This window comes from Streptomyces sp. B93 (assembly GCF_018070565.1).
Classification (GTDB): domain Bacteria; phylum Actinomycetota; class Actinomycetes; order Streptomycetales; family Streptomycetaceae; genus Streptomyces.
In genome coordinates this window covers 1-57671 of record NZ_JAGPXL010000040.1, presented here as the reverse complement: position 1 = coordinate 57671, position 57671 = coordinate 1, and the positions used below count along the sequence as shown (strand labels likewise).

The window sequence follows — 57671 nt, the reverse complement described above, 5'->3', positions numbered from 1 at the left end:
CCAGTCCCCGACGACGGCGAGACCGTGCGTGGCGTTGAGGCCGTCCTGGGCGCCTGCGAGCGTGATCCTCGCCGGTTCCCCCGAGAGGTCGCGGGGGAAGACCAGCACCTCGGCCTTGGTGAGGCCGGAGACGACGACATGGCCGCCGCCCAGGCTCAACCGGCCGTACCCGGAGGGCAGCCCGCCGCTCCAGCCACGCACCTCACCGGTGTCGCGGTCCACGGCCGCCATGCCGGCCTGACCGTCGACGGCCGCGCGGAAGTACAGCATCTCCGCGTCGGCGCCCGTGGCGAACCCGAGCGTCAGCCCGGCGGGGCCGCCCCTGACCTGGGTGTCGGCGGTCGTTCCGTCCGGCCCCGGCGTCAGCAGGTGCATCTCCCGGGTGGCCTTGCCGTCGTCGCCGGTGATGCTCCGGAAGCCGATCGTCAGGTTGTCGTACGACGTGAGGTAGCCCAGCCCGTCCGGGACGCGCAGGCTGCGGGTGGTGCCGTCGGTCGCGTCCCAGAAGTCGACCCTGCCGTCGCTGTACTTGTACGCCAGCACGTCGGTGCCGGTCGACATCGGGCTCGCGCCCTCGGGCGCCGCCGGTACGCCCACCGACTCCCGGTCCGCGTACCGCGTCCACACCAGCCCCCGGTGTCCCTCCAGGGTGTGGAAGACGCCCCGCGCGCCGCCGGAGTCATGGCCGCTGTGCGTCAACGAGGCTCGGAAGGACGCCCCGAGGTATTCGCTCCGCAGTCTCGCCGGTACGACCGTCTCCTGCGCCTCCCCCGCCACCGCGGGCGTCGGCAGCAGCGGGGCCAGCCCGGCCACCAGGACGGCCGACGCCGCTACGAGACGCAGACGTATGTACGCGTGACCGTACGCATGGCGAGCCAAGGAGCCCCTCCCCAGAAGCACCGGGCGGGCGGCCCGCGCCTTCGGCGCCCCCTGCCGTCACTCCGCCCCCAAGTCGGCTGACCTTACAGGGGTTTGACAAACGCCGTGGCCCCCATCCGTCAGGACGGGGGCCACGGCGTCTCAGTGCTGGGCGTCAGCCGTTGCGCTTCCAGCGCGGCTTGTCCTCGCGGCGGCCGAAGGAGCCGGTGCCGCGGTGGTCGTCACGGCGGCCGTACGGACGCTCGTGACCGCCGGACCGGAAGCCGGGGCGGTCGCCCTGGCGGTCGCGGTTGAAGGGACGGTCGCTGCCCCGGTGACCACCGCGGTCGTCGCGGCGGAAACCACCACGATCACCGTCACGGCGCTCGAACGAACGGCCACCACGGTCACGGTCCCGGTCGAACGGACGACGCTCGTCACGACGGTCATCACGACGGTCGTCACGACGGAAACCACCACGATCACCATCGCGGCGCTCGAACGAACGGCCACCACGGTCACGGTCCCGGTCGAACGGACGACGCTCGTCACGACGGTCGTCACGACGGAAACCACCACGATCACCATCGCGGCGCTCGAACGAACGGCCACCACGGTCACGGTCCCGGTCGAACGGACGACGCTCGTCACGACGGTCATCACGACGGTCGTCACGACGGAAACCACCACGGTCACCGTCACGGCGCTCGAAACGCTCGCCCCGGTCCGCACGGTCGGTGCGCTCCGCCCGGTCCACGTCACGCGCCACCGGCTGCTCCGGTACGGCCGCCACGGCCTGCGTCGCGCCCTGCTCCTCGTCCTGCGTCGCCGCCACCGCCGCGGCCACGGCCGCCTCGGGGTCCTCGCCGCGCTCGCGGGCGGCCCGTGCGACCAGGCGGTCGGCCTCCTCGCGGAGTTCGGCGGCGCGGCGCTGCGCCCGCTCCAGCTGCTTGGTGAGCTGGGCGACCTCGCGCTCGGCCTGCTGGGCGGCGTTGCCCGCGGACTCGGCCTGCACCTCGGTCATGGACCGGGCGCCGGTGATGTCGGCGACCTCGGGGTCGAAGGCGGCGCCACCCTGGATGATGTGGCGCGAGGCGTCGACGCCCGCGTCCTCCATCAGCCGGAAGATCTGGCGGCGCTGGTGCGGCAGGGCCAGGGACACGACGGTGCCGGTGCGTCCGGCACGGGCGGTGCGGCCCGCGCGGTGCAGGTAGTCCTTGTGGTCACCGGCCGGGTCGACGTTGAGGACCAGGTCGATGCCGTCGACGTGGATGCCACGCGCGGCGACGTCGGTGGCCACGAGGACGTTGACGTAGCCGTCCTTGAAGTCGGCGAGCGTCCGGGTGCGGGCGCCCTGGGTCATGCCGCCGTGCAGCGCGTCGGCCTTGGCACCGGCCTCGCGCAGCTGCTCGGCGACGCGGTCGGCGCCGAGCTGGGTGCGGACGAAGACGATGGTGCGGCCCTTGCGGGAGGCGATGGCGGCGGTGACCGGCGCCTTGTCCTTGGGCTTCACGATGAGGATGTGGTGCGACATGGTCGTCACCGCGCCCTGGGCCGCGTCGACCTCGTGGCTGACCGGGTCGTTCAGGTAGCGGTCGACGAGGGTCTTGATCTCGTTCTCCATCGTGGCGGAGAACAGCATGCGCTGACCGCCCGCGGGGACCTGGTCGAGCAGTTCCGTCACCTCGGGCAGGAAGCCCAGGTCGGACATCTGGTCGGCCTCGTCGAGGACGGCGATCTGCACGTCCTCCAGCGAGCAGGCACCGCGGTTGATGATGTCTCGCAGCCGGCCGGGGGTGGCGACGAGGATGTCGACGCCGCGCTCCAGGGCGTAGATCTGGTTGCCCATCGAGGTGCCGCCGCAGACGACCTTCATCTTCAGGCCGAGGACGTCGCCGTAGGGCTGGAGGGCGTCGGCGACCTGCATGGCCAGCTCACGGGTGGGGGTGAGGATGACCGCGCGCGGCTTGCGCTTCTCGGTGTGTCCACCGGCCAGCGTGGCCAGGGTGGGCAGACCGAAGGAGAGGGTCTTGCCGGAGCCGGTGCGGCCGCGGCCGAGGATGTCCTTCCGGGCCAGGGCGTCCGGGATGGTCGCGGCCTGGATGGGGAAGGGGGTGGTCACGCCGTTCTGCGCGAGCTTGCGGACGACGCCCTCGGGGAGGCCGAGGTCGGCGAAGGTCAGCTCGGGGGCCTGCTCGGCGGCCTCCGTGTCCTGGGTGCCCGCGGGCACGACGGCATGATCAGTACTGGCGATAGACATACGTCTGCGAAACCTTCCGGAGTCTCGTCGGCACGCGCCCGTCAACTCCGTGAATTCGCAAAACGACCGCCTCGATGCGGTCAGCCACGGCAAGGGAGAGTACGCGCCACACGGCGCGCTCTGCGTTGGCGCCGGGCAAATGGGATCAAACGATCTACCACCATACGCACTCCCACCCCCCGAAGGCAAACCGCATCCGGGAGCGCGGACAGTGTTCCTGACCACAGTGGGTCACTGTGGGCGGCGGCATCCCCCAGCATCCCACAGCGCTACACGGGTGACCCGGCCGCCGGTGCCGGTTCCCGCTGTGCCAGCTGCGGTCCGGTCTCCTCGTGCGCCGACGACGACGGTTCCGCGGTGGTCGGCTCGGGCGGCTGCGAGGGCTCGGGCGACTGCTGCGGCGGTTCCGGCTCCGGTGCGGTCCGGGTCGGCGTCGGCTGGCCGCCGGTCGGCTCGGGCGCCCCCGGACGGGGCGTGGCCCGGCCGGGCTTCCCGCCCCCGGCCGGCGCGGTCGCGCCCGCGGACGGCGCCGACGGGGATCCGGTGGACTTCCCGGTCCCGCCGCCGTCCTCGTCGTGCTCGCCCGGCTTGCCCTTGTGCTTCGCCTTCTTCTTGTCCTTGTCCCGGCCCCGCCCGTCCTCGGGGCCGCCCGCGACCTCGCCGTAGCCGACGCCGTCGCCGGTGACGGCCGTTCCGGACACCTCACCGCCGCGCTCTCCCGCCGACCGCGACGGCTGGACCCGGCCGCCGTCGCCGTCACCCACGCTCATGCAACCGGCGGCGGCGACGACGGCCACCGCGGTGGCGGCCAGGCGGACGGGAACGTACAAGGGGCGCACGGGGGCCACCTCCGGAAGCGGGGCGGGTGAAGGAGTCAACCTGCCCAACTCCCGCCGCCCGCGGGAGGACACGCGCGGGGCCGGTCCGGTCAGCCGTAGCCGAGGGCGTGCAGCCGGGCGTCGTCGATCCCGAAGTGGTGGGCGATCTCGTGCACCACGGTGATCTCCGTCTCCGTGACGACGTCCTCCCGTGACTCGCAGAACCGCAGCGTCGGCCCCCGGTAGATGGTGATCCGGTCCGGCAGCACCCCGGCGTACCACTCGCCGCGCTCGGTCAGCGGGGTCCCCTCGTACAGCCCCAGCAGCTCGGGATCGTCGCTCGGCGGTTCGTCCTCGACGAACACCGCGACGTTGTCCATCAGCCGCGTCAGCTCCGGCGGGATCCGGTCCAGGGCCTCGGCGACCAGTTCCTCGAACTCCTCGCGCGTCATCTCCAGCACAGGCCCCATTGTCCGGTACGACACCGTCATGCGGGCCGCCCGTGCCGGGACCGGCGCCCGCGTGAGCCGGACGGCACCCCGCGCGAACACCCGGAAGCCCCACGGGCCCGCATACCGCCCCACCGACTTGGGCATACGGCTTCAATGGCCCGCGTCCCAGCCGCTGTCCTGAAAGTGCTGCACTCACTGAACCGCCTACGGAAGTCCCCCCGCCGAGCCCTCACCCCCCGCCGCGACCGCCGCGGGCACCGCACCGCGCTGCCCGCGCTCGAACTGGCCACCCGGCCGAACCCGTGGGCCCGCGCGCTCGGCCTGGTCATGGTCGTCCTGGTCGGCGCCTGGCTGGGTCTGCTGATCGTCGGCAACGTACGGGCGCCGGTCGGCCCGATGGACACCACGATGACCCTGCGGCCGTCCCTCACCGGCGGCACGAAGATCAACGTCTCCCCGCTGGGCGCGCTGCACCTGGACAGCCATGTCGCCCCCGTCCGTCTGGACGTCAACGTCGACCAGCTCGACCCGGTCCGCTCCCAGGCCCTGGTCGACCACCCCGAACGCCTCTCCGGCCTCCAGGACGAGGTCACCCGCGACGTCGGACACGGCACCCTCGACCTCGCCGTACGCTCCTGTGTCGCCGTCGTCGCCGGGGCCACCGCCCTCGGTCTCGCCGTCTACCGCCGCCCCCGCCGCGCCCTCGCCGCCGGGGGCCTCGCGCTCACGCTGCTGGCTGCCTCGGGAGCGACGGCGTACGCCACCTGGAACCCGAAGTCCGTCCTGGAGCCGAGGTTCTCCGGCCTGCTCTCCTCGGCCCCCTCGCTGGTCGGCAACGCCCGCAGCATCGTCACCGAGTTCGACGTCTACCAGAAGGAACTCGCCCGCCTGGTCACCAACGTCACCAAGCTCTACGACGTGACCTCGACACTGCCCGCGTACGCGCCCGACCCGTCCACCATCCGGGTCCTGCACGTCTCCGACATCCACCTCAACCCGGCGAGCTGGAAGATCATCGCCTCGCTGGTGGAGCAGTACGAGGTGAACGTGATCGTCGACTCCGGCGACACCATGGACCACGGCACCGCGGCCGAGAACGGCTTCCTCGACCCGATCGAGCACCTCGGCGCCCCCTACGTCTGGGTGCGCGGCAACCATGACTCGACGGTCACCCAGGAGTACCTGGAGGGCATGAAGAACGTGCACGTCCTCGACGACGGCCGCGCCGAGACCGTCGCCGGGCTGCGGTTCGCGGGCATCGGTGACCCCCAGTTCACCCCCGACCGCTCGGCCCGGCCCGGCGCCGAGGCGTCCCAGGAGCTGGCCGGGGCCCGTCTCGCCTCCGCCCTGCGCGATCACCGGGCGTCCGGCAAGCCGGTGGACGTGGCCGTCGCCCACGAGCCGTCGGCGGCCCGGGAGACGGACGGCGAGGTGCCGCTGGTCCTGGCGGGCCATCTCCACCACGACGAGATGGAGGTCCTCCCCTACGGCACCCGGCTGCGCATCGAGGGTTCCACCGGCGGCAGCGGACTGCGCGCGGTGGAGGGCGAGCACCCCGACCCCATCGAGGCGTCCATCCTCTACTTCGACCGTGACACCCGCCGCCTCCAGGCCTGGGACGAGATCGAACTGGGCGGCCTGGGCCTGACGACGGCCGAGGTCAGCCGCCACCTGCCGGAGGAGAACACCCCGGGCGCCACCCCGTCCCCCACGGGCACCCCCACCGGCACCCCATCCGGCACCCCGACCGGTTCTCCGACGGCTTCCGGGACGCGGGCGCCCACCGGCACCCCCGCGGCTCCCCCGAGCGCCCCCTCCAGCCCGTCCCCGTAAACCGTTTTGGCGATACCTCCCGCCATCCCATATGCTTCTCACGTCCCCGACGCGCTGAGAAGCGCCCAGGCGGGCCGATAGCCCTCATCGTCTAGCGGCCTAGGACGCCGCCCTTTCAAGGCGGTAGCACGGGTTCGAATCCCGTTGGGGGCACGCAGTACGGTGTGCGACACTGTCGTACATCACGCTTGGTCCTGTGGAGCAGTTTGGAGTGCTCGCCACCCTGTCAAGGTGGAGGCCGCGGGTTCAAATCCCGTCAGGACCGCTGAGGTTTCACGTGAAACCTCGTGGCTGGGTAGCTCAGTTGGTACGAGCGATCGCCTGAAAAGCGATAGGTCGCCGGTTCGACCCCGGCCCCAGCCACCACCGCAGCCCCCGTCGAGATCATCGACGGGGGCTTTGGCGTGCCGCCGCAAAAGCGTTAGCCACGTTTTTCGCTGGGATGAGATCCTGGAACCCGTATGTCTACGCACCCTGCCCCCGCCCTCGGCGCCCTCGCCCCCCGTCTGTCCGAGCTGTCGCTGCGTGATGCGCACCGGCTCGGACGCAGGCTGGAGGGTGCCCGGAAGATCCGTAAGCCGGAAGCACGGGCCGCCGTGCTCGCCGAGATCGAGGCCGAGGTCGACAAGGCCGGGGCACGGATGGACAAGCGGCGGGCGCGCGTGCCCGCCGTCTCCTATCCCGAGCAGCTGCCGGTCAGCCAGAAGAAGGACGCGATCGCCGAGGCCATCCGCGACCACCAGGTGGTGATCGTCGCCGGTGAGACCGGGTCCGGCAAGACCACACAGATCCCGAAGATCTGTCTGGAGCTGGGACGCGGCGTGCGCGGCATGATCGGACACACCCAGCCACGCCGGATCGCCGCCCGGACCGTCGCCGAGCGGGTGGCGGAGGAGCTGCGGACGCCGCTCGGGGAGGCCGTCGGCTGGAAGGTGCGGTTCACCGACCAGGTGAACCCGGACGCCACCTTCATCAAGCTGATGACGGACGGCATCCTGCTCGCCGAGATCCAGACCGACCGCGAGCTGCGCGCCTACGACACGATCATCATCGACGAGGCCCATGAGCGGTCCCTGAACATCGACTTCCTGCTCGGGTATCTGGCGCAGCTGCTGCCCAAGCGGCCGGATCTCAAGGTCGTCATCACCTCCGCGACCATCGATCCCGAGCGGTTCTCGCGGCACTTCGCCGACGCGCCGATCATCGAGGTCAGCGGGCGGACGTACCCCGTGGAGGTGCGGTACCGGCCGCTGCTGGAGGAAGACGGGGACGACGCCGACCGGGATCAGATCACCGCCATCGTCGACGCCGTCGAGGAACTCCAGGCGGAAGGGCCGGGTGACATCCTCGTCTTCCTCTCCGGGGAGCGGGAGATCCGTGACACCGCCGACGCGCTGACCAAGAAGAAGTTCCGGTTCACCGAGGTGCTGCCGCTGTACGCGCGGCTCTCGCACGCCGAGCAGCACCGCGTCTTCCAGCCGCACACCGGCCGCAGGATCGTTCTGGCGACCAACGTCGCCGAGACCTCGCTGACCGTGCCGGGCATCAAGTACGTCATCGACCCCGGCTTCGCCCGGATCAGCCGCTACAGCCACCGCACCAAGGTGCAGCGGCTGCCCATCGAGCCGGTCTCGCAGGCCAGCGCCAACCAGCGCAAGGGCCGCTGCGGGCGGACCAGCGACGGCATCTGCATCCGGCTGTACTCCGAGGACGACTTCGTCGCCCGGCCGGAGTTCACGGACGCGGAGATCCTGCGGACCAACCTCGCCTCCGTCATCCTCCAGATGACCGCGGCCGGGCTCGGCGACATCGAGAAGTTCCCCTTCATCGACCCGCCGGACCACCGCAACATCCGCGACGGCGTGCAGCTGCTCCAGGAGCTGGGCGCCCTGGACCCGGCGCAGAAGGACCCGCGCAAGCGGCTCACCGACACCGGGCGCAAGCTGGCCCAGCTGCCGGTCGACCCGCGGCTGGCCCGCATGGTCCTGGAGGCCGACCGCAACGGCTGCGTCCGCGAGGTCATGGTCATAGCCGCCGCGCTGTCCATCCAGGACCCGCGCGAGCGCCCCGCCGACAAACAGACCCAGGCCGACCAGCAGCACGCCCGCTTCAAGGACGAGACCAGCGACTTCCTCGCCTTCCTCAACCTCTGGCGGTACGTGCGCGAACAGCAGAAGGAGCGCGGCTCGTCCACCTTCCGGCGGATGTGCAAGCAGGAGTACCTGAACTTCCTGCGCATCCGCGAATGGCAGGACATCTACACACAGCTGCGCACGGTCGCCAAGCAGATGGGCATCCACCTCAACGAGGACGACGCCCCCGCCGACCGCGTCCATGTCTCCCTCCTCGCCGGTCTGCTCTCGCACATCGGCATGAAGGACGTGAAGGACGGCAACAAGAACGACTACCTCGGCGCCCGCAACGCCAAGTTCGCGATCTTCCCCGGCTCGGCCCTGTTCAAGAAGCCGCCGCGGTTCGTGATGTCGGCGGAGCTGGTGGAGACCTCCCGTCTCTGGGCCCGTGTCAACGCGAAGATCGAGCCGGAGTGGGTGGAACCCCTCGCCCAGCACCTCATCAAGCGCACCTACAGCGAGCCGCACTGGGAGAAGGACCAGGCGGCCGTGATGGCGTACGAGAAGGTCACGCTCTACGGCATCCCGATCATCGCCCAGCGCAAGGTCAACTACGGCCGGATCGACCCCGAGGTCAGCCGGGAGCTGTTCATCCGCAACGCCCTGGTGGAGGGCGACTGGCGCACGCACCACAAGTTCTTCGCCGACAACCGCAGACTCCTCAGCGAGGTCGAGGAGCTGGAGCACCGGGCGCGCCGCCGGGACATCGTCGTCGACGACGAGACGCTGTACGACTTCTACGACCAGCGGGTCCCCGAACACGTCGTCTCCGGCGCCCACTTCGACTCCTGGTGGAAGCGCAAGCGGCACGAGCAGCCGGACTACCTCGACTTCGAGCGGGAGATGCTGATCCGGGAGTCGGCGGAGGCGGTCACCAAGGCCGACTACCCGGACACCTGGCGGCAGGGCGACCTCAAGTTCCGGGTGACATACCAGTTCGAGCCGGGCGCGGACGCCGACGGTGTCACCGTGCACATCCCGCTCCAGGTGCTCAACCAGGTCACCGACGAGGGCTTCGACTGGCAGATCCCCGGTTTGCGGGCGGAACTGGTCACCGAGCTGATCCGCTCCCTGCCGAAGCCGATCCGCCGCAACTACGTGCCGGCGCCGAACTTCGCCCAGCGGTTCCTCGACCGGGCGGTGCCCCTCCAGGAGCCGCTGACCGTCACCATGGCCCGTGAGCTGAAGCAGATGGTCGGCGTGCCCTTCGACGCCGAGGACTTCGACTGGGCCAAGGTGCCCGAGCACCTCCGGATCACGTTCCGGATCGTCGACGAGCGGCGCCGCAAGCTGGCCGAGGACAAGGACCTGGAGACGCTCAGGCTCCGGCTGAAGCCGAAGGCGCGGCAGGCGCTGTCGCGGGCCGCCGCGGCGACCGCCGAGCGGCAGGGCGGGCCGTCGCTGGAGCGCCAGGGCCTCACCGACTGGACCATCGGCACCCTCGAACGCGTCTTCGAGACCCGCAGGGCCGGACAGCCCGTGAAGGCCTACCCGGCGCTCGTCGACGACGGTGACACCGTCTCCGTACGCCTCTTCGACACCGAGGCCGAGCAGGCGGAGGCGATGTGGCGGGGGACGCGGCGGCTGGTCCTGCGCAACATCCCGGTCAACCCGGCGAAGTTCGCCAGCGACCGGCTGACCAACCCGCAGAAGCTCGCGCTGTCCGCCAATCCGCACGGCTCGGTGCAGGCCCTCTTCGAGGACTGCGCCATGGCCGCCGCGGACAAGCTGATCGCCGACTTCGGGGGGCCGGTGTGGGACGAGGAGTCCTACCGGAAGCTGTACGACAAGGTCCGCGCCGAGATCGTCGACACGACGGTCCGTACGGTGGCCCAGGTGCAGCAGGTCCTCGCCGCCTGGCAGGCCTGTGAGCGCCGTCTGAAGGGCGTACGGAGCCCCGCGCTGCTGCCGAACCTGACGGACGTTCGCAGGCAGCTGGACGCGCTGGTGAAGCCGGGGTTCGTCACGGAGACCGGGCTGCGGCGGCTGCCGGACCTGATGCGCTATCTGGTGGCCGCCGACCGGCGCCTCCAGCAGATGCCGACCAACGTCCAGCGGGACACGACGCGTATGCAGAAGGTCCATGAGATGCAGGACGAGTACGCCTGGCTGCTGGAGCAGCTGCCGCAGGGGCGTCCGGTGCCGTCGTCGGTGCGGGACATCCGCTGGATGATCGAGGAGCTGCGGGTCAGCTACTTCGCCCACGCCCTCGGTACGGCGTACCCCGTCTCGGACAAGCGGATCGTGAAGGCGATCGACGCGGCTGTCCCGTAACGCTCCCCGCACCCTGGGTGAGTTCGACCAGGGTGGCCACCCTCCTGTACAGTCTCTTCTCGCAGCGCAACGCACGAATGGCGCCGCGAAACCTGGTCCTGTGGAGCAGTTTGGAGTGCTCGCCACCCTGTCAAGGTGGAGGCCGCGGGTTCAAATCCCGTCAGGACCGCAAGAGAATCGACGAAGGCCCGCGCCCGTGAAGGGCGCGGGCCTTCGTCGTGCAGCGGAGGAGCCCGGGTCTTCGGACCCGGGCTCCTCCGCTTGTCCGCGTGCGGCCCTGACGGCCCGTATCCGGCCTTGACGGCGTCACATTCGCTCGGTACCCAGGGAACAGGGGCAGCGTGCCCGCTGGGGCTCCTGGAGGTGGGTATGGCGGCATCGGTCAGGCACGAGACGCGGGCGCTGCTCCGCGCGCATCTGTCGGCCGCCTCGTCGTACCGGCATCTGACCCGGCACTGTCCGATCTGTCATCAGCTCCTGCGGCTGGCGATGGAGACTCCGCCCCGCCCGTCGGAGGACGAGCCGGACGACGGGCGCGCCGAGCCGGAGCACCCCGCCGCGACCGCCTGACCTCCCAACACCCTTGTGTACGGCGGCGGATGACGCCACGCGCCGGAACGTCAGGCTCCATTAGCGCACATACGCCAGAGGCAACAAGTACCGTGGCATGTGACGGGAGTCACCGCATAAGTTTTCAAAGCCGCGGTACTTACGGCCCACCTACAACTGGTCAATTTAATATGTGCAATTGCACCAGCCTGAGAGCCGACTCCAAGACCTCCGCCAGACTCCGACCAGACTCCGACAAGGCCGCTCACAGGGCACCGTCCGGCACCCCGGACAACCCACCACGGGGGCACAAAAAAGATCGCGCTGGACCCGGCGGAGTCCAGCGCGATCGACGACGCACCCTGTCACTTGCTCTACACATGTGGGCGTGGGCCCTGTTGGGGCAGAGCCCGCGTCGCTTGGAGCTGTGGTTCCGGACGTCCGGACAGGTGGGGGACCTGCCGCTTTGCCCGGGTATTCAGTTGTTCGGGCCCGTTAGGGCTGTTCAAGCCCGTTAGGGCCTGATCAGGCCTCGCTGCGCTGCTGCGGGATGCCCGCGAGCAGGGCGCGGACCTCCGCCTCGCGGTAGCGGCGGTGCCCGCCGAGCGTGCGGATCGACGTGAGCTTGCCGGCCTTCGCCCAGCGCGTGACCGTCTTCGGGTCGACGCGGAACATGGTGGCGACCTCAGCCGGGGTCAGCAGCGGCTCGGCATCAGGGGTGCGAGCGGTCATGAGCGGCCTCCTCGGGAGAACCGAACCTTCTCGGTTCTTTCCTCTAAATTCTGCACCTTGACCCGCGTTGCCCGAAATGGCGGACGCGAGTCGAGTCGGTTATAGGACGAACGGCTTGTCCTCGGCACTACAACTACACCATCTGTCCAGCCGCGTCGGCCAAACCGATGGAATTGCCCCCCCAGGCGTTCATCACCGACGGAAGCCGATGGACCATGCCATAGCGGACAGTCACGCCACTGTGACGATCAGTCACAGGGCGATCAGGAGTCACGAGACCCCCCAAAGCGTGCAATGCTGAGACAGAGCCCTCCCCGGGCTCCTTGTCCTATTTTGGCACGAGGGTAGGCAAGAGACGCAAGAGCCGTGTACGTGCGGTCTGTCACGCTTGACACAAACGCCCGGATCGATCCCTACGTCCCGTCAACTCCGGGAAGTGCGGTAGACCGTACTCTGTCCTGAGCCGTCTGGGCCGTGACCTGCGTCACGTGCGGCACATCACATCACCGGGGCTGCCGGCCCGTCAGTTGGCGGACCGCAGGTCCCGGACCGACCGCCAGCGCTCCACGAGCCGCCCGTAGGCCCGGCCCGCCCTTGACGCGTCACCGTTGCGCAGCGCCTCGATGCCCTCGGCCACGTCGGCAGCCGAGTGGTCGCCCTCCAGCTCGCCGGCGGGCAGGGCGTGCACCAGGCCGCCGTAGTCCACCTCCACCAGCGAGCGCGGGTGGAACTCCTCCAGCCAGCGGCCCACGTCCACCAGACCGTCGATCAGCGGGCCCTCGTCGACGGCCTCCCGCAGCGCCCGCAGCCCGCGTGCGACCCTGCGCCGGGCCTGGACCATGGGGGTGCGGTAGCGCAGCACGGGCACCGGCGGCTCGTCGTCGGCGTCCGCGGACCCCTTGTCGTACTCCCGCTCCTCGTCGGCGACGAGGACGAACCAGTTCAGCGGGACCTGCCAGGTCGCCGTGCGGATCCAGGGGCGGGCGTCGGGGTTGTCGGCCAGCCAGCGCTCGTAGTCCTGGACGGCCTGGCGGCGCACCACCGGGGGCAGCACGGTGTCGAGGACGGAGGCGGGGAAGTCCTCGGCGAGGTCGCCCAGGGCCTGCCAGCCGCGCAGCCGGGTGCGCCAGGGGCAGACGTAGGTGACGCCGTCGAGGTCGAGGACGAAGGCCTCGCCGGACTCGTGCACGGGCACCGCGATGGGCGGAGTGGGCAGCAAGTCGGTGAGCGAGCGGCGCAGTTCGTCCTGGTAGGAGGGGTGGTCGGGGCGGCGGGCGTAACGTGCCCAGTGAGTGCGCTCGGGCTCCGGGAAGGCGGCCAGTGGCTCGTACACGCGCAGGTACGCCGCATACGGCACGATCAACGAGGACACCTTGGGCACGCCTGCTCCCTCCCCCGCCCACCGCCGGGGAAACCTGCCGGGACCGCTCGGGAACGAGCGGGAAATCCCTGCAAATCGTCCCACGGACGGTCGCGCTGGTACTCCGTGCGGAGGTGATCTGGACCACTGGGCGGCGCAGGCCCGACAGCAGGCTCTAATCTCCTGCTACGAGCCCCCCGCCACCCATACGGGAGCGCTCGCCCCACAACCGCCGCAACTACTCAGGAGTCACCACCGTGACCGATGTAACCGGCGCACCTGCTGATGTACTGCACACCCTGTTCCACTCGGACCAGGGCGGTCATGAGCAAGTCGTGCTTTGTCAGGATCGCGCCAGTGGGCTGAAGGCCGTCATCGCCATCCACTCCACCGCGCTGGGCCCCGCGCTCGGCGGTACCCGTTTCTACCCGTACGCGACCGAGGCGGAGGCCGTCGCCGACGCGCTGAACCTCGCGCGCGGGATGTCGTACAAGAACGCCATGGCCGGGCTCGAGCACGGCGGCGGCAAGGCCGTGATCATCGGTGACCCCGAGACGATCAAGACCGATGAGCTGCTGCTCGCCTACGGCCGCTTCGTGGCCTCACTCGGCGGCCGTTACGTCACCGCGTGCGATGTCGGTACGTACGTCGCGGACATGGACGTCGTGGCGCGCGAGTGCCGCTGGACGACCGGGCGCTCGCCGGAGAACGGCGGCGCGGGCGACTCCTCCGTACTCACCGCCTTCGGCGTCTACCAGGGCATGCGGGCCTCCGCCCAGCACCTGTGGGGCGACCCGTCGCTGCGCGGGCGCAAGGTCGGCATCGCCGGCGTCGGCAAGGTCGGCCACCACCTCGTGGAGCACCTGCGTGCGGAGGGCGCCGAGGTCGTCATCACGGACGTGCGCGAGGCCGCCGTACAGCGAATCCTCGACCGGCACCCGGAGGGCGTCACCGCCGTCGCCGACACCGAGGCGCTGATCCGCGTCGAGGGCCTGGACATCTACGCCCCCTGCGCGCTGGGCGGGGCGCTGAACGACGACTCCGTGCCGGTGCTGACCGCCAAGGTGGTCTGTGGCGCGGCCAACAACCAGCTCGCCCACCCGGGCGTGGAGAAGGACCTCGCCGACCGCGGGATCCTCTACGCGCCGGACTACGTGGTGAACGCGGGCGGTGTCATCCAGGTCGCCGACGAGCTGCACGGCTTCGACTTCGACCGCTGCAAGATGAAGGCCTCAAAGATCTACGACACCACGCTGGCCATATTCGCACGTGCGAAGTCGGACGGGATCCCGCCCGCCGCGGCGGCCGATCGGATCGCCGAACAGCGCATGCACGAGGCCGCCGCCAAGCGCGGATGGTGACGTTCCGCCAGGGCGCCGTCGCGAGGGGCTCGCAGGTTTGGGCGGTACCTGCCGGTGGGCAGTTAGAGAGAACTCTCACTTCCACCGGCGGGTCGCCCGTCGGGAAGTGGTTAAAATCGCCACTGACCAGCGAGAACGGGGCGTCTCGCAGGTTCTGGGCGCGGGCACGTCATGCGGGCGACGTACCGTATGGGCGCGGGCTCAGGTACCGTGGAAGCCCTACGGACCGGTCTCTCCACGGAGAGCCCGTTCCGGACCATGAACGCGTGTCAAGACTCTGGGGCCGTCGAGCCCCGTCGTTGAGGGGGTCGAGCCATGGGGCGCGGCCGGGCCAAGGCCAAGCAGACGAAGGTCGCCCGCCAGCTGAAGTACAACAGCGGTGGGACTGATCTCTCACGCCTGGCCGAAGAGCTGGGCGCATCGACATCGAATCCGCCGCCGCCTAACGGCGAGCGGTTCGAAGACGATGAGCATGACGACGACGACCTGTACTCCCGGTACGCCGACCTCTATGAGGACGACGACGAGGAGGACGAGGACGACCAGTCCTCACGGCACCGTCGCGGCGCTTGACTCTGCTCTGAGCATTCACCCGGTCGGTGACTTCGGTCACCGACCGGGTTCTGTGCTGCCCACCGGGCGGCACAGCCGATGTCAGCTCGCGTAGTCACCGGTCAGCGCCGCGCCCGTGGTGTGATCGCCACGGTCGGTGATCTCTCCGGCCACCCAGGCGTCCACGCCACGGTCGGCGAGGGTCGCGAGAGCCACGTCGGTGGACTCCTCGGGGACGATCGCGATCATGCCGACGCCCATGTTCAGGGTCTTCTCCAGCTCCAGCCGTTCGACGTCGCCGGTCCGGCCGACGAGGTCGAAGACCGGGGCCGGGGTCCAGGTCGAGCGGTCGACGGTCGCGTGCAGTCCGTCGGGGATGACCCGGGCGAGGTTGGCCGCGAGCCCGCCGCCGGTGATGTGGCTGAAGGCGTGCACCTCGGTGGTGCGGGTCAGGGCCAGGCAGTCCAGCGAGTAGATCTTGGTCGGGACGAGGAGTTCCTCACCGAGGGTGCGGCCCAGGTCGGCGATCTCCGCGTCCAGCGACAGGCCCGCCTGGTTGAGCAGGACGTGCCGGACCAGCGAGTACCCGTTGGAGTGAAGGCCGGAGGACGCCATGGCGATCACCGCGTCACCCGTGCGGATGCGATCGGGGCCGAGCAGCCGGTCCGCCTCCACGACGCCCGTACCGGCGCCCGCCACATCGAAGTCGTCCTCGCCGAGCAGGCCCGGGTGTTCGGCCGTCTCGCCGCCCACCAGGGCGCATCCGGCCAGGACACAGCCCTCGGCGATGCCCTTGACGATGGCGGCGACGCGCTCGGGGTGGACCTTGCCGACGCAGATGTAGTCGGTCATGAACAGCGGTTCGGCGCCGCACACCACGATGTCGTCCATGACCATCGCCACCAGGTCGTGGCCGATCGTGTCGTAGACGCCCAGCCGGCGGGCGATGTCGACCTTCGTGCCGACGCCGTCCGTGGCGGAGGCGAGCAGCGGACGCTCGTAGCGCTTGAGGGCGGAGGCGTCGAAGAGTCCGGCGAAACCGCCGAGGCCGCCGAGGACCTCGGGGCGCTGGGTCTTCTTCACCCACTCCTTCATCAGCTCCACCGCGCGGTCGCCCGCCTCGATGTCGACGCCCGCTGCTGCGTAGCTGGCACCAGTTGTCTCAGACATGGCTTTGAGAACCTTCGTGTCGTACGGCAGGTATTGCGGGCGCCTATGGGCGACGGATGGCGTCGGCGGCGGCCGTGGCGGCGGGCCCGGCGGCCAGCTCGGTCTCCAGCAGCTGCTTGCCGAGCAGCTCGGGGTCCGGCAGCTCCATCGGGTACTCGCCGTCGAAGCAGGCACGGCACAGGTTCGGCTTGGCGATGCTGGTCGCGTCGATCATGCCGTCGAGGGAGATGTACGCCAGCGAGTCGGCGCCCAGCGAGCGGCCGATCTCGTCGACCGACATGCCGTTGGCGATCAGCTCGGCGCGGGTGGCGAAGTCGATGCCGAAGAAGCAGGGCCACTTCACGGGCGGCGAGGAGATCCGGATGTGGACCTCGGCGGCGCCCGCCTCGCGGAGCATGCGGACCAGGGCGCGCTGGGTGTTGCCGCGGACGATGGAGTCGTCGACGACGACCAGCCGCTTACCCTTGATGACTTCCTTCAGCGGGTTCAGCTTCAGGCGGATGCCGAGCTGGCGGATGGTCTGCGAGGGCTGGATGAACGTACGCCCGACGTAGGCGTTCTTGACCAGGCCGGCGCCGAAGGGGATGCCGGAGGCCTCCGCGTAACCGATCGCGGCCGGGGTGCCGGACTCCGGGGTCGCTATGACCAGGTCGGCCTCGACGGGGGCCTCGGCGGCGAGCTTGCGGCCCATCTCCACACGGGACAGGTAGACGTTCCGCCCGGCGATGTCCGTGTCCGGGCGGGCCAGGTACACGTACTCGAAGACACAGCCCTTGGGCTTCGCTTCCGCGAATCGGGAGGAGCGCAGACCGTTCTCGTCGATGGCGATGAACTCGCCAGGCTCTATCTCGCGGACGAAGCTGGCGCCGACGATGTCGAGGGCGGCGGACTCGGAGGCGACCACCCAGCCGCGCTCCAGCCGGCCGAGGACCAGGGGGCGGATGCCCTGCGGGTCGCGGGCCGCGTAGAGCGTGTGCTCGTTCATGAAGATCAGCGAGAACGCGCCGCGGACCTTCGGCAGGACCACGGGGGCCGCTTCCTCGACGGTCAGCGGCTTGCCGTCCTCGTCGACCTGGGCCGCGAGCAGCGCGGTCAGCAGGTCGGTGTCGTTGGTGGCGGCCACGCGGGTGGAGCGGCCGTTGTCCTTGGGCAGGTCGGCGACCATTTCGGCGAGCTGCGCCGTGTTGACCAGGTTGCCGTTGTGGCCGAGCGCGATGGAACCGTGCGCGGTGGCGCGGAACGTCGGCTGGGCGTTCTCCCACACGGAGGCGCCGGTGGTCGAGTAGCGGGCGTGTCCGACCGCGATATGACCCTGGAGCGAACCGAGCGAGGTCTCGTCGAAGACCTGGGAGACCAGGCCCATGTCCTTGAAGACGAGGATCTGGGAGCCGTTGCTGACCGCGATTCCCGCGGATTCCTGACCCCGATGCTGGAGGGCGTAGAGCCCGAAGTAAGTGAGCTTTGCGACCTCTTCGCCCGGAGCCCAGACACCGAAGACGCCGCAAGCGTCCTGGGGGCCCTTTTCGCCGGGAAGCAGATCGTGATTGAGTCGACCGTCACCACGTGGCACGGCTCCGAGTGTAGGCGAGATCGACCACTGGTCCGAATTGGGGAATCCGTGCGACAGATCGGTGTGAAGTGCCTCACATGTCGGCGTTGGTGCTGACGCTCTCACCGTTTGCGCTGGTCAGCGTGAGGCTGCGGTGATCGAGGCGGTAGTCGACCTTGCTGTCGAAGAGGCCCAGCAGCCGCTTCTCCAGTTCCATGAGTGAGGCGTCGCACATCCTTCGGGTGGTGGACGGCGTGCCCAGGGTGATGGTGCCGTCGCCGACCGTGGCGCGCGCGGTGACCCGGTTGCAGCCGACGCTCCCGGTGACCTTGCCGGTCTTGTCGTCGAAGGTGAGGTGCGCCCTGCCCTCGGTGCCGGACGGCAGGGACTGGCTGGTCTCGCCGCTGCCGAGCCCGGTGACGGTCCAGCGGGTGCCGTACAGCGGGGCGTCCTTCTCCTCGGTCAGGCGGACGGTGTCGCCGGAGCCGGTGGTGAGGGTGAGGTGGCCGTCGGCCGCCTTCGCCCGGAGGGTGTCGTCGAGGAGGGTGCGGGCGAGGTGCTCCTCGAAGTTCAGGTCGTCGCAGCCCATCTCGGTGGAGGCCGCGTCGGAGAAGCGGATGCGGTCGCCGTCGATGCTGGCCCGGGCGCTGAAGTGGTTGCAGCCGTAGTTGCCCTGGGCCCTGCCGCTGTCGTCGATGTGGACGCGGGCCGCGGCGGGCGCCTTGTGGGTGGTGCCGTCCACGGTGACGCTGTCGACCGTCCAGTGGACGCCGGTCAGGGGGCTGCGGGGTTCGGCCGAGTCGCCGCCCCGGCCCGTGTCCCCGGCCTTCTCGGTGCCGCAGGCCGCGGCCAGCGGGAGGAGGGCGAGGGCGGTGACGGTAAGGGTCGTGCGGTGCGTCTGCCTGTCCATGCCGCTTCGACGGGGCGGGTGGGGTGGTTGGTTCCCGGTGCCTTCGTCAGGAGAGCAGCGGGAGGAGCGCCGCCAGGTCGGCCCGCTCGCCGCTGGCGCTGACCTTGGCGTCCGCGATGGCGTCCGGCCAGGTCAGCCGCCCGGTGGCCAGCCGGACCCAGGTGAGCGGGTCGGTCTCGACGACGTTGGGCGGGGTGCCGCGGGTGTGCCGGGGCCCCTGGACGCACTGGACCACGGCGTACGGCGGGATCCGCACCTCCGTCGCGCCGCCGGGGGCCTTCGCGGCGAGGGCGTCGGCGAGGAGGCGGGTGCAGGCGGCGAGGGCCTGACGGTCGTACGGGATGTCCAGGCCGGCGACGGCGGCGTTCAGGTCGTCGGTGTGGACGACGAGTTCGACGGTGCGGGTGACGACGTAGTCGTCGAGCGGGAGGGCGCCCGCGCTGGTGGGGAGGAGGCGGGTGCCGGGGTGGGCGTCGAGGTCGGTGGCGAACTGCCGTTCGACCTCGGTGAGGTGTGCTTCGAGGTCGGGGTGCCGGTCGGCCAGGTGCTGGGCGCGTTCGGCGATCTCGGGGGCGTCGGCGACGATCGCGGACGGCCAGTCGAGGAGGGCGCCGTCGCGCCGGGCGGGCTCCGGTTCGTCGAGCAGCCGGTGCACGGCCGCCAGCGCCATCCCGACGTGCGCCACCAGCTCCCGCACGGTCCACTCCCCGAGCCTCGTCGGCAGCGCGAGCTGCTCGGGGGTGAGCGTGCGGACGGCCGCCCGGACGTTGCCGAACTGGGCGAGGACGGCGGCGCGGGTCTTGGCGGGGTCGTAGGCGCGGGGGCGCTTTCGGGCTGGCGGCATGGGGGTGAGCCTATGAGGTGGGGAAGCCGGGCGTCTCCCGGAATGCGAGGCGCCCTCCGGTGAGACTGACGGCGAAGGCCCCGCACGCACTCGTGCGGGGCCTTCGGGTGCCGGCCGTCAGGCCAGCAGGGCCGGGATCGTGCCCTCGTGGGCCTCACGCAGCTCGGTCAGGGTGAGGGAGAACTCGCCCTGGACCTCGACCGTGTCGCCGTCGATGACGCCGATGCGGGTGGCGGGCAGGCCGCGGGCGCCGCACATGTCGTTCAGGCGGACCTCCTCCGAGCGGGGGACGGCGACGATCGCGCGGCCCGCGGACTCGGAGAGCAGGAAGGTGAACGCGTCGAGCCCGTCCGGTACGACCAGCCGCGCGCCCTTGCCGCCGAGCAGCGCCGACTCGACGACCGCCTGGATCAGACCGCCGTCGGACAGGTCGTGCGCGGCGTCGATCATGCCGTCGCGGGAGGCCGAGATCAGGACCTCGGCGAGCAGCCGCTCACGCTCCAGGTCGACCTCGGGCGGCAGCCCGCCGAGGTGGTCGTGGACGACCTGGGACCAGGCCGAGCCGCCGAACTCCTCCTTGGTGTCGCCGAGGAGGTAGAGGAGCTGGCCCTCTTCCCTGAAGGCGACCGGGGTGCGGCGGGCGACGTCGTCGATGACGCCCAGGACCGCGACGACCGGCGTCGGGTGGATGGCGGCCTCGCCCGTCTGGTTGTAGAGGGAGACGTTGCCGCCGGTCACCGGGGTGCCGAGCTGCTGGCAGGCGTCCGCGAGACCGCGTACCGCCTCGGCGAACTGCCACATCACCGCCGGGTCCTCCGGCGAGCCGAAGTTCAGGCAGTCGGAGACGGCGAGCGGCTTGGCGCCGGTCGTCGCCACGTTGCGGTAGGCCTCGGCGAGGGCGAGCTGGGCGCCCTTGTACGGGTCCAGCTTGGCGTACCGGCCGTTGCCGTCCGTGGCGATGGCGACGCCGAGGCCGGTCTCCTCGTCGATGCGGATCATGCCGGAGTCCTCGGGCTGGGCGAGGACGGTGTTGCCCTGCACGAAGTGGTCGTACTGGGACGTGATCCACTTCTTGGACGCCTGGTTCGGGGACGCGACCAGCTTCAGGACCTGGGCCTTCAGCTCCTCCGCCGTCTCCGGGCGGGGCAGCTTGTTGGCGTCGTCCGCCTGGAGGGTGTCCTGCCAGGCCGGGCGGGCGTAGGGGCGCTCGTAGGTGGGGCCCTCGTGGGCGACCGTGCGGGGGTCGACGTCGACGATCTTCTCGCCGTGCCAGTAGATCTCCAGCCGGTCGCCGTCCGTCACCTCGCCGATGACGGTGGCGATGACGTCCCACTTCTCGCAGATGGCGAGGAAGCGGTCCACCTTGTCCGGCTCCACCACCGCGCACATGCGTTCCTGCGACTCCGACATCAGGATCTCCTCGGGGGAGAGCGTCGAGTCGCGCAGGGGTACGTCGTCCAGGGTGACGGTCATGCCGCCGGAGCCGTTGGACGCCAGCTCGCTGGTCGCGCAGGACAGGCCCGCGGCGCCGAGGTCCTGGATGCCGACGACGAGCTTCTCCTGGAACGCCTCCAGGGTGCACTCGATGAGCAGCTTCTCCTGGAAGGGGTCGCCGACCTGGACGGCCGGGCGCTTGGACGGCTTGGCGTCGTCGAAGGTCTCGGAGGCGAGGATGGAGGCGCCGCCGATGCCGTCGCCGCCCGTGCGGGCGCCGTACAGGATGACCTTGTTGCCCGCGCCGGACGCCTTGGCGAGGTGGATGTCCTCGTGCCGCATGACGCCGATGCATCCGGCGTTGACCAGCGGGTTGCCCTGGTAGACGGCGTCGAAGACGACCTCGCCGCCGATGTTGGGCAGGCCCAGGCAGTTGCCGTAGCCGCCGATGCCCGCGACGACGCCCGGCAGGACGCGCTTGGTGTCGGGGTGGTCGGCGGCGCCGAAGCGCAGCGGGTCGACGACGGCGACCGGGCGGGCGCCCATGGCGATGATGTCGCGGACGATGCCGCCGACGCCGGTCGCGGCGCCCTGGTAGGGCTCCACGTACGACGGGTGGTTGTGCGACTCCACCTTGAAGGTGACGGCGTAGCCCTGGCCGACGTCGACGACGCCCGCGTTCTCGCCGATACCGACGAGGAGGGCGTCGTTCTCGGGGGCCTTCTCGCCGAACTGGCGGAGGTGGACCTTGCTGCTCTTGTACGAGCAGTGCTCGGACCACATCACGGAGTACATGGCGAGTTCGGCGCCGGTGGGGCGGCGGCCGAGGATCTCCACGACCCGCTCGTACTCGTCCTTCTTCAGGCCGAGTTCGGCCCAGGGCAGCTCGACGTCGGGGGTCGCGGCCGCGTGCTCGACCGTGTCCAGAGGCGTCCTGCTCATGCGGTGACCAGCTTCTTGAGGATCGAGGTGAAGAAGGGCAGGCCGTCGGTGCGGCCGGTGCCGATCAGCGGCTCCACGGCGTGCTCGGGGTGCGGCATCAGGCCGACGACGTTGCCCGCCTCGTTGGTGATGCCGGCGATGTCGTTGAGCGAGCCGTTGGGGTTGAAGTCGAGGTAGCGGAAGGCGACGCGGCCCTCGGCCTCCAGCTGGTCCAGCGTGTACTGGTCGGCGACGTAGCGGCCGTCCATGTTCTTGAGCGGGATGTGGATCTCCTGCCCGCTCTCGTAGTCGCTGGTCCAGGCGGTGGACGCGTTCTCCACCCGCAGCTTCTGGTCGCGGCAGATGAAGTGCAGGTGGTCGTTGCCGAGCATGCCGCCGGGCAGCAGGTGGGCCTCGGTGAGGACCTGGAAGCCGTTGCAGATGCCGAGCACCGGCAGTCCGGCCTTCGCCTGGTCGATGACGGTCTCCATCACCGGCGAGAAGCGGGAGATGGCTCCGGCGCGCAGATAGTCGCCGTAGGAGAAACCGCCAGGCAGGACAACGGCGTCGACCTGCTTGAGGTCCTTGTCCTTGTGCCAGAGGGCGACGGGTTCGGCACCCGCGAGGCGGATCGCGCGCTGTGTGTCCCGGTCGTCGAGGCTGCCCGGGAAAGTGACGACGCCAATACGAGCGGTCACTTGACGGCCTCCGCGACTTCCTCCACCTTCACGGTGAAGTCCTCGATCACGGTGTTGGCGAGGAAGGATTCCGCGAGCTCATGGATGCGGGCGAGGACGGCCTCGTCGACCGGTCCGTCCACTTCGAGTTCGAATCGCTTTCCCTGACGTACGTCGGAGATGCCGTCGAAACCCAGCCGCGGCAGTGCGCGCTGCACCGCCTGGCCCTGGGGGTCGAGGATCTCCGGCTTGAGCATGACGTCGACTACGACGCGTGCCACTGGCACTCCCGGTGGTGTGGTGCTGAGCAGGTTCCTGCCACTGGCTTCAGACAGGTCTCTTCAGACTACCCGCACAAAATTTCTACGCGGGTAGATTTGGAGGAAACTACGGATCACTTGGACATGCACCCCACCGCGATCATGCAGATCATCACGATCCCGCATCGAAGAGGGCACCGAAGAGGGCCGTTCATGAAAAGTTCCGGGAAAGATCCCGAATCTCCCAGGCGAAACCTATTGCGCTCGGACACGCGGGGAGATTTAGTCAGGCTTCACATTCGTTTGCCGGGCACTGTACAAATGAATTGGCAATAGCCGATACTCGGCACGTCATCGCAGTTGAGCGGTATAGATGTGCCGCACGAAGGGACCGATATTCGTGGCGCAGAAGGTCGTGGTCACTCTCTTTGACGACATCGACGGCTCGGAAGCGGCGGAGACCATCGCCTTCGGACTCGACGGCAAGTCGTACGAGATCGACCTGAATGAAGCCAATGCCAGCAAACTGCGGAAGGCCCTGGAGCCGTACGTGGAGGCCGGCCGCAAGCGGTCGAAGTCCGGCAAGGCCTACCGGCAGACGGAGGTCGCCCCCGACCCGGCGGCCGTCCGTGCCTGGGCACAGGCCAACAAGATGGACGTCCCGGCCCGCGGCCGGATTCCCAAGAAGGTCTACGAGGCGTTCGCCGCGGCCCGCTGAGGCATGCGGCGGCCCCGGCCCGCCGACGGCCGGTCAGACCGCCCTCGGCAGAGCCGACTTGCGCGGCACCCCTGGTGATCAGCTAGAGTCTGGAGCACGCCGCGGGGCGGGGCCGGAAAGCCCAGCTCACGGAGCGTGCGGGTGTAGTTCAGTAGTAGAACATCCCCCTTCCAGGGGGAAGGCGCAGTGTGCGATTCCTGTCACCCGCTCTGCATCGCCGGTCCGACCAGTGTTCTGGATCAGGTAGGCTGGTGCTCGCACCGATCAGTGAAAGCTGGTCGGAGGTAATGCGGACGTAGCTCAGTTGGTAGAGCGCAACCTTGCCAAGGTTGAGGTCGCGAGTTCGAGCCTCGTCGTCCGCTCCAGATCGAAGGCCCCGGTCCAATGGACCGGGGCCTTCGTCGTTGCCCCACAGCCTTCTGACATTTGTCATGGTGAGCGGTGACAGCGCGCACTGCCGTCCGGCTCTGAACGCCGGGACGCTGAAGGCATGACGACAAGCGAACACGAGCACGTGATCGAGGTCACCGACCTCCGGCGTGTGTACGGGGGCGGGTTCGAGGCCGTACGCGGGATCACGTTCCACGTGAAACATGGCGAGGTCTTCGCGCTGCTCGGCACCAATGGCGCGGGCAAGACCTCCACGGTGGAGTTGCTGGAAGGGCTGGCGGCACCGGCCGGGGGCCGCGTGCGGGTGCTCGGCCATGACCCGTACCGGGAGCGGGCCGCCGTACGGCCGCGCACCGGGGTGATGTTGCAGGAGGGCGGGTTCCCCTCCGAACTGACCGTCGCGGAGACCGTGCGGATGTGGGCCGGGTGCACCAGCGGGGCGCGGCCCGGCGCAGAGGTGCTCGCGCTGGTCGGCCTGACCGAGAAGACCGGCGTACGGGTCAAGCAGCTGTCCGGAGGCGAGCGGCGGCGGCTGGATCTGGCGCTCGCGCTGCTCGGCGAGCCCGAGGTGCTCTTCCTCGACGAGCCCACGACCGGGCTGGACGCCGAAGGGCGCCGGGACACCTGGGAGTTGGTGCGGGGACTGCGGGACGCCGGTACGACGGTGCTGCTGACCACCCACTACCTGGAGGAGGCGGAAGGGCTCGCCGACCGGCTGGCCATCCTCCACGAGGGGCGGATCGCCGCCGCCGGGACACCGGCCGAGGTGACGGCCGACCGTCCCTCGCGGATCTCCTTCGAGCTGCCCGAGGGGTACTTCGTGGGCGACCTGCCGCCGCTCGCCGGGCTGGGGGTGAGCGGCCATGAGGTCGAGGGCCGGGTCGTCCGGCTGCGGACGCGGGACTTGCAGCGCACGGCCACCGCGCTGCTGCGGTGGGCGGAGGAGAGCCGGGTCGAGCTGCGCAGGCTGGACGCGCGGTCGGCCTCGCTGGAGGAGGCGTTCCTCGGGATCGCGCGGGAGGCCGCCGCCGGGGCGGGCATGCCGGGAGCGAAGGAGTTCGTGCGATGAGCGGTGCCGTCACCACGCCGGGCGGGCGGATGGCCGCCCTCGCACGGGCCGAGCTGACGCTGTTCGGGCGCAGCCGGGGCACGGTCTTCGCGGCCCTTCTGGTGCCGCTCGCGTTGCCCTTCACCCTGCGGTCCGCGACGGAGGAGATGGACCTCGCGGAGGAGGGGCTGACCGTCGGGCTGGTGCTGCTGCCCGCCGCGATCGGGTTCTCGCTGCTGTTCGCGGTGTACGGCACGCTCGTCTCCGTCTACACGGCCCGTCGTGAGGAACTGGTGCTCAAGCGGCTGCGGACCGGTGAGCTGCGGGATGCGGAGATCCTGACCGGGGCAGCGCTGCCCGCCGTCGTCACGGGTCTGGTGCAGTCGCTGCTGCTGGCGGCCGGGTGCGCGCTGCTGCTGGATCTGCCCGCGCCCCGGGCGCCGCATCTCGGCGTGCTGGGGCTGCTGTTGGCGCTGCCGCTGTGTGCGGCGCTGGCCGCGGTCACCGCGACGGTGACCCGGACCGTGGAGAGCGCCCAGGTCACCACCTTGCCGCTGATCTTCGTCTCGATGATCGGCTCCGGGATCGCCGTACCGCTGGAGCTGCTGCCCGACCGGATGGCCTCGGTGTGCGAACTGCTGCCGCTGTCCCCCGCCATCACGCTGGTGCGGGGCGGCTGGACGGGGAGCCTGTCGGGGTACGAGGCGCTGGGGGCGCTGGCGACCGCGCTGGCCTGGACGGTGCTCGCGGTGTTTGCTGTACGGCGGTGGTTCCGGTGGGAACCGCGGCGCTGAGGCGCGGAGTACGGGGACCGAGGGCTGGGAGTTGGGTGTGGCCGGGGGTGCACAAGCGCGTACGGCGCGGGGCTGGTGGCGGCGTAAGAGCACCCCGGCGAAGGTGGAGACGTACACCCGGTGGTCGTACCACTTCTTCGGGGTGGCCGAGGTCGTCTCGGCCGGGGTGCCCGCCGTGGCACAGGCGGGGGTGCGCGTCGGCGGGTTGCTGATGCTGTTGGTGCTGGCGCACGCCGGGCTCGGCGCGGTGACCGCGGCGCGGGCGCTGGACTGGACCCGGGGGCGGCGGGAGCAGCCGACGCGGCTGCTGTGGTCGCTGGGGGTCTTCAGCGCCGCCATCGCCGTCACCGCGATCGGGACCGGTCAGCACGGCCCGGACGGTGAGGGGGTCGAGGAGGCGGCCGGTGCGGTCTTCTCGGTCGTGCTGATCTTCGGTGCGGGGGTCATCGCGCTCGGGGTGCGGCGGCGGGCCCGGGTCTTCGGGATGGTCGGTGGCTTCGCCGTCGGGGCCGGTGCCGTGATGTTCCCGTTCGGGATGCCCGCGGCCGCCGCGCTGGGCTCGTCGCTCGCCGTACTGCTCGGTGCCGGGTTCCTCGCGTTCACCTCGGTGTTCTCCGTGTGGCTGCTCGACGCCGTCTATGAACTCGACGAGGCTCGCGAGACCCGGGCCCGGCTCGCGGTCGCCGAGGAACGGCTGCGGTTCGGGCGCGATCTGCACGATGTGATGGGCCGCAACCTCGCGGTGATCGCGCTCAAGAGCGAACTGGCCGTGCAGTTGGCGCGGCGTGGGCGGTCGGAGGCCGTGGAGCAGATGGTCGAGGTGCAGCGGATCGCGCGGGAGTCGCAGCGTGAGGTGCGGGATGTCGTACGGGGGTACCGGGAGGCCGATCTGGGGGTCGAGATCGCGGGGGCGCAGGGGGTGCTGACGGCGGCCGGTATCGAGTGCCGGGTGTCGGGGGTGCCCGAGGGGCTGCCCGCCGAGGTGCAGTCGGCGTTGGGCTGGGTGGTGCGGGAGGCCACGACGAACGTGCTGCGGCACGGGGACGCCAAGCGGTGTGAGGTGGGGTTGCGGGTGCGGGAGGGTCAGGTGGTACTGACGGTGGAGAACGACGGCGTGGGCGAGGGGATGGTCGACGGCTCGCCTGGTGCGGGCGGCGGCTCGGGGCTCGTGGGGCTGCGGGAGCGGTTGGCCGCGGTGGGCGGGTCGTTGGCGGCGGGCGCCGGGGACGGGGATGTGTTCCGGCTGGTGGCCGAGGTGCCGGTCCGGCCGGCCGGGGAGGCGACGGCGTGACGGTGCGGCTGCTGCTCGCCGATGACGAGCACCTCATCCGGGGGGCGATGGCCACGCTGCTGTCGCTGGAGGAGGACCTGGTGGTGGTCGCGGAGGCGGCGAGCGGTCCAGAGGCGCTGGCGATGGCGCGGGCGCACCGGCCCGACGTGGCCGTGCTGGACCTCCAGATGCCCGGGGCGGACGGTGTGAAGGTCGCCACATCGCTGCGGGCGGAACTGCCCGGCTGCCAGGTGCTGATCGTGACCAGCCACGGTCGGCCGGGGCATCTGAAGCGGGCGCTGGCGGCCGGGGTGCGCGGGTTCGTACCGAAGACGGTCAGTGCCGAGCGGCTCGCGGAGATCATCCGTACGGTGCACGGCGGAAGCCGTTACGTCGACCCCGAGTTGGCGGCGGACGCGATCTCCGCCGGGGACTCGCCGCTGACCGTCCGGGAGGCCGAGGTGCTGGAGCTGGCCGCCGACGGAGCGCCGGTCGCGGAGATCGCCGAGCGGGCGGCGCTGTCGCAGGGCACCGTGCGGAACTACCTGTCGTCGGCCGTGTCCAAACTCGGGGTGGAGAACCGTCATGCGGCGGTGCGGCTCGCACGGGAGCGCGGTTGGGTATAGTTGCTCTCGCGCCACGGCGCAACGCGGACGTAGCTCAGTTGGTAGAGCGCAACCTTGCCAAGGTTGAGGTCGCGAGTTCGAGCCTCGTCGTCCGCTCCAGATGGAAGGCCCCGGTCCAGTGGACCGGGGCCTTCGTCGTGCCTACGACCAGCTGGTGCCGGTGAGGCGCTCGTACGCCTCCACGTACTTGGCGCGGGTCGCGTCGACGACCTCCCGCGGCAGCGGCGGCGAGGGCTGCTCGCTCCCCCGGTCCCAGCCGGAGGCACCGGAGGTCAGCCAGTCACGGACGTACTGCTTGTCGTACGACGGCTGCGCGCGGCCCGGCTGCCAGCGGTCGACGGGCCAGAAGCGGGAGGAGTCCGGGGTGAGCACCTCGTCGGCGAGGACCAGGGTCTCGCCCTCGAAGCCGAACTCGAACTTGGTGTCGGCGAGGATGATCCCGCGCTCGCGGGCGATGTCCCGGGCCCGGCTGTAGACGGCGAGGGTGGCCTGCCGCAGCCGGGCGGCGGTGTCGGCGCCGACCTGGCGGGCGACCTCCTCGTAGGACACGTTCTCGTCGTGCTCGCCGACCTCCGCCTTGGTGGCGGGGGTGAAGATCGGGGCGGGCAGCTCGGAGCCGTCGACCAGGCCCTCGGGGAGGGCGAGGCCGCAGACCGTACGGGACTGCTCGTACTCCGCGAGGCCGGAGCCGGTGAGGTAGCCGCGGGCCACGCACTCCACGGGGACCATCTGGAGGGACTTGCACACCAGGGTGCGGCCCGCCCAGTCGGCGGGGGCCCCCTCGGGCAGGTCGGTGCTCAGCACATGGCTCGGGACCAGGTCGGCGAGCTGGTCGAACCACCACAGGGAGAGCTGGGTGAGAACGCGGCCCTTGTCGGGGATCTCGGTGGGCAGCACCCAGTCGTAGGCGGAGATGCGGTCGCTGGCGACCATCACGAGGTCGCCCGCCTCGTTCTGGTACAGCTCGCGCACCTTTCCGGTGTGCAGATGCACCAGACCCGGAACCTGGATCGGTTCGGGCTTCTCGACGAATCCGGACACGGTTCCTCCCCGTGGTTCTGTCCAATGGGTCGATTGTCCCGTACGGGGGATTGCTGGTGGGCAGCGGGTCGGGTCGGCCGCCCGGGCAGCGGGTCGGGTCAGTCGCGTTTGCAGATGCGGTCCAGGAGATTGGCGGTGGCGCGCTGGACCCGGGGGTCGACGTGGCCCGGGCGGTCCAGGGCCGGGGTCCAGGCGAAGGTTCCGGATGCGAACACCCAGGCGCCGGACGGGGCCCGGTACAGGGATGTCTCCTGGTGGCGGAGGGCACCCTCGGAGTCGGTGTACGGGGAGTGGGCGAGCAGGATGCGCTCGTCGTGGCCGGGCAGCGGGGTGCGGGGGAAGTAGCGGTCGGCCGCGCCGGTGACCAGTCCGTCGATCTCGTCGCCCTCATGGGCGCCGGTGGCGTCCCACAGCCAGTGACCGGCGTTGCGGACGATCAGCGGGTGCGGCTCGGGGACCCGGCCCTGGTACTGGATGCCGATCAGCTGCTGCTCGGCGCGGTCGATCTCCCGCCACAGCACCGGTCTGCCCGGGCCTCGGCGGGTGCGGCGGGTGAGCAGGCGGCCGGGGACGCCGGAGGGAGAGGGGCCCAGGTCCACCTGCCAGTACATGGTGTGGGCGGAGAGGAAGACCAGGGAGGTGCCGTGGTCGCGGGCGCGTTCCACGGCGCCGCGCATGTTCGCCGACCAGTGCTCGTCGTGCCCCGGGAAGACCAGGCCTCGGTACCGGGTGGGGTCGATGTGGCCGGAGTGCAGGTCGCGGGCTTCGGCGTAGGCGAGGTCGTAGCCGTACCGCTCCGACCAGCGGATGAAGTCGTAGGCGTGCCCGACGTGCAGCGGCAGGCCCGCGCCTGCGTACGGGCGGTCGAAGGAGACGGTCGTCGCGGCGTCGGTCTCGCCGAGCGGACGGCCCTCCTCGTCCCAGGCGTGGTAGAAGCTGGCGCCGGTCCGGCCGTCCTGCGGGTAGAGGTTGTAGGCCTGCCAGGTCACGTCCGGGAGCACCAGGAGCAGGTCGGCCGGGTGCTCGTCGCGGACCGTGAAGGGGACGTGGGAGCGGTAGCCGTCGGCGGTGGTGAGGACGGCGACGTACGCGCCGACGTTCCAGTACGACGGGATCTGTAACCGCCAGGAGAGCCACCAGTGGTGGCAGGAGACGGTGCGGTCGGCGGTGAGCGGGGGCGGCTGGACGATGCCGGAGAGGCGGGGGCTGGCGGTGATCTTCGCGGCGCCGTCACCGGCGTAGTGGCCGATGCGGTAGACGTCGACGCCGAACTCCTGGGGCGGATCGACGGTGATGTGGAAGTCGATGGCCTCGCCGGGGGCGGCGGCGCCGGTGGACGTGAAGCCCTTGATCTGGCGCTGGACGTCGTCCGCGGCGCGGAGGGAGGACGTCGCCTCGCCGTGCAGCCAGGGGACCGGGCCCTGGCCGAAGGGGTCCGTCACGGCGGGCGCCAGTGCTCCCGGCTCCGGGACGCGGACCTTTTCCGACCCCATGGCTGGTTCCCTCCCCTTGCCCCCGTGGGTGTGATGTGTCGTATGTCGTGAGCCCTTGCCAGGTGCGCGTTCGGTCCAAGCACATCACATTGCGCACGCACCCTCTCACTGGTCGTTGTGAATTGACCGAAAGTGGAAGGCCGGGCTCCGGTCGGATGTCACCCGGCGTGTGGGCCGGTGGGTCAGACGAGGCGGACCGGCTTCTCGGGGCGTATGCCCGTTTCCGTCAGCCACTGCCGCAGGGGGCCGGGGTCGCCCTCCTCCAGCAGGCTGAGGACTCTGGGGGCGAGGTCGGAAGCGCGTTCGCCCTTGAGGAGGAGGGACGGGCCGTCCAGCCAGTCGAGGCCCGGGGTCGCGCCCGCGGTGTCCATCGCGGCGCAGCACACCATCGCCGTGACGTGGTCGGCGAGCAGTTCGCGTGGGGTGCGGGGCGGCTGGAGGGGGAAGAGCGGGAGGGCTCCGTCGCCCCAGAGGTCGGGGTCGCGGGAGCCCGCGGGGCCGGGGGCGGCGGGGCCCGGCACGGGGGCGATGGCCGCGGCGGCGGCCTCCTCGCGGGCCAGCTCGGCACCGAGGCTTTCGGCCAGGGCGGCGCAGCGGGCGGTGGTGGAGGAGGGGTCGCGCTGGTTGTCCTGAGGGAGCGGTGTCTCGTGGGCCGCAAGGTGGTCGAGGATGCGGGCGAGGGTGGGGGCCGCGGCGGACGGGCCGGTGCGGCGGACGCCGAGGGTGTCCAGGACGCGGTGCAGCCGGGCGGCGTCGGTGCGCCACTTGCGGTCGACGACCTCGTCCGGATAGTCGTCCCACTCGACCGGGGACCAGTCGGGCCCGGGGCCGGCGGGGCCGCCGTGGAAGAGACGGGCGGCGAGGAGTGAGGCGGCCTCGTCCACCGTGCCGGGCTCTTCCAGCAGGTCACAGGCGGGGCGCTCGCCGAGGCGGGAGGCGAAGCCCTCGGCCAGCCGGTCCCGCCGGGACAGCTCGGTGAGGGCGGCCACGACGCCCGCGTCCAGCCGGGACGGCCAGCGGCCCATCCGCCAGGCGGGCAGCGCCACCCGGGTCAGCAGCCGGTCCCAGCCCGCGTACGCCAGCCCGACCTGTTCCTGGGCGACGATCCGCAGGCCGTAGTCGACGGCCTGGGCGCGCTCGGCCGCGGCGGCGGCGACCCCGCGCTCCATCTCGGCGGCGTGCTCCCGGCAGCCCCGCAGCAGTAGCCGGGCGACCCAGCCGACGCCCGCGTGCAACGGCCGGAACGGCGATCGCGCGGAGGTGCCCCGGGCCGGCGCCGAGACGACGGCGACCGCCGCGTCCAGACCGCGGACGAAACGCCGGGCCGCGGCTATGTCGGGGTGCGCGGAGGGTCCCGTACCCGCGACGACCGGCGCGAGGACCGCGCGCAGTTCGCCGACCCGCATCCACCACAGGAACGGGGAGCCGATGACGAGGACCGGGGCGGCCGTCGTACGGCGCTGGTGACCGCGGCCCTGGAAGCGCTCCTCACCCGTCAGCCGCTCGTTCTCCGGCGGGGGAGGGCCGTGGGCCGGGTGGGTGCGGTCCTCCAGCCAGCTGTCGCAGTCCGGGGTGAGCGCTATGGCGGAGGGGGCGGGCACGTCGAGGCGGTCGGCCAGGTCGCGGACCATCCGGTACAGGTCGGGGGCCGCGTCCTCGGTGATCGGGACCGTCGGGCTCACGGCGGGCCGGGCGCGGGCGACGACCAGCGCGATACCGCCCGCGGCCAGCAGCACGACCACGGCGACCACGCCCACGATCCACCGGGCCGCGTCCCAGCCGCCGCCGACGAGATGGCCGGTGGAGCCGCCGGCGAACAGGATCACCGCGACGGCGGCGGGCAGCACGGCCACGGCCAGCGCCCTGCTGCGGACCCGCAGCACGGCCAGCGCCCGGGACCGCGCGGCCTGCGCGCCTGCCTCCGCACCCATACCGGTCATGACCGGACCTCACCCCCTCCCTGCTGTCACATGGACCCTGGTGTTGCTCACTCCCCCACTGTGGCACCCGCCACTGACATCGCAATGCCGGTGGGCCAAGTGCCGGAACGCTTGCGCCGCACCCTAGTTGGGGGCCTGCCCCTCGTCAGCCGGATGGGGCATTGCTCACTCGATGGAATGGCTTTGGGGAGAGGTGGCTGACGCCGGGCAGGGAACAGGCCCCGGAATCCCAAGGGATTCCGGGGCCTGTCCGGGGAGCGGATGAGGGCTCCAGGTGAGCCGACGAGACCGTCGGGGAGCCGGTGAGGCCTACGCGCCCGCTGCCGCCTTCGCCGCGATGTCCGTGCGGTGCTGGGAGCCGTCGAGGCGGATGCGGGCGACGGCGCGGTACGCCCGCTCGCGGGCCTGTGCGAGGTCCTTGCCGGTGGCGGTGACGGACAGGACCCGGCCGCCCGCGCTGACGACCGTGTCGCCGTCGCGCCTGGTGCCCGCGTGCAGGACGTACGCGTCCGGGGCGTCCTCGGCTGCCACCTCGTCGAGGCCGGTGATCGGGTCGCCGGTGCGTGGGGTGCCGGGGTAGTTGTGGGAGGCGACGACCACGGTGACGGCCGCGTCGTCGCTCCAGCGCAGGGGTTCCAGGTCGGCGAGGTTGCCGGTGGCGGCGGCCATCAGGATCCCGGCGAGCGGGGTCTTCAGCCGGGCCAGCACGACCTGTGTCTCGGGGTCGCCGAAGCGGGCGTTGAACTCGATCACCCGCACCCCGCGCGAGGTGATCGCGAGACCGGCGTACAGCAGCCCGGAGAACGGCGTCCCCCGGCGGCGCATCTCGTCGACGGTCGGCTGGAGGACCGTCTCCAGCACCTCGTCCACCAGCTTCGGGTCGGCCCAGGGCAGCGGGGAGTACGCGCCCATGCCGCCGGTGTTCGGGCCCTCGTCGCCGTCCAGGGCCCGCTTGAAGTCCTGCGCGGGCCGCAGCGGGACGACCGTCTCGCCGTCCGTGACCGCGAAGAGGGAGACCTCCGGACCGTCGAGGAACTCCTCGATGACGACGCGCTCACAGGCGGCGGCGTGCGCCTTCGCGGCGTCGAGGTCGGAGGTGACGACGACGCCCTTGCCCGCGGCGAGACCGTCGTCCTTGACGACGTACGGCGCGCCGAAGGCGTCCAGGGCCTCGGCGACTTCCTCCTGCGTCGTACACACGTAGGACCGTGCCGTCGGAACGCCCGCCCCGGCCATCACGTCCTTGGCGAAGGCTTTGGAACCCTCCAGCCGCGCGGCCTCCTTGGAGGGTCCGAACACCGGAACGCCCGCCTCGCGCACGGCATCGGCGACCCCGGCGACGAGGGGCGCCTCCGGGCCTACGATCACCAGCTCGGCGTCGAGCTTCGTGGCGAGCGCGGCCACGGCGGAGCCGTCCAGGGCGTCGACCTGGTGCAGCTCGGCGACCTCCGCGATGCCGGCGTTGCCGGGGGCGCAGTGCAGCGCGGTGACGGCGGGGTCGAGGGACAGTGAGCGGCACAGGGCGTGTTCGCGGGCGCCGCTGCCGATGACGAGGACCTTCACGGGGTCAGCCTAACGGCAGCGGGCGGGGGCGGTTTGTGCGGGCCGCCGAGGGGATGGGGGCGGCGGGGTTGTGGCTTCCTCCAGATGGGCCGCGCCGGCCCTGCGGAGGCGCAGCCTGCCCTACGGAGGCGCAGTCGGCCGTGCGGAGCGCAGTCGGCCGTGCGGAGGCGCGGGGGCCGCTACTCGTTCGTCAGCTCTTCCACGACCGTCGCGCCCAGCTCCCGCACGATCAGCTCCTGCCCGGAGAGGGCCGACTCGTCGAGGTCGGGGTCGTCGTCCTCGGGGATGTCGTCCTCCGGGGCGACGGGGTGGGGTTCCGGGGCGGAGGAGGAGGTGGAGCCGGAGCCGGTGGACGGGCGTGCGGGTGGGGCTGCGCTGGGCGCCGGGGCCTGCGTGGGAGCGGGGGCGGGTCTGGCAGCGGAGGCCGGGGGGGTGGTGGGGGCAGGCTGCGCGGGCGACGGAGGAGCGGCCGGAGCCGTGGCCGTCGCGCCGCCGCCGCTGCCGTAGCGGGTGCTCGCGCCGGGCGGGGCGGGGCCGCCACCGCCGTATCCCCCGTATCCCCCGGAACCGCCGGGAGCGGGGGGCGCGGCGGGCGCCGAGCCTCCGCCGGACGGGTCGACGAGGGCCTCGATCTTCCAGTGCACGTTGAACTGCTCGACCAGCGCCTGCCGCAGCACGTCCTCGCTGCCGCTGCTCACGAAGTTGTCACGGGCACCGGAATTGACGAAGCCGAGCTGGAGGGTGGCGCCGTCGAAGCCGGTGACCTGGGCGTTCTGACTGAGGAGGATCCAGGTGAAACGGCGGCGGTTCTTCACCGCCTCCAGGATGTTGGGCCACAGCGACCGCGGGTCGAGGCCGCCGGAGGCGGGTACGGGGGCGGGGGCCGCCGCGGGCGTCGGGGCGGGAGCGCCGGGCGGGGTCGCCGCCGGGGGACGGGTGTCGCCGCCGCCCGCTGGCGCGGCGGTGGGCCAGCCGCCCGGCCGCCGGGCGCCACCACTGCCCGCCGCGGTGGCGGTGGGCCAGGCGCCGGGTGCGGATGCGGTGGGAGCCGTGGCGGGCGCGGATGCGGCGGGAGCGGTGGCGGGCGCGGATGCGGCGGGAGCGGTGGCGGGCGGCGGTGCCGTCGGTGCGACGGGGGACGGGCCGCCACTGTCCGCCGTATCGGGAACTGCTCCTCCGCCCGGGGAACCCGTCGGGCCCGGGCCCGAGCCGGGGCCCCCCGCCCCCCGCACGGCGGCCCGAGCGGCAGCCGCGCCGCCCCCGGGCGGCACGGACGCGGATTCCCCACCGCTGAACGCACCACCGGCCGCGGCACCGGAACCGCCCTCGGCACCGGCGGGCATGCCGCCACCCCCGTGAACCCCGGGCGCGGGCACGTACCCCATGGCCGGGGCGCCGCCCCCGGCGGAGAAGTTGACCCCCCGCTCCAGCCGGTCGAGGCGGGCCATGACGGACCGCTCGTCGCCGTAGGCGGCGGGCAGCATGACGCGGGCGCAGATCAGCTCCAGCTGGAGGCGTGGTGAGTTGGCGCCGCGCATCTCCGTCAGGCCCTCGTTGACGATGTCGGCGGCGCGGGTCAGCTCGGCGGGTCCGAAGGCCTGGGCCTGCGACCGCATGCGCTCGACGACGTCGGCGGGGTGGTCGAGGAGCCCCTTGTCGATGGCGTCGGGCACGGCGGCGAGGATGACGAGGTCCCGCAGCCGCTCCAGCAGGTCGGCGACGAACCGCCGGGGGTCGTTGCCGCCCTCGATCACCCGGTCGACGACCTCGAAGGCGGCGGCGCCGTCACCGGAGGTGAAGGCCTCGACGACGGAGTCGAGGAGCGAGCCGTCGGTGTACCCGAGGAGGGAGGTCGCCATGGCGTATGTCACACCGTCGGGGCCGGCGCCCGCGAGCAGCTGGTCCATGACGGACATGGAGTCACGCACGGACCCGGCACCGGCCCGCACGACCAGCGGCAGCACACCGTCCTCGATGGGGATGTCCTCGCGCTGGCACACCTCACCGAGGTAGTCGCGCAGGGTGCCGGGCGGGACCAGCCGGAACGGATAATGATGAGTCCGCGACCGGATCGTCCCGATGACCTTCTCGGGCTCGGTCGTGGCGAAGATGAACTTCAGATGCTCCGGCGGCTCCTCGACGACCTTGAGCAGGGCGTTGAAACCGGCCGACGTGACCATGTGGGCCTCGTCGATGATGTAGATCTTGTACCGGCTGCGGGCGGGCCCGAAGAAGGCCTTCTCGCGCAGGTCACGCGCGTCGTCCACACCACCGTGGGAAGCGGCGTCGATCTCGATGACGTCGATGGAGCCGGGCCCGTTGCGCGCGAGGTCGCGGCAGGAGTCGCACTCACCGCAGGGCGTGGGCGTCGGCCCCTTCTCGCAGTTCAGACAGCGGGCCAGGATGCGTGCGCTGGTCGTCTTGCCACAACCGCGCGGACCGCTGAACAGGTACGCGTGATTGACCCGGTTGTTCCGCAGCGCCTGCTGCAACGGGTCGGTGACATGCTCCTGCCCGATGACCTCGGCGAAGGACTCCGGGCGGTAGCGGCGGTACAGCGCAAGAGACGACACGCATACGAGGTTATAGGCGCCCACTGACAACAGTCCCCGCCCACGGAGTCCGCCCCGGGAACGCAAGCGCCCCCCACGCACCCGCCAGAGCCGACCTACCCTTGCTGCCTTCCGGCCCTGGGGGAGTTCAGTCAGATAGCGCCGCGTGAGGGGCTTCGCACAGGTTACCCGATCCCACCGGCAGGAACGAGTTCGCGAGCACCCTCCGCCGTCATGTAATGTTTCCGGCGGAGGATTCGCCTAGAGGCCTAGGGCGCACGCTTGGAAAGCGTGTTGGGGGCAACCCCTCACGAGTTCGAATCTCGTATCCTCCGCAGCCGCCTGAACAGGCGAAACGAGGAGTCGGACCGCAGTGCGCGGTCCGACTCCTCGTTGTGCGTTGGTCTCAGTTTTGGTCTCATTTACTTCCGGCATTCAAGGCATTCTTCTCGCATGTGCGGCTCGCCGCTCCCGCGAGCTTTGACCCCACTCAAGGGCCCCTCACGGATGCGGCATGGCGATTACCGAACGGCATCCGCGCAGGTACGCACCATCTTCTCGCACATAGGGGTATGTTTTATGGAAGCGTACTTCTATATCTGGGGGTTGGCATGGACAAGCCTGCAGAGATGTTCGACCGGGACTACGAGTGGTCGGCGCTGAGGCGGTTCATCACCGACCCACAGCCGGGCGCGACTCTCGGCGTGGTCTCCGGACGTCGCCGCCAAGGCAAGACCTTCCTGCTGGACGCCGCGTGCCGCGCCGCCGAAGGTTTCTACTTCGGTGCGACCGAAGCTACGGATGCCGAGTCGCTGCGGAGGATCAGCACCGCTCTGACCGATCATGTCCGGCCCGCCAGCCCGTTCCACTTCGCCAACTGGTCAGAGGTGGTCGACGCACTGCTTGCCCTCGGCTCCGAACACCCCGTCCCCGTCGTGATCGACGAGTTTCCGTACCTGGCCAAAGCCAATCCGGAACTGCCCTCAATCATCCAGGAAGCTCTGCGGCCCCTGCGTGATCAGCGCACCCGCTCACGCACTCGGCTGCTGCTGTGCGGCTCGGCGCTGTCCTTCATGGGCCGGATACTGTCGGGCAACGCCCCGCTGCGTGGACGGGCGGGCCTGGAGCTGGTCGTCCGCCCCCTCGACCACCGCCTCGCCGCGGACTTCTGGGACATCACCGACCCCCATCTGGCCATGAAGGTCAACGCGATCGTCGGCGGCACGCCCGCCTATCGGCGCGAGTTCGCGCGCGGCGACACTCCCAAGGGGCCGGACGACTTCGACGACTGGGTTGTCCGCACCGTCCTCAATCCCGAGACCCCCCTCTTCCGCGAGGCCCGCTACCTGTTGGCCGAAGAGCCCGACCTTCGCGACACCGCCCTGTACCTGTCCGTCCTGGCCGCCGTCGCTGATGGCAACGCCACCCGAGGCGGCATGGCCAGCTATCTGGAACGCAAGGCCACCGATATCGCGCACCCCATCAACGTGCTGGAAGACGCGGGACTGCTCCACCGCGACGCGGACGCGTTCCGTGACAACCGTCCCACGTATCGCATCGCAGAGCCGCTGATCGGCTTCTACCACGCGATCATGCGCCCGGTATGGGACCAGCTCGAACGCCCGGGCAGTGCGACACGGGTCTGGCAAGCCAGCCGCCGACGCTTCGTAAGCAATGTCCTGGGGCCACATTTCGAACAGGTCTGTCGCGACTGGGCTCTCCATCATGCCGATCCCGATCTTCTGGGCGGTCTGCCCGCCCGCGTGGGACATGGCGTGGTCCACGACTCCAAGGCTCGCATCGGCCATGAGGTCGACGTGGCGGTGATCGGCATCGCCGACGCCGGCAAACCTCCGCTCCTGGCCATCGGAGAGGCCAAGTGGAACGACACCATGGGCATTGCCCACATCGACCGCCTCCGGCATATCCGCAGCCTTGTCAGCCAGGCCGGACGTTATGACACCACCGACACTAGGCTGATCTGTTTCAGCGGAGCAGGATTCAACGACAAAGCCCATGCAGCAGCGGAAGTCGACACTGATGTCCGTCTCATCGACCTGGCCGCGCTCTACAGCCAGGAGTGAAGGCGCGCACCGGGACCGGAACGGCAGCCACCACGGAGATGATCAGCTGCCTTCAGTTGGGGTTGTCAGGACGCTGCAATAGATAGCCCCAGACAGGGTCCAGTGCCTCGTCGTCCAAGGCCAGGAAGTCGGACCAGTGACGCTGTTCGAGCGGAGCAAGCAGGTCCTCAATGGTGCACAGCCAAGCCTCGCACAGGGCACGCAAGAAGAGCCCGTAAAGGCCACCGGACATTCGCCACCAGACCTTCTCCCAGGTCAGAGTGGGATGGTTGCGCGCGAATTCATACTCAGCATCACGGTTCAGAATATCCGGGAAAACGCCTGCGAAAGGAGGGAGAGGCGCTCTCAGGAAGAAGACGACCCAGTTGTCGGGGAGTTGCACGTTCCGTCCCGACAGGTAGTGATAGACCTGCGGTGGCCGGGTCCGGGCAGCGACATTTGGGCCTGAGGCCAGGAAGACTTCTGTCCGCTGTGCGGCCCATGCCGCGACATCGACCGGACGGAGCAGGCCCTTTGCTGTAACGGAAAAAGCGATGTCGTCCGAGAGGCTGTTGAACGCACCGTGCAGCGTGCTGGCCAGTTCCACTTGGACCGAGTTACCGAAGTGCCCGATGTCGCGAAGCTGTTGTTCCTGGGTGCGCAACCACTGACGAACCTGAGCCTGATCTGCCACCAGGTCGCCTTGTCCCTCGAAGCCCGGCTGGGCTGACCGGCAAGGTATCCGGCGAAGGCCATTGTTTGGTCAGCCAGGAAGCCGTTCACTGGGACAATCCCACTGAAGTTGCCTTGCCCTTGGTAGTTCAAGTCCGTCCAGAGCGTGGCCAGTCCAATGCGCCGCCCGGATCCGTCCACCAGCTCTGTTGCCCGTTCAACAAAGGCGTCACGCAGTTGGAGACGTTGCTTCTCTTGCCCAGCACGCCAACTGTCCATCAAGGGTGGGTAGAGGCGATCGAAGACTTCTTCGGGTGCTCCTGTGGCCAGTGCGAAGGGTGGAATGGTGTCGGGCTGCGTCGCATCGGGCTCCCAAATGCGGATCGGGACGGCGTTCTCCAGGACCAGTCGGCGAATCAACTGGCCGAGCCGATCATCGCTGGTCCTGCGGAGGAGCCCCTGAATGTCGTAGGGGTTCATCTTGAGCTTGACGCGCACCGTCGTGCCCGCCGCAGCACGGCCGCCAGCAGGTAGTGGGGAAAGCAGCGGCCGATGTGCGGGGCCGTCGAATGTCAGGCGACGCGCGTCCGCCACAGAGGCGTCGTAGCGGCGGCTGATCAGTTCGACCTGGTCGCCAAGCAGAAAGACCGAGAAGAAGCCGATTCCGAACCGGCCTGCAGGCTGGAATCCTCCGCTGGCCAGGCCGGGGAGACGATTGCGAATGCGGGTGGAGCTCCAGCCGCTGGTCCCGAAGTCGAGAAGGCCGTGAACGAGGGTCTCCTCGTCCATTCCAATGCCGTTGTCGCGAATCTCCAGGTACCAGGAGCCCTCGGCGGCGGTGAGGGATGCGTCGATCCGGCCTTCGCTGGCGTCAGCCTCTACGGCGTGGCGAGCGAGGACAGCATCCTGGGCGTTTTGGATCAGCTCACGAACAGCGACCTCGGGTTCTTTGCCGTACAGCTGCTCCCCGCCCAAGGTCTCGACCAGGGCAGGTACATCGGAGACTTTGACGGTCGCATCGATGGGCCGCCAGTCAGACACCGGGAAGAGCTCCGCGAAGCGCTCGGGAGAGTCGACTCTGGCGACCGCACGGGCGGCGAGCCGCCTGTGACCCAGGTCGTGCAGGAGGGCATCGACTTTCTTCAGCTCCTGATCGACGCCACGCAGGTAGTCCAGAGCCAGCCACCAGGCGCTGGCGTCGTGGGGGAGGAACGGTCGCAGCGACGTGTAGGTGATCCGGTCGCCGTCCAGGTGTGGGCGGCTCACGTGTTCCTGGAAACGCCAGTGTTCACGGGCAATGCCTTGTGGTTTCCGCAGGGAGAACAGAAACGTCGGGGCACGACGGCTGTCGATCTGGGCCGCGTCGGCAAGCCGCAGGATGCAGGCCAGCTTGAGCGGTTCGATGATCCAATCCGCTGGCTGCCAGGTCAGCGAGCCTTTCGCTGTGCGGAACCGATCCGCGAGTTTGTCCACTGACCACCAGTGACTGGCTGCCAGCTCGCCGATCAATGGACCATACGCTTCGCGTAGCTGAACGTCCTGCATGAGGAAGATCTCGTTGCCCGTGCTGGACGGCCACGGCTGGTCCACCAGCTTCCGAGCCTGCTCAGCGTGCGTCTCACGGATTGCGGTGGCCTGACACGCTTCCGCGATCTCGGCCGGCGGTGTGTCCAGCTCCGCTCGATCCGGCCAACATCCTTTCCGATGGAAATAAGCGACCGACACCAGGTCACGCCACCGTTGTTGTCCTAGTGCGTCAGGAACACTCGTCTCATAAGAGGCCGCCCCCATCGCGGCATCGTGCAACACGAAGGCACAGCCCAAAACGTATGCTTCAGCCGGATTCAGCCCGACCTGGTCACCGCACATGAGACTGGCCGTCTCCCACAGCGCGTCGACGTGGCTGATGTCGTGCACAGTGAACTCGGGCATACTGCGTGCGTTCTCTGCCAGGAGTACAGCCGCGTTGTCCCGCATGGCCAGATACGACACGCGCAATCGCTCACGTTGACCGTAGTGGTCATCGTTACGCGGACGCGCAGCAAGGGTCTTCTGCCACAGAGGCGCACTGACGAAGTCAAGCTCGGGCACTGGGAATGATCACCTCATTGCCGGCAGAACGAAGAGCCCGGCGAGCAGCCACATGACGATCACCGAGACGACTATGAACAACAGCACGTAAGTCTCGTACCACCGCAGGAGATTGCCCGGACGTGGGCGCTTCCGGAAGCCAGGTCCGACAATCTCGTCCGTGATGTCGCACTCTTCATTGCGGTAGTCGAGCCAGGCGAGGGCGCCCACGACGATCAGCGTGATGGTGAACGCGGCGACCACCGTCGTGAGGATCAGAAGCCCGATCACGCCGCTCCGCGCGGTATCCGACGCCACATCCCATTTGCGGTATCCCACGAAGAGCGCCAGAGCCGCACCGACAAGGGTGGTGGCGAGCGTCTGATAGATGGCGAGGAAACGGTGCGCATTCTCATTCACCGCGTGGATCTACTGCAGGATGTACCGGTACCGCTCCAGGGCGAACTCGTTCCGCACCGTTGCGGCTTCCGGCCTCGTCTCCCCCGATGCTGCCATCGCCCCCACCCGTCTGACCTTCCATCAGGATAGGGCGATCAAGGTCGCTGAGCACCTGGATCATCGAGACTCTCTACCGCGCGAGCACGTTCCACGACGCTTTCCAGCCGAGGCGGCTGGCGCTGCTTGCAAGATCCACACGCCGCATCTGTAGACACAGCCGACCACGCTCCGACAACCAGCGAAGGCCAGTTGCTCTCTGGTCTCAGTTTTGGTCTCATTCACCCTCGTCCAGCATCGTCCGGAAGGCTCACCACCACCCGCTTCACCGCAGGTCAGAACATCCCCGGCCCTCGCCGAACCCTCGGACGAACATTTGGAAAGCGTGTTGGGGGCAACCCCTCACGAGTTCGAATCTCGTATCCTCCGCCAGTGCCTCACCGGGCACGTTGTCGAAGGGCCCCACCGTTCGCGGTGGGGCCCTTCGACGGTTCTCAGGTCCCGTTGTCCTGGCGAGGTGGTGGCGCGATTTCCTCGAGCAGGGAGAGCTGCCAGTCGAGGTAGCGCTTGCCGGGGTAGACGGGGCGGGTGTCGCCGCAGCCCATGGTGATGCAGATGTCGGACTGCTGGACGGCGTCCGTGGTGAGGATCTCCGGGATCTCGGCGGAGATGTCGATGCCGACCTCGCGCATCGCCTCGACGGCGGCCGGGTTGACGGCCGTACCCGGGTCGGAGCCTGCGGAGCGGACCTCGACGCGGTCCCCGGTGAGGGGGGTCAGCCGGGCGGCGGCCATCTGGGAGCGGCCCGCGTTGTGGACGCAGCCGAGGAGCACGGAGGGCTTGTCCAGCCCATCGGGGCTTGTCGGGGTGGTCGGCGTTGTCGGGCATCTGGCTCTCTTGTCCCGGGAGGGCTTCGGGCGGGCCGGTGTCGGCAGCGTCATCGCCTCGCTCGCCGGTCGGTTCGCCGAGCCGGCGGAGTCCACCGGGGGTGCCGCCGACCACAAGCGGTCCTGTCCGTGACGGGCCCGTGCCGTCCCGGGCGCCGCTGGCCTCCGGGGCCGTCGCCGAACCCGCACGACCGGTCCGTTGGGCATCCGCTGCTGGGGGAGGCCGTCGCCACATCGGGGCTGGTCCTGGCCGTCTTCGGGCTGGCCCGCACCGGCCGGCTCCGGTTCGCTCCCGTCGCCGTCGCCTCCTACCTCGTGGGGTTCGTGAGCACGCAGGTGATCGGCGGGGTGGTCGGGCTGGTGCTGGTCGGGCTCATCTTCCTTCCCGCGCGGGACGGGGCCGTCGTAGCGAGGCGATGAGGGAGGCGGACGCGGCGGTGGTGAAAAGGCTGCCCACCATGACCATCAGCACTCCGACCATGAAGAGGCCGCTCGCGTCGTCCGACCAGTCGTAGTACGCGGCGGCCGTCAGGCCGGCCGGGATGCCCAGGACGGCCGACGGGACGAGGTTGCGGCTCGCCGCCCAGTACAGCGGCGGCAGCAGGCACAGGACCAGGCCGATCACCTGCCAGGCCTCGTACGGGCCGGTCGTCGAGCCGTCGGGGTGCACGTCGCGTCGCTGGTCCCAACCGAGCCAGCCGGCCCAGGTCGTGAGGGTCAGCAGGGTGAGGGCGAAGGTCGCCGTCAGCTGGTGGGCGCGTGCCGGTGGCCGTTGTTCCATGGGGCAAGCCTCGCCGTCCGGGGGTGGGGTGGGACAGGGCTGAAGTACTCAGTTCGGGACGAGTAGAGGCACCCATGGGGGGAGCACCGGGGGTCTTGAAGGTGTTCGTCGGGGACGGCGTGCCGCTTACGATCGCCGGTCATGGACGACTGGCTGGAGCGTGCCGCGAGGCTGAGGCAGTGGAGCCGGAGCGGGGTGCGGGCCCCGCACAAGCCGTTGTTGCTGCTGTACGCGCTGGGGCGGTGGCAGCGGGACGCGGACGGGGAGCTGCGGTACAGCGCGGTGGAGGGGGATCTTCAGCGGCTGCTCGTCGAGTACGGGCCCGCCAACCGGACTTCGCCCGCGTATCCCTTTCATCATCTGGTGAGTGACGGGGTGTGGGAGGTGCGGACGGACCGCGGGCCCGGCAGCCCGGGGAGCGGGGTCGGGGAGCTGCGCGCGGCGGGGGCCTCGGGGCGGCTGGCGCCCGGGTTGCGCCAGGCCCTGCGTCGGGAGCCCGACCTGCTCGCGCGGATGGCGCGCGTGCTGCTCGACCTGCACTTCCCGCCCTCGCTGCACGGCGATCTGTGCGAGGCCGTCGGGCTCGAGCTGGAGCCCGCGGAGGCGGGGCCGTACGCGCGCGTGCCGCGCAGGCGGCGGGACCCCGGCATGCGGGAGAGGGTGTTGACCGCCTACGAGTACCAGTGCGCCTTCTGCGGGTACGACGGCGTGATCGACGCGGCGCCGGTGGGTCTGGAGGCCGCCCATGTGCGGTGGTGGGCCTTCGACGGTCCCGACGACGTCGACAACGGGCTGTGCCTGTGCTCCCTGCACCACAAGCTGTTCGACAAGGGGGTGCTCGGGGTCGGCGACGGGCACCGGGTCCTGGTGTCCGAGCGGTTCGTCGGGCGGGGGACCGCCGCCCGTGAGCATGTGCTGGTGCTCGCCGGGCGGGCGGTCATCGGGCCGCAGCGGGAGGGCGACCGGGTCGCGGACGCCCACCGCGCCTGGCATCGGGATCAGGTCTTCCGCGGGAGTCCGCGCGAGCCCGCGTTTCCCTGATCACGGGGACCCGCCCATGCGGTCAGGGGCGGCCCGCGCGTACGACCGCCACCGGGCAGTGCGCGTGGTGCAGCAGGGCCTGCTGCTCACCGAGCCCAGCAGCAGGCCCGTGAAGCCGCCGTGCCCGCGCGCCCCCGTCACCAGCAGCTGGGCCGACCGGCTGGCCTCGATGAGGGCCGGGCGGACGCGGGAGCGGAGCAGGCGGCGCTCCACGGTGACCTGGGGGAAGCGCCCCTGCCATCGCTCCACCGTGTCGTCCAGCAGGCGCTGTTCGGCCTCGCGGAGGTCGTCGGCGTCGGCGACCACGGCGCTGAGGGGGTCACCGGGGCCCTCGTAGGCGCGTTCGCTCCAGGTGTTCCACACGTGGACGGCGACCAGCGGGGCCCCGCGCAGCGCGGCCTCGGTGAACGCGAACGCGACGGCCGCCTCCCCGGCCTCGGAGCCGTCGACGGCGAGCAGGACCGCGCCGACGGGGTCGGGCCGGCCGCGCGCCACCAGCAGGGGGCAGGTGCCATGCGCGGCGAGGTGTGCGGCCGTCGAGCCCAGGAGGAGCCCGGCGAAGCCGCCCAGGCCGCGGCTGCCGACCACGGTCAGCGACGCCGAGCGGGACTCGACCTCCAGCACCTCGAACGCGTCGCCCGCCACCACGGAGCGGTCGACCTCGGTGCCGGGGGCGGCCTTGTGGGCGCGTTCCTCGGCGCGGGCCAGGGTGCCGTGGACCATCGGCTCCAGGCCGTGGCCGGCCGGGTTCCAGGGGGGTGTGCCGGTCGGCAGGTGGCCGGTCGGGTGGCCGAAGGCGTGCACGATCCGCAGGGGCACGCCCCGCAGCCGTGCCTCGTGGGCCGCGACCTCGACGGCGTGCAGGCTGGACTCGGAGCCGTCCACGCCCACGATCACCGGGCCGGTCGTCGTGAAGTCCGATGCCGGGTCGCTCATCTCCGTCACTCTCCCGTCCCGGTGCGGGTGCCGGACGCGGGACGTGTCGCCCGTACGACCGCGACCGGGCAGTGCGCGTGGTGCAGTACGGCCTGGCTGACGGAGCCGAGCAGCAGGCCGGTGAAGCCGCCGCGGCCCCGGGAGCCGACCACCATCAGCTGTGCGGACCGGCTCGCCTCGATCAGGGCCTCCCGGGTGCCCCCGTGCACGACCTTGTGCTCGACGACCACGCCCGGGTACCGCTCCTGGTGGCCCGCGAGTGCCTCGTAGAGCAGGCGTTCCTCCTCCGAGGCGAGCGCGCCCGGCGGGTTGGCGTACGGCTCGGAGGCGTCCTGCGGGGCGGGCAGCGGCGCGTTCCAGTTGGTCCAGGCGTGCAGGGCCACCAGCGGGGCCTTGCGCAGCTCGGCCTCGGCGAAGGCGAAGTCGACGGCCCGGTCGGCGGCGGGTGAGCCGTCCACGCCGAGGACGACCGGGCCGTCGGCGGCGGACTGCTCGCGCACCACCAGCACCGGGCAGGCGCCGTGCGCCGCGAGGTGCACCGCCGTGGAGCCGACCAGCAGCCCCACGAACCCGCCCATGCCGCGGGAGCCCACCACGACCAGCTCGGCCCCCCGCGACTGCGCCTCCAGGACCGTCAGCGGCTCACCGGTCACCAGGGTCTGCTCGACCCGTACGTCCGGTGCGGTCGCCGTGGCCCGTTCCACCGCCTCGGTCAGCAGGCCCTCGGCCAGCTTGCGCAGCCCGCCGGCGCTCGGGCCCACCGGCGACGGGCCGAGGGGCACGTGCAGCGCGGGCCACAGGAAGGCGTGCACGACGCGCAGGGTCGCTCCACGCGCGCGTGCCTCGCGGGCCGCGGCCTCCACGGCGTTCAGGCTCGATTCCGAGCCGTCCACCCCGACGACGACCACGCCGCTCACCGTTCCGCCGACACCGCTCGCCGTTCCGCCCACACCACTCATCGTGCCTCCCTCGCCGCGCCCTCGCTGTCGTCTCCAGCTCATCGCACTGACGCGGGTACCCATAGGGCCTGGTGGTGCCTACCCATGGGCCAGTGGGGCCGTCCGGCGGCTGTTCAGCGCCGGTACGCGCTGACCGCCACGGCGGGCAGCACCGCCAGCGCCAGCGCCCCGCCCGTCAGGGCCAGGACCGGATAGCTGGCGGCGGCCACGACGAACCCGGAGGCCATGCCGCCGGTCGCGCCCGCGATGGCGATGGCGACGTCGACCAGGCCCTGTGTCCTGGCCCGGTTGGCGAGCGGCACGGTGTCGGTGATGATCGCCGTGCCGGCGACGAGGCCGAAGTTCCAGCCGAGGCCGAGCAGGGCGAGCGCGAGGGCGAGCAGCGCGACGGAGTCCACGGGCGCGGTGGCCGCGACGACGCCGGCGGCGAGCAGGATGACGCCGGACGCGGCGGCGACGGTGAGGCGGCCGTACCGGTCGACGAGCCAGCCGGTCAGCGGGGACGGCAGGTACATCGCGGCGACATGGACGGCGATGACCAGACCGGAGGCGGCCGTGCCGTGTCCGTGGTCGTGCATGTGCACGGGCGTCATCGTCATCACGGCGATCATCACCAGCTGGGTGACGATCATGACCAGTGCGCCCAGGACGACCCCGCCGCCCGGCTCGGCGGCGGCTTCCCGCGGCCCGGATTCCCGCCGTACGGCGTCGGCGGCGAGGCTTCTGGCCAGGAGCAGCGGGTCGGGGCGCAGCAGGACGGCCAGGACCAGCGCGGCCAGCGCGTACGCGGCACCGGACAACAGGAACGGTCCGGCGAGGTGGGGGATGCCGAGGGTCTCCGCGAAGTTGCCGGTGGGCGCGGCGAGGTTGGGTCCGGCGACGCCGCCGAGGGTGGTGGCGACCAGCACCGTGGACACGGCTCGGGCCCGCCGGTCGGGGGTGGCGAGGTCGGCTCCGGCGTACCGGGCCTGGAGGTTGGTCGCGCTGCCCGCGCCGTAGACGAACAGGGCGACGAAGAGCAGGGCGGGGCTGTCGAGCACGGCGGCGACGATGACGCCCGCGCTGCCGACGGCGCCGGTGAGGTAACCGGTGGCGAGTCCGGGGCGCCGCCCGCCGGCCTGGGAGATCCGGCCGACGGTGACGGCGGCGAGCGCGGACCCGGCGGTGAACAGGGCGCTGGGCAGGCCCGCGAGACCGGTCGAGCCGAGCATGTCCTGGGCGAGCAGTGCGCCGACCGTGATCCCGGCGGCCAGTCCGGCGCCGCTGAGCACCTGGGCGGCGACCAGGACGCGCAGGACGCGGCGCTGTGCGGCGGCGGTGTCGGCGGGGGTCTCCCCGGGGGTGGGGCCGGGGAGACCGCCGGGGGTGGGGCCGGGCGGTGCGGTGCTGGTCACGTCGCTCGCCTGCTCCCGTCGGCCCGAGGAACCATCGCATTCCTGTGATCTTCGGAATGTCGTGTGAGATGCCGGGCAGAGGCTAGCCCCAGACCCGGATCCGAGTCGACTCCGTCACCTGGTCGACGTCCGTCGTGCGCACGGTCACCCGCATCGTCCACTCGCCCGCGACGGGCAGGTCGAGCGAGTCGGTGGCCCAGTAGCCGCCCCGGTCGGTCAGGTCGGCGGCGAGCGGGCCGATGCCCTGGGCGGGGAGGGTGAAGGAGAGCCGCAGCTCGGGGACGGTGGAGATGCCGCCGTCGGGGCCGAAGACGACCGCCTGGACGCTGTTCTCGCCGACCCGGGCCGGGTCCACGCTGAGCTGCACGGTGCCCCGCCCGCCCGCCTCCCCCAGATCGAAGGGGACCGTCGTGACGGCCGCGAGCGGCTGCCCCGCCGGTGCGCTGTCGGCGGCCGTCGCCGCGGCCTCGGTGGCGGCGCGGCCCGGGAGGGTGCTGGTGAGGACGGTGGTGAGGACCAGGACGACCACGCCGATGACCGCCTCGACCAGCACCGAGCGGCGCAGGGCACGGGGCGACGGCTCCTCGGGAAGGGCGGGGGGAGGCGTCCGGTCGCCGGGGGCTTCCGGGGGGCCGCCGCCCGCCATCGCCGGTACCCGCGCGCCGACGGGGGCGCTCATCGCCGGGCTCCGGGTCCAGCGGCGGGAGAACGTCGCGGCCGTCAGCAGCAGGGCGACCGCGGCGAGTTTGGCGAGCAGGAGACGGCCGTACGAGGTGGAGGTGAGGGCGTCGAGGGGGCCGAGGCCGCGCCAGGACTGGTAGGTGCCGGTGACCACCAGGACGGTGACGGAGGTGAAGGCCAGCCGGGAGAAGCGGGTGACGGCTGCCGGGGCGACGCGGGTGCGGTAGAGGGCGACGAGGCCGCCCAGCCAGACCGACGCCGCCAGCAGGTGCAGCACGTGGGACGCCATCGCCAACGGGACCTGGATTCCCGCGGACGCGTGCTCGGCCGCCGCCCAGGTGAGGGTGAGGGCCGTGGCCAGGGCGGCGCCCGTGGCGAGGGTGGTGCGGGTGCGGGAGCCGCCGAGGAGACGGGTGAGGACGAAGGCCACCGGTACGAGCAGGGCCAGGCGGGCCAGCAGGGCCAGGCCGGGGCGGGTGGTGAGGGTGCCGGTGAGGGCGTCCGCGTCGAGGGCCGTCGCCGGGCCGGTGCCCGCCTCGTAGGGGGCGCGCAGGACCAGCAGGCCCAGGGTGGCCGTCAGCAGGGTCCACCAGGCCAGGCGCAGGGGCGTCCGCAGCGGGGCGGGGTCGGCCGGGCGGCACACGACGACGAAGGCGGCGGCGCCGATCAGCAGGGCCACGGCGAGGTAGGCGAGGTAACGGGCCATGTTGTGCAGGCTCTTGGTGGCCGGGTCCTCGGGCGGGCCGGTGTCGGGTACGGCCGCCGCCAGGGTGCGCTCCCCCACCGAGAAGGTGAACGCGCCGGACACCGGGTGGCTGTCGGCCGACACCACCCGCCAGGCCACCGTGTAGGTGCCGGTGCCGAGGTCGCGGGGCAGGGCGACGCGGACGGTGTCGCCACCGCCGGGGCCGTGCCGGGGCTCCGCCAGCCGTAGCCGGTGGCCCTCCGGGTCCAGCACCCGGACCGAGCCGTCGAGCAGGCCGACGGACTCGGTGAACGTCAGGTCGAGGTGGCGGGGGGCCGACTTGAGGACGGTGCCGTCGCGGGGGTCGGTGCCGCTGAGGGCGGCGTGGGCGGCGGCGGGGGCGGCGCCTCCGAGGAGGAGACCGGGGACGAGCACGACCAACACGGCACCCAGCAGCACCAGCCGCCGGAGGCGTGCTTGTCGGGGGCCTGCACGGAGGAGGTCTGCACGGAGGAGGTCTGCACGGCGGAGGCTTGCCCACAGGAAGCCCGCTTGCCGGAGGTCTCCACGGAGGACATCCGCACGGCGGAGGTCTGGCCCTTGGGCGCCTGCCCGTCGGAGGTCTCCACGGAGGACATCCGCACGGCGGAACCTTGCCCACAGGAAGCCCGCTTGCCGGAGGTCTCCACGGAGGACATCCGCACGGCGGAGGCTTGCCCACAGGAAGCCCGCTTGCCGGAGGTCTCCACGGAGGACATCCGCACGGCGGAGCCTTGCCCACAGGAAGCCCGCTTGCCGAAGGTCTCCACGGAGGACATCCGCACGGCGGAGGTCTGGCCCTTGGGCGCCTGCCCGTCGGAGGACTGCCCGGCGAGGACCCGCCCCTCGGGCACCTGCCCGGCGAGGACCCGCCCCCGTGGGCGCCCGCCCACCGGAGACCTGCCCCCCGGGCGTCCGCCCGTCCGAGCCCTCCCCCTCCGAGCCCTCCCCCTTCGAGGCGTGCCTGCCGAACGGCTCGCCGTTCGGTGGAGGTGCCGTGCTCTCGGTCGTCATCGCCCACCACTTCGTCTCCGTCGCATCGAGCCTTCCGGACCGCCGAACTGCCGACTCCCGGATACGTACGGATGCGCGGAGCCGTGTGCTCACCACGTCGGCCGCGCCGTCACCCCGCCGTCCACCACCAGGTCGTGCCCGGTCACCCAGGACGCCAGTGGCGACGCCAGGAAGACACAGGCGTCGGCGACGTCCTCCGGGCGGCCGAGGCGGCCGAGGGGCGCCGCCCGCAGCCAGCGCTCCACGCCCTGAGGCCAGCCCTCGACGAGCCCGTCCCGGTCGATGAGGCCGGGGGAGACGGTGTTGACGCGGATGCCGTGGGGGCCGTACTCCTGCGCCGCCACGCGCGCGTGCGTCACGATCGCCGCCTTGGAGGCGGAGTAGTGGGCGTGCTGGGGCGCGGGGTGCGTGGCCTCGATGGAGGCGATGTGGGTGACGGAACCGCCGCCCTCCACGTCCCGCATGATCTCCGCCGCCGCCTGGGTACAGGCGAACACGCTGGTCAGGTTGGTGTCCACTACCGCCCGCCACTCCGCCGCCGTCATGCCGGGGAGCTGCCGCAGCGGTTGTACGGCCGCGTTGTTGACCAGCGCGGTGAGGCGGCCGTCCGCCCACTCGGCGGCCTGGTGGACGACCCGGTGGCAGGCCGACTCCTCCGACAGGTCGGCCTGGAGCACGACGGCCCGGCCGCCCGAGTCGCGGATGCGGGACGCCACTTCGCGGGCCGCCGCCACAGCCGTACGGCAGTGGAGCGCGACCGCGGCGCCCTGTTCGGCGAAGCGCAGCGCGACGCCCCGGCCGATGCCGCCGCCCGCCCCGGTGACGAGGGCCGCCTGGCCCCGTAGCAACAGGCTCATGGGCGGCACAGTGCCGTGATCCGCGCGGCCTCGGCCGGATAACGGGCCGTCAGTACGTCGGCCTCGCCGTGTTCGTAGGTGTCGTAGCTGAAGCCGGGGGCCATCGTGCAGCCGAAGAACGCCCAGGAGCCGTTCCCGGCGAGCCGGGCGCCCATCCAGGTGCCGGCGGGGACGGTGAACTGGGGGTGCTGGCCGCGCGGGACGTCCGGGCCGAGGACGGCGGTGCGGGTGCCGCCGTCGGGGGCGAGGAGGAGGAGTTCGAGGGGGTCGCCGAGGTAGAAGTGCCAGACCTCGGCGGCGGGCAGGCGGTGCAGGGCGGAGTAGTCGCCGCGGGTCAGCAGGGCCACTATGGCGGTGCCCTCGGGGCGGCCGTCCGGGCGGTCGGGGCCCGCCCAGGTCCGCCGGAACAGTCCCCCCTCGCGCGGGATCGGCTCCAGGCCGTAGTGGGCGACGAGCGCTTCCGGGGTGACGGCGTCTCGGGCGTCTCGGGTCACCCCGGAAGGCTACCCACGGCTCACTGGGGGAAGGCCAGCTCCCGGGTGAGGAAGGCGAGTTGCGCGTGCTTCTCGGGGAGGTACACGTCCGGGATGTCGACCTCCGGCAGGACGACCTCGGGCCCCGCGGTGAAGCCCTCCTTGAGGAATCGGGCGATCGCCTTCTCGTTGCGGACGTCCGGGTCGACGACGATCCGGCGCCGGTCCAGGGTCAGCAGGACGTAGGAGGCGATGGCGCGCACCAGCGCCGCCGTCCAGCCGGGGCGTGCCGCGCCCGGGCCCGCGGGGGCGAGGAGCAGGTGGACGCCCATGTCGCCCGGTTCGACCGGGTAGCACTCGCCGACCCGGTCGGCCCCGGGCTCGTAGGTCTGCAAGAGGGCGACGGGTTCCTCCTCCTTGAGGATGAGGAAGGCGTGGTGGGTTTCGAGGGTGTCCATATGGGCGTAGATCTCGGCGACCTGCTCACGCGTGAGGCCGTTCATACCCCAGAAGGCGGCCCGTTCCCCGCTCACCCAGCCGTGCACGGTCCCGGCGTCCGCGTGCGCGTCGAGGGGGACGACACGGACGGTGCCGAACCCGTCGACGTGCTGCTCGTGGACGGGCTCGCGGGTGCGGTGTGCGGCGAGGTCAGACATCGGTCTCCTTGGTGAGCTGGTTCCAGTCGGTGACCACGGGGACGAGGTCGCCCGCGAGCCACAGGGGCAGTTGGTCGCGGTGGTGGGGCGAGCCGGGGACGCCGGACGCGCCGAACGGCACCACCCACCGGCTGTCCTCACGGCGGGCCAGGTCCCACACGTATCGGGCGGCCGGGCCGCGCGCGGCGAGGTCGGTGAGGCCGGGCACGGGCGAGGTGCACAGCACGCAGTCGTGGTCGCCGGAGAGGGCGGGTTCGTCGTACGGGGTGCCGGGCGCCAGCGCCCGCCAGGGGGCGAGGCGGTGGGTGTCGCCCCAGGGTGCCGGGGTACGCCCCGCGGTCTCCTCGACGGCGGCGCGGACCACGGCCGGGCGGTCGATGCCGTACAGCTCCTTCGCCCGCAGCAGGTTCTCGAGGGCGTAGCCGACGCGCGGGACCAGGGCCAGCCAGGGCAGCAGGATCTCCGGGTAGGCGGGTGGTTCGGTGAGCGCGGCGAACGCGGGCTCGGCGGCGAGCCGGCGTACGACGGCACCGCGCAGGGCCGCGAAGGCCGCCGCGTCCTCGCTGTCCGCGGTCATCCGGCGGTCCCAGCCGAGGAGTCGTCCGCGCAGCGCGGCGGCCTCGGGGGTGAGGGTGTCCGGGTCCAGCCCGGCGAGCAGGTCGAGCAGGGCGGCCGCCGAGGCGAGGTGGGTGTCCATGTGGAGGGCGGGCATGTCGGCCGCCGACCACCGCTCCTTCTCGGCGAGCAGGGCGGCGATGCGGTCGGCGCGGTGCCGGGCGGCGAACTCGACGCCGAGCGGGGCGGCGGGGCCGCGCTGGTTGGCCATGACGGCGACGCCGTCGGTGAGGCCCGCGCGGGGTGTCTCGTGCCAGCCCCGCCAGTCGTGGCCGGGCTCCCAGGCGGGGACCGTACGGACCCGGCCCCGCTCGGCGCGGAGGGGCACCCGGCCCGCGACCCGGTGCAGGGTGCCGCCGTCGGTGTCGGCGGCCTGGACGACGTTCACCGGCTCGGCCCAGTGGTCGAAGGCCCGGTCGACGTCGGCGGCGGTGCGGGCGCGCAGCAGCGGCAGCAGGGCGCTGAAGCCCAGGTCGCCGGTGACGCGGGGCGGGTAGCGCAGGCTGAGGGCGAGGGGGGTGCCGTCGTCGAGCCCTTCGGGGCCGCCCGCGATGACGGGGCCGCGTTCGGTCTCGATGACCTCGACGTCGACGTACGCGGTGGTCTCCCCCGCGACCTCGACGGTCTCCGTGAGCCGTTCCGCGCGCCGCCACGTCCCGTCCGGGCCGAGCGCCTCGACGCCCGCGCCGGTGCGCCGCAGCCGCTCCTGGTAGAGATCCTGGTAGTCGGCCATGGCGTTGGTGATGGCCCAGGCGACGGTGCCGGTGTGGCCGAAGTGGGCGGTGCCGGGGATACCGGGGACGGCGAGGCCGACGACGTCGAACTCCGGGCAGGAGAGCCGGATCTGCTGGTAGACGCCGGGGTCCTCGATGAACCGGTGCGGGTCGCCCGCGATGACGGCCTGCCCGGTGACCGTGCGTTCGCCGGAGACGAGCCAGCCGTTGCTGCCGGAGGTGCCGGGGCCGTCGGTGGCGAACAGGCCGACCGCGTCGGCTCCGAGGTGCCGTACGACGTGGTCGCGCCAGAGCTTGGCGGGGAAGCCCGCGAAGAGGATGTGGGTGGAGAGCCAGACACCGAGCGGGGCCCAGGGTTCCCAGCGGCCGGGGGTCAGACCGGTGCGCTCGAACTCGGGTGTGCGGCGGGCGCCTTCGGCGAGGCCGTCGTTCACCCCGTCGACGTAGGCGCGCACCCAGTCGGCGGTCTCCGGGTCCCGCTCCGTCAGCGCGTCGAAGCAGCGGCCGGCGGTGTCGGCGAGCCGGGTGCGTCTGGCGAACACGTCCCAGGCGAGGGCGTCGGTGCCGAGGAAGGACGCCGAGGTGCCCTGCACACGGTGCCGTTCGACCTCCAGTTGCCAGGCGCGGTCGAGGGCGGTGACCCGGCCCTGGGCGCGGGCGAGCGCGGTGGGGTCGGAGGCGCGCAGGTGGGGGATGCCCCAGGCGTCCCGGTAGATCTCGGTCGTCACCCTGTGACCCCGCCTTCCTTTAGGTTAGGCTTACCTAAGCATGCGTGAGGGAATCGTACGCGACACGTGAAGGGGCACCATGCGGCAGGGGCGACGCGGCTGGGAAGGCGCGGTACTGAGACTGATGGGCGCGAAGGACTTCACGCTGACCGTCACCGGCACCGAGGACGTCACCCCCGACTACCGCCGCGTCCACTTCACCGACGGCGAACTCCTCACCCACTACGGCGTCCACCCCACCATGTGGATCCGGCTCTGGTTCGACAACGCGGGCAAGCCCCACCAGCGGGCCTACACCCTCGTCGGCCCCGACCGGGAGACCAACACCTTCAGCCTGGAGTTCGCACTGCACGAAGGGTGCGCCAGTGACTGGGCGCGGGCGGCGAAGCCCGGCGACACCATCGGGGCGACGGTCCAGGGCACCGGCTTCCAGCATCCCCGGCCAAAGCCCTCGCACGTCTTCGCGATCGGCGACCCGGCCTCGCTGCCCGCGCTCAACTCCCTCCTCGACGCCCTCGGCCCGGCCCCCGCCACCGTCTGGTTCGAGGGCACGCTCGACGGCCTGCCCTGCCACGCCGACACCTCCCGGCACGAGGTACGGCAGGTCCCCCGCCGCGACGACGGCCGCCACCTGGTCGACCAGGTGAAGGCGGACCTGCCCGCCCTGCTGGCGGCCACCCCCGACCCGTACGTCTGGATCGCCTGCGACACCGCCACCACCCGCGCGCTCGCCTCCTACGTCCGCAAGGAGCTGCGCCTGCCCAAGGAACGGACGCAGGCGCTCGGGTACTGGCGCGCGAGCTGACCGCGCGGTCCGGCCCGCCGGGCGGGATCATCGGTCCATGGACGTCACCCTGCACCTCGCCCAGGACCCCGAGGCCGACGCACTCCTCGGGCGCAGCCCGCTCGCCGCGCTCATCGGCATGCTGCTGGACCAGCAGGTCCCGATGGAGTGGGCGTTCAAGGGGCCCGCGACCATCGCCCGGCGGCTCGGCGCGGGCGACCTGGACGCGCACGAGATCGCCGCCCACGACCCCGAGGCGTTCGCCGCGCTGCTCTCCGACAAGCCCGCCGTGCACCGCTACCCCGGCTCCATGGCCCAGCGGATCCAACAGCTGTGCCAGTACCTCGTCGAGCACTACGACGGTGACGCGAGCGCCGTCTGGGCGGGCGTCGGCAGCGGCACCGAACTGCTGGAACGGCTCCAGGAACTGCCCGGCTTCGGCAGGCAGAAGGCCCAGATCTTCCTCGCCCTGCTCGGCAAACAGCTCGGCGTGCGCCCGGAGGGCTGGCGGGAGGCCGCGGGCGACTACGGGGCGCCCGGCAGCTTCCGCTCCGTCGCGGACATCACCGGACCGGAGTCACTGGCCAAGGTGCGCGCGCACAAACAGGAGATGAAGGCGGCGGCCAAGGCGGCCAAGGCGGCGAAATCCGCGAAGAAGCAGCCGTAGGCAGGGGCCGTCAGCCGGGTGGCCCGCTCCGGCGTGCGCGCCGTTCGCGCCCGCCCCCAGCATGGACCATGACCGAGGCACCGAGCGGCTCCCCCTGGGGCCCCGAGTACGACGACCGCCGCATACACGCCACCCGCGAGCACCGCACCACGTCGTACGACGGTCCCGAACCGCCCTTCGAGGGCCCGCTGCACCTGCTCTCCCGGGCCGCCTGGCAGACCGTGCTGGTGACCGGCGCCGCCTCGCTCGTCCTGGGCGTGCTGGTCCTGGTCTGGCCGGGCGCCTCCCTGGCCGCCGCCGGAATCCTGTTCGGCCTCTACCTCCTGGTCACCGGCGTCCTCCAACTCGCCGCCGCCTTCGGCACACTCCCCCAAGCTCTCGACTCCGCTCGAGCAGGGGGGACCCCCATCTCCACCGCCCTGCGCGTCATGGCCTTCGTCAGCGGTGTGCTGTCCATCCTGCTCGGCCTGTTCTGCTTCCGCGGCGCCCTCCAGTCGATCCTGCTGCTCGCCCTGTGGATCGGCATCGGCTGGCTGTTCCGCGGCGTCACCCAGACCCTGGCCGCCGCCTCCGACCCCGCGATGCCCGCCCGCGGCTGGCAGTTCCTGCTCGGGATCGTCAGCCTGCTCGCGGGCGTCGTGCTGATCGTCTCGCCGTTCGAGTCGGTCGCCGTGCTCACCGTCGTGGGCGGCTGCTGGCTGATCGCGGTCGGCGTCGTCGAGATCGTCACCGGTCTGCGGATCCGGCGGCGGGCGGGGCTGGTGCCACGGGAGCTGTGAGGCGGCCCGTGCGCTCGGCCGGGTGGGTGCACCTGCGGGGCACGGGGATGAACCCCCTGACCTCGCCGGGGACACGTCACGGCATGAACCGCCCACCGCGCCCCGCCCGCCGTCACGCGTGGCTGCGGGTGCTGGTGCTGCTGCTCGCCCTGTGCGTGCCCGGGACGCACGCCGAGGCACCGACGACACCGCCGGTGGCGGTCTCGGTACCGGGCGGCGAGGGCGGCGGGCTCGGCACCGAGACCGACTCGTCCGACCCCGCCCTGCGGGCACCGGGCAGGGCCGCCGACCGTCCCGTCGTACGGCGGCGCCCGGCACGCCCGCCCCTCCCGGTGCCCGACCGGGGCTCCCGGGGCGCCATCGCGCCCTCACCGCCGTACGGACTGCGTTCCTTGCGCTGTGTGGTGCTGATCTGCTGACCGGCCCGGCCCTAACGGCCCCCGTCGGTCAAGCACGGTCAATCACGCTCACCACGCGAAAGAACCAACGCAAGGACGGAACACCTCATGCCCAGCGACCCGTACGCGGTCCTGCGTGCCCTACTGCGCGCCGAGGCCGAACGCAACAGGCCCCACCAGTCCGCCGACCGAGCCGAACAGCGGCCGGAGAGGCAGGCCCCCAAGGGCGGCCGGGAACGGGGCTGAGGGCGCCCCGCGGAACACGGCGGAGACGGGCCGACCGTCTCCGCCGCGCCGTTCCGGGGGCCGGGCGGTGACCCGGTTTCCGCTTTGCAGGTGTTTGCGGCGTCATTTCGCGCGTCGCACTCGGCCTGCACGGCTGCGCCCGGAACGTCAGGACCGGTAGGCTTTCCGTGTGATCTTCAAGCGCATCGGAAACGGCCGGCCGTACCCCGACCACGGCCGGGAAAGCACCCGGCAGTGGGCGGACGTCGCGCCACGCCCGGTCCGCCTCGATCAGCTCGTGACGACCAAGCAGCAACTCGACCTGGAGACGCTGCTCGCCGAGGACTCCACGTTCTACGGCGACCTCTTCGCCCACGTCGTGAAGTGGCAGGGCGACCTCTATCTGGAGGACGGTCTGCACCGCGCGGTCCGGGCGGCCCTCCAGCAGCGCCAGGTGCTGCACGCGCGCGTGCTCGAACTCGACTGACGTACGCCCGGAGACCGGGGCGACGCCCGGGGTTGGCCCTTTCGGGTCCTTTCCGGCGGACAGTACGACATCGAATGATCATCTAGGGCCTGTTGTGAAAGTGCTGGTCACAGCCACTCGTTGATGGCTGCGATCAGCACGGTCGCTTCGTAGCGGACGGCGAGTTTGTCGTAGCGGGTGGCGACGGCCCGGTGGCGCTTGAGCCGGTT

At 71.4% G+C, this 57671-nt stretch carries 48 protein-coding genes, 8 tRNA genes, 1 other RNA gene and 3 pseudogenes (1 of these 60 running past the window's edge); 27 read left to right on the top strand and 33 right to left on the bottom strand.

Annotated elements, in window-relative coordinates; translation table 11 throughout:
* The 4 genes from KBY47_RS28660 to KBY47_RS28645 form a co-directional block, all read right to left on the bottom strand.
* A protein-coding gene (locus KBY47_RS28660; RefSeq protein ID WP_247695364.1) for a VCBS repeat-containing protein crosses the window boundary here: on the bottom strand, positions 1-879 show its 5' end (the start). Its footprint begins 2196 nt before the window's first position; 879 of the gene's 3075 nt are visible here — the first part of the coding sequence; the start codon lies at positions 877-879; its stop codon lies off the left edge, out of view.
* Between the two features lie 154 nt (positions 880-1033).
* Entirely contained in the window at positions 1034-3118 is a 2085-nt protein-coding gene (locus KBY47_RS28655; protein WP_210926008.1) for a DEAD/DEAH box helicase, read from the bottom strand.
* A 269-nt stretch (positions 3119-3387) separates the two neighbouring features.
* The gene (locus KBY47_RS28650; RefSeq protein ID WP_210926006.1) at positions 3388-3957 is read right to left on the bottom strand and encodes a hypothetical protein; all 570 of its coding nucleotides are present in this window, start codon (positions 3955-3957) and stop codon (positions 3388-3390) included.
* 89 nt (positions 3958-4046) lie between these two features.
* The gene (locus KBY47_RS28645; RefSeq protein WP_210926004.1) at positions 4047-4397 is read right to left on the bottom strand and encodes a metallopeptidase family protein; all 351 of its coding nucleotides are present in this window, start codon (positions 4395-4397) and stop codon (positions 4047-4049) included.
* A 144-nt stretch (positions 4398-4541) separates the two neighbouring features.
* Here KBY47_RS28645 and KBY47_RS28640 point away from each other — a divergent pair, with 144 nt between their 5' ends.
* From KBY47_RS28640 to KBY47_RS28610, 7 genes are all read left to right on the top strand, one after another.
* Positions 4542-6221, top strand: coding sequence for a metallophosphoesterase (locus tag KBY47_RS28640; RefSeq protein ID WP_210926002.1), 1680 nt, complete (start codon positions 4542-4544; stop codon positions 6219-6221).
* A gap of 80 nt (positions 6222-6301) precedes the next feature.
* A tRNA-Glu gene (locus KBY47_RS28635) sits at positions 6302-6374 on the top strand.
* A gap of 37 nt (positions 6375-6411) precedes the next feature.
* Positions 6412-6486, top strand: a tRNA-Asp gene (locus tag KBY47_RS28630).
* Between the two features lie 24 nt (positions 6487-6510).
* A tRNA-Phe gene (locus KBY47_RS28625) sits at positions 6511-6587 on the top strand.
* A gap of 95 nt (positions 6588-6682) precedes the next feature.
* Positions 6683-10627 carry an ATP-dependent RNA helicase HrpA gene (hrpA, locus tag KBY47_RS28620; RefSeq protein WP_210926001.1) on the top strand — a complete coding sequence of 1315 codons (3945 nt, stop codon included), beginning with the start codon at positions 6683-6685 and terminating at the stop codon, positions 10625-10627.
* A gap of 94 nt (positions 10628-10721) precedes the next feature.
* Positions 10722-10796, top strand: a tRNA-Asp gene (locus tag KBY47_RS28615).
* Positions 10797-10996: 200 nt separating this feature from the next.
* Positions 10997-11197 (top strand): DUF6274 family protein, encoded by a 201-nt coding sequence (locus tag KBY47_RS28610; protein ID WP_210925999.1) that lies wholly within the window; start codon positions 10997-10999, stop codon positions 11195-11197.
* Between the two features lie 504 nt (positions 11198-11701).
* Here the strand turns inward: KBY47_RS28610 and bldC are convergent.
* Positions 11702-11908: a developmental transcriptional regulator BldC gene (gene bldC, locus KBY47_RS28605; protein WP_003949541.1), complete on the bottom strand. Its 207-nt coding sequence runs from the start codon at positions 11906-11908 to the stop codon at positions 11702-11704.
* A gap of 523 nt (positions 11909-12431) precedes the next feature.
* The gene (locus KBY47_RS28600; protein ID WP_210925997.1) at positions 12432-13289 is read right to left on the bottom strand and encodes a hypothetical protein; all 858 of its coding nucleotides are present in this window, start codon (positions 13287-13289) and stop codon (positions 12432-12434) included.
* Positions 13290-13525: 236 nt separating this feature from the next.
* Between KBY47_RS28600 and KBY47_RS28595 the strand changes: the two genes are divergently transcribed.
* Positions 13526-14629: a Glu/Leu/Phe/Val dehydrogenase dimerization domain-containing protein gene (locus tag KBY47_RS28595; RefSeq protein WP_210925995.1), complete on the top strand. Its 1104-nt coding sequence runs from the start codon at positions 13526-13528 to the stop codon at positions 14627-14629.
* Positions 14630-14944: 315 nt separating this feature from the next.
* Entirely contained in the window at positions 14945-15202 is a 258-nt protein-coding gene (locus tag KBY47_RS28590; RefSeq protein ID WP_210925993.1) for a DUF3073 domain-containing protein, read from the top strand.
* 81 nt (positions 15203-15283) lie between these two features.
* Here the strand turns inward: KBY47_RS28590 and purM are convergent, their stop codons facing one another.
* From purM to purS, 7 genes are all read right to left on the bottom strand, one after another.
* On the bottom strand, positions 15284-16351 hold the full coding sequence (gene purM / locus KBY47_RS28585) for a phosphoribosylformylglycinamidine cyclo-ligase (RefSeq protein ID WP_210925991.1): 1068 nt from the start codon (positions 16349-16351) through the stop codon (positions 15284-15286).
* Between the two features lie 43 nt (positions 16352-16394).
* Positions 16395-17921 (bottom strand): amidophosphoribosyltransferase, encoded by a 1527-nt coding sequence (gene purF / locus KBY47_RS28580; RefSeq protein WP_210925990.1) that lies wholly within the window; start codon positions 17919-17921, stop codon positions 16395-16397.
* Between the two features lie 73 nt (positions 17922-17994).
* Positions 17995-18810, bottom strand: a complete 816-nt coding sequence (locus KBY47_RS28575; RefSeq protein WP_210925988.1) for an META domain-containing protein — start codon at positions 18808-18810, stop codon at positions 17995-17997.
* 46 nt (positions 18811-18856) lie between these two features.
* Positions 18857-19654 (bottom strand): maleylpyruvate isomerase family mycothiol-dependent enzyme, encoded by a 798-nt coding sequence (locus KBY47_RS28570; protein ID WP_210925986.1) that lies wholly within the window; start codon positions 19652-19654, stop codon positions 18857-18859.
* 117 nt (positions 19655-19771) lie between these two features.
* A complete protein-coding gene (gene purL, locus KBY47_RS28565) occupies positions 19772-22030 on the bottom strand; it encodes a phosphoribosylformylglycinamidine synthase subunit PurL (RefSeq protein WP_210925984.1) in 2259 nt (752 codons plus the stop codon).
* Complete coding sequence (gene purQ, locus KBY47_RS28560; protein ID WP_210925982.1) at positions 22027-22707, bottom strand: phosphoribosylformylglycinamidine synthase subunit PurQ; 681 nt, start codon at positions 22705-22707, stop codon at positions 22027-22029. Before purQ ends, purL begins: the two co-directional genes overlap by 4 nt.
* Complete coding sequence (gene purS, locus KBY47_RS28555) at positions 22704-22967, bottom strand: phosphoribosylformylglycinamidine synthase subunit PurS (protein ID WP_210925980.1); 264 nt, start codon at positions 22965-22967, stop codon at positions 22704-22706. Before purS ends, purQ begins: the two co-directional genes overlap by 4 nt.
* 379 nt (positions 22968-23346) lie before the next feature.
* On the opposite strand from purS, the gene KBY47_RS28550 reads away from it, so the two are divergent.
* The 8 genes from KBY47_RS28550 to KBY47_RS28515 all read left to right on the top strand — a co-directional run bounded on the left by KBY47_RS28550 (position 23347) and on the right by KBY47_RS28515 (position 27891).
* On the top strand, positions 23347-23664 hold the full coding sequence (locus KBY47_RS28550; protein WP_210925970.1) for an Lsr2 family protein: 318 nt from the start codon (positions 23347-23349) through the stop codon (positions 23662-23664).
* 137 nt (positions 23665-23801) lie between these two features.
* Positions 23802-23873: transfer RNA gene (locus KBY47_RS28545), tRNA-Gly, on the top strand.
* A gap of 80 nt (positions 23874-23953) precedes the next feature.
* Positions 23954-24029, top strand: a tRNA-Gly gene (locus tag KBY47_RS28540).
* A gap of 125 nt (positions 24030-24154) precedes the next feature.
* Positions 24155-25123 (top strand): ABC transporter ATP-binding protein, encoded by a 969-nt coding sequence (locus KBY47_RS28535; RefSeq protein WP_210925968.1) that lies wholly within the window; start codon positions 24155-24157, stop codon positions 25121-25123.
* Positions 25120-25896: an ABC transporter permease gene (locus KBY47_RS28530; protein WP_210925965.1), complete on the top strand. Its 777-nt coding sequence runs from the start codon at positions 25120-25122 to the stop codon at positions 25894-25896. The genes KBY47_RS28535 and KBY47_RS28530 overlap by 4 nt, the downstream gene beginning before the upstream one ends.
* A 37-nt stretch (positions 25897-25933) precedes the next feature.
* On the top strand, positions 25934-27187 hold the full coding sequence (locus KBY47_RS28525; RefSeq protein WP_210925963.1) for a histidine kinase: 1254 nt from the start codon (positions 25934-25936) through the stop codon (positions 27185-27187).
* Positions 27184-27792 carry a response regulator transcription factor gene (locus KBY47_RS28520; protein ID WP_210925961.1) on the top strand — a complete coding sequence of 203 codons (609 nt, stop codon included), beginning with the start codon at positions 27184-27186 and terminating at the stop codon, positions 27790-27792. Before KBY47_RS28525 ends, KBY47_RS28520 begins: the two co-directional genes overlap by 4 nt.
* Before the next feature lie 23 nt (positions 27793-27815).
* Positions 27816-27891, top strand: a tRNA-Gly gene (locus KBY47_RS28515).
* A gap of 42 nt (positions 27892-27933) precedes the next feature.
* Here KBY47_RS28515 and KBY47_RS28510 read toward each other — a convergent pair.
* The 6 genes from KBY47_RS28510 to ffs form a co-directional block, all read right to left on the bottom strand.
* On the bottom strand, positions 27934-28833 hold the full coding sequence (locus tag KBY47_RS28510; protein ID WP_210925959.1) for a phosphoribosylaminoimidazolesuccinocarboxamide synthase: 900 nt from the start codon (positions 28831-28833) through the stop codon (positions 27934-27936).
* A gap of 98 nt (positions 28834-28931) precedes the next feature.
* Positions 28932-30326, bottom strand: a complete 1395-nt coding sequence (locus KBY47_RS28505; protein WP_210925958.1) for a N,N-dimethylformamidase beta subunit family domain-containing protein — start codon at positions 30324-30326, stop codon at positions 28932-28934.
* A gap of 182 nt (positions 30327-30508) precedes the next feature.
* Positions 30509-32266 (bottom strand): hypothetical protein, encoded by a 1758-nt coding sequence (locus KBY47_RS28500; RefSeq protein ID WP_210925956.1) that lies wholly within the window; start codon positions 32264-32266, stop codon positions 30509-30511.
* 309 nt (positions 32267-32575) lie between these two features.
* Positions 32576-33829 (bottom strand): phosphoribosylamine--glycine ligase, encoded by a 1254-nt coding sequence (gene purD / locus KBY47_RS28495; protein WP_210925949.1) that lies wholly within the window; start codon positions 33827-33829, stop codon positions 32576-32578.
* A gap of 179 nt (positions 33830-34008) precedes the next feature.
* Complete coding sequence (locus KBY47_RS28490) at positions 34009-36402, bottom strand: DNA polymerase III subunit gamma and tau (RefSeq protein WP_210925947.1); 2394 nt, start codon at positions 36400-36402, stop codon at positions 34009-34011.
* A 59-nt stretch (positions 36403-36461) separates the two neighbouring features.
* Positions 36462-36560, bottom strand: an RNA gene (gene ffs / locus KBY47_RS28485) — signal recognition particle sRNA small type.
* Between the two features lie 71 nt (positions 36561-36631).
* Here ffs and KBY47_RS28480 point away from each other — a divergent pair.
* Both KBY47_RS28480 and KBY47_RS28475 read left to right on the top strand, forming a co-directional pair.
* A tRNA-Ser gene (locus KBY47_RS28480) sits at positions 36632-36716 on the top strand.
* Positions 36717-36992: 276 nt separating this feature from the next.
* Complete coding sequence (locus tag KBY47_RS28475) at positions 36993-38465, top strand: ATP-binding protein (protein ID WP_210925944.1); 1473 nt, start codon at positions 36993-36995, stop codon at positions 38463-38465.
* 52 nt (positions 38466-38517) lie between these two features.
* Here KBY47_RS28475 and KBY47_RS28470 read toward each other — a convergent pair whose 3' ends face one another.
* The 4 genes from KBY47_RS28470 to KBY47_RS28455 all read right to left on the bottom strand — a co-directional run bounded on the left by KBY47_RS28470 (position 38518) and on the right by KBY47_RS28455 (position 42490).
* Positions 38518-38847: a hypothetical protein gene (locus tag KBY47_RS28470; RefSeq protein WP_210925942.1), complete on the bottom strand. Its 330-nt coding sequence runs from the start codon at positions 38845-38847 to the stop codon at positions 38518-38520.
* Positions 38811-41207: an ATP-binding protein gene (locus KBY47_RS28465; RefSeq protein ID WP_210925940.1), complete on the bottom strand. Its 2397-nt coding sequence runs from the start codon at positions 41205-41207 to the stop codon at positions 38811-38813. Before KBY47_RS28465 ends, KBY47_RS28470 begins: the two co-directional genes overlap by 37 nt.
* Positions 41208-41216: 9 nt before the next feature.
* Positions 41217-41606: a hypothetical protein gene (locus KBY47_RS28460; RefSeq protein WP_247695360.1), complete on the bottom strand. Its 390-nt coding sequence runs from the start codon at positions 41604-41606 to the stop codon at positions 41217-41219.
* A 530-nt stretch (positions 41607-42136) separates the two neighbouring features.
* The gene (locus KBY47_RS28455; RefSeq protein ID WP_282108450.1) at positions 42137-42490 is read right to left on the bottom strand and encodes a phosphotyrosine protein phosphatase; all 354 of its coding nucleotides are present in this window, start codon (positions 42488-42490) and stop codon (positions 42137-42139) included.
* A gap of 225 nt (positions 42491-42715) precedes the next feature.
* Between KBY47_RS28455 and KBY47_RS36790 the strand changes: the two are divergent.
* Positions 42716-42949: pseudogene (locus KBY47_RS36790) on the top strand (aquaporin family protein); the annotation flags it as partial.
* Here the strand turns inward: KBY47_RS36790 and KBY47_RS28450 are convergent.
* On the bottom strand, positions 42903-43310 hold the full coding sequence (locus KBY47_RS28450; protein ID WP_210925935.1) for a hypothetical protein: 408 nt from the start codon (positions 43308-43310) through the stop codon (positions 42903-42905). The pseudogene KBY47_RS36790 and the gene KBY47_RS28450 overlap by 47 nt on opposite strands.
* Before the next feature lie 141 nt (positions 43311-43451).
* Between KBY47_RS28450 and KBY47_RS28445 the strand changes: the two genes are divergently transcribed.
* Complete coding sequence (locus KBY47_RS28445) at positions 43452-44351, top strand: phosphorothioated DNA-binding restriction endonuclease (protein ID WP_210925934.1); 900 nt, start codon at positions 43452-43454, stop codon at positions 44349-44351.
* 22 nt (positions 44352-44373) lie between these two features.
* Here KBY47_RS28445 and KBY47_RS28440 read toward each other — a convergent pair.
* From KBY47_RS28440 to KBY47_RS28405, 8 genes and pseudogenes are all read right to left on the bottom strand, one after another.
* Positions 44374-45287, bottom strand: a pseudogene (locus KBY47_RS28440) (universal stress protein).
* A gap of 5 nt (positions 45288-45292) precedes the next feature.
* Entirely contained in the window at positions 45293-46246 is a 954-nt protein-coding gene (locus tag KBY47_RS28435) for a universal stress protein (RefSeq protein ID WP_247695359.1), read from the bottom strand.
* Between the two features lie 113 nt (positions 46247-46359).
* Positions 46360-47640, bottom strand: a complete 1281-nt coding sequence (locus KBY47_RS28430) for an MFS transporter (RefSeq protein WP_210925932.1) — start codon at positions 47638-47640, stop codon at positions 46360-46362.
* An 82-nt stretch (positions 47641-47722) separates the two neighbouring features.
* Complete coding sequence (locus KBY47_RS28425) at positions 47723-49465, bottom strand: copper resistance CopC/CopD family protein (protein ID WP_210925929.1); 1743 nt, start codon at positions 49463-49465, stop codon at positions 47723-47725.
* Positions 49466-50148: 683 nt separating this feature from the next.
* A complete protein-coding gene (locus KBY47_RS28420; RefSeq protein ID WP_210925927.1) occupies positions 50149-50916 on the bottom strand; it encodes an SDR family NAD(P)-dependent oxidoreductase in 768 nt (255 codons plus the stop codon).
* Positions 50913-51410 (bottom strand): cupin domain-containing protein, encoded by a 498-nt coding sequence (locus KBY47_RS28415; protein WP_210925925.1) that lies wholly within the window; start codon positions 51408-51410, stop codon positions 50913-50915. The genes KBY47_RS28420 and KBY47_RS28415 overlap by 4 nt, the downstream gene beginning before the upstream one ends.
* A gap of 20 nt (positions 51411-51430) precedes the next feature.
* Entirely contained in the window at positions 51431-52045 is a 615-nt protein-coding gene (locus KBY47_RS28410) for a GNAT family N-acetyltransferase (protein WP_210925923.1), read from the bottom strand.
* Positions 52038-54122 (bottom strand): penicillin acylase family protein, encoded by a 2085-nt coding sequence (locus KBY47_RS28405; RefSeq protein WP_210925921.1) that lies wholly within the window; start codon positions 54120-54122, stop codon positions 52038-52040. Before KBY47_RS28405 ends, KBY47_RS28410 begins: the two co-directional genes overlap by 8 nt.
* A gap of 79 nt (positions 54123-54201) precedes the next feature.
* Here KBY47_RS28405 and KBY47_RS28400 point away from each other — a divergent pair, with 79 nt between their 5' ends.
* The 6 genes from KBY47_RS28400 to KBY47_RS28375 all read left to right on the top strand — a co-directional run bounded on the left by KBY47_RS28400 (position 54202) and on the right by KBY47_RS28375 (position 57462).
* Positions 54202-54927, top strand: a complete 726-nt coding sequence (locus tag KBY47_RS28400) for a siderophore-interacting protein (protein WP_210925918.1) — start codon at positions 54202-54204, stop codon at positions 54925-54927.
* A gap of 37 nt (positions 54928-54964) precedes the next feature.
* Complete coding sequence (locus tag KBY47_RS28395; protein ID WP_210925916.1) at positions 54965-55573, top strand: HhH-GPD-type base excision DNA repair protein; 609 nt, start codon at positions 54965-54967, stop codon at positions 55571-55573.
* A 68-nt stretch (positions 55574-55641) separates the two neighbouring features.
* A complete protein-coding gene (locus KBY47_RS28390; protein ID WP_210925914.1) occupies positions 55642-56352 on the top strand; it encodes an HdeD family acid-resistance protein in 711 nt (236 codons plus the stop codon).
* Between the two features lie 83 nt (positions 56353-56435).
* Positions 56436-56771, top strand: coding sequence for a hypothetical protein (locus tag KBY47_RS28385; RefSeq protein ID WP_210925912.1), 336 nt, complete (start codon positions 56436-56438; stop codon positions 56769-56771).
* A gap of 87 nt (positions 56772-56858) precedes the next feature.
* On the top strand, positions 56859-56996 hold the full coding sequence (locus KBY47_RS28380; protein ID WP_210925910.1) for a hypothetical protein: 138 nt from the start codon (positions 56859-56861) through the stop codon (positions 56994-56996).
* A gap of 169 nt (positions 56997-57165) precedes the next feature.
* Positions 57166-57462 carry a type II toxin-antitoxin system VapB family antitoxin gene (locus tag KBY47_RS28375; RefSeq protein WP_004943146.1) on the top strand — a complete coding sequence of 99 codons (297 nt, stop codon included), beginning with the start codon at positions 57166-57168 and terminating at the stop codon, positions 57460-57462.
* A gap of 107 nt (positions 57463-57569) precedes the next feature.
* Here KBY47_RS28375 and KBY47_RS36785 read toward each other — a convergent pair.
* Positions 57570-57671, bottom strand: a pseudogene (locus tag KBY47_RS36785) (IS5/IS1182 family transposase); the annotation flags it as partial.

Excerpts from the sequence above, each read along its gene's own strand:
- KBY47_RS28655 (WP_210926008.1), bottom strand. The coding sequence starts at position 3,118 with ATGTCTATCGCCAGTACTGATCATGCCGTCGTGCCCGCGGGCACCCAG.
- KBY47_RS28640 (WP_210926002.1), top strand. The coding sequence starts at position 4,542 with ATGGCCCGCGTCCCAGCCGCTGTCCTGAAAGTGCTGCACTCACTGAAC.
- hrpA (WP_210926001.1), top strand. The coding sequence starts at position 6,683 with ATGTCTACGCACCCTGCCCCCGCCCTCGGCGCCCTCGCCCCCCGTCTG.
- KBY47_RS28610 (WP_210925999.1), top strand. The coding sequence starts at position 10,997 with ATGGCGGCATCGGTCAGGCACGAGACGCGGGCGCTGCTCCGCGCGCAT.
- bldC (WP_003949541.1), bottom strand. The coding sequence starts at position 11,908 with ATGACCGCTCGCACCCCTGATGCCGAGCCGCTGCTGACCCCGGCTGAG.
- KBY47_RS28590 (WP_210925993.1), top strand. The coding sequence starts at position 14,945 with ATGGGGCGCGGCCGGGCCAAGGCCAAGCAGACGAAGGTCGCCCGCCAG.
- purM (WP_210925991.1), bottom strand. The coding sequence starts at position 16,351 with ATGTCTGAGACAACTGGTGCCAGCTACGCAGCAGCGGGCGTCGACATC.
- KBY47_RS28575 (WP_210925988.1), bottom strand. The coding sequence starts at position 18,810 with ATGGACAGGCAGACGCACCGCACGACCCTTACCGTCACCGCCCTCGCC.
- KBY47_RS28570 (WP_210925986.1), bottom strand. The coding sequence starts at position 19,654 with ATGCCGCCAGCCCGAAAGCGCCCCCGCGCCTACGACCCCGCCAAGACC.
- purL (WP_210925984.1), bottom strand. The coding sequence starts at position 22,030 with ATGAGCAGGACGCCTCTGGACACGGTCGAGCACGCGGCCGCGACCCCC.
- KBY47_RS28535 (WP_210925968.1), top strand. The coding sequence starts at position 24,155 with ATGACGACAAGCGAACACGAGCACGTGATCGAGGTCACCGACCTCCGG.
- KBY47_RS28530 (WP_210925965.1), top strand. The coding sequence starts at position 25,120 with ATGAGCGGTGCCGTCACCACGCCGGGCGGGCGGATGGCCGCCCTCGCA.
- KBY47_RS28505 (WP_210925958.1), bottom strand. The coding sequence starts at position 30,326 with ATGGGGTCGGAAAAGGTCCGCGTCCCGGAGCCGGGAGCACTGGCGCCC.
- KBY47_RS28500 (WP_210925956.1), bottom strand. The coding sequence starts at position 32,266 with ATGACCGGTATGGGTGCGGAGGCAGGCGCGCAGGCCGCGCGGTCCCGG.
- KBY47_RS28475 (WP_210925944.1), top strand. The coding sequence starts at position 36,993 with ATGGACAAGCCTGCAGAGATGTTCGACCGGGACTACGAGTGGTCGGCG.
- KBY47_RS28450 (WP_210925935.1), bottom strand. The coding sequence starts at position 43,310 with ATGGAACAACGGCCACCGGCACGCGCCCACCAGCTGACGGCGACCTTC.
- KBY47_RS28445 (WP_210925934.1), top strand. The coding sequence starts at position 43,452 with ATGGACGACTGGCTGGAGCGTGCCGCGAGGCTGAGGCAGTGGAGCCGG.
- KBY47_RS28435 (WP_247695359.1), bottom strand. The coding sequence starts at position 46,246 with ATGAGTGGTGTGGGCGGAACGGCGAGCGGTGTCGGCGGAACGGTGAGC.
- KBY47_RS28420 (WP_210925927.1), bottom strand. The coding sequence starts at position 50,916 with ATGAGCCTGTTGCTACGGGGCCAGGCGGCCCTCGTCACCGGGGCGGGC.
- KBY47_RS28410 (WP_210925923.1), bottom strand. The coding sequence starts at position 52,045 with ATGTCTGACCTCGCCGCACACCGCACCCGCGAGCCCGTCCACGAGCAG.
- KBY47_RS28400 (WP_210925918.1), top strand. The coding sequence starts at position 54,202 with ATGCGGCAGGGGCGACGCGGCTGGGAAGGCGCGGTACTGAGACTGATG.
- KBY47_RS28395 (WP_210925916.1), top strand. The coding sequence starts at position 54,965 with ATGGACGTCACCCTGCACCTCGCCCAGGACCCCGAGGCCGACGCACTC.
- KBY47_RS28390 (WP_210925914.1), top strand. The coding sequence starts at position 55,642 with ATGACCGAGGCACCGAGCGGCTCCCCCTGGGGCCCCGAGTACGACGAC.
- KBY47_RS28385 (WP_210925912.1), top strand. The coding sequence starts at position 56,436 with ATGAACCGCCCACCGCGCCCCGCCCGCCGTCACGCGTGGCTGCGGGTG.
- KBY47_RS28380 (WP_210925910.1), top strand. The coding sequence starts at position 56,859 with ATGCCCAGCGACCCGTACGCGGTCCTGCGTGCCCTACTGCGCGCCGAG.